Source organism: Acidovorax sp. LjRoot38 (assembly GCF_964252975.1).
GTDB lineage: Bacteria > Pseudomonadota > Gammaproteobacteria > Burkholderiales > Burkholderiaceae_C > Acidovorax > Acidovorax facilis.
The window spans coordinates 1-56,489 of record NZ_CAXUPT020000013.1; the positions used below are offsets into that span (position 1 = coordinate 1).

51 protein-coding genes (1 of these 51 running past the window's edge) are annotated in these 56,489 nt (G+C 65.7%); 16 read left to right on the top strand and 35 right to left on the bottom strand.

Annotated features, from left to right (window positions below):
* Nucleotides 1-6: 6 nt before the first annotated feature.
* The 6 genes from gshB to ACSQ22_RS20270 form a co-directional block, all read right to left on the bottom strand.
* On the bottom strand, nt 7-963 hold the full coding sequence (gene gshB, locus ACSQ22_RS20245; protein WP_436131365.1) for a glutathione synthase: 957 nt from the start codon (nt 961-963) through the stop codon (nt 7-9).
* A 248-nt stretch (nt 964-1,211) separates the two neighbouring features.
* The gene (locus tag ACSQ22_RS20250; protein WP_121421466.1) at nt 1,212-3,080 is read right to left on the bottom strand and encodes a potassium transporter Kup; all 1,869 of its coding nucleotides are present in this window, start codon (nt 3,078-3,080) and stop codon (nt 1,212-1,214) included.
* Nucleotides 3,081-3,277: 197 nt separating this feature from the next.
* Nucleotides 3,278-4,573 (bottom strand): glutamate--cysteine ligase, encoded by a 1,296-nt coding sequence (gshA, locus tag ACSQ22_RS20255; RefSeq protein WP_055395416.1) that lies wholly within the window; start codon nt 4,571-4,573, stop codon nt 3,278-3,280.
* A 103-nt stretch (nt 4,574-4,676) separates the two neighbouring features.
* Nucleotides 4,677-6,143, bottom strand: a complete 1,467-nt coding sequence (locus tag ACSQ22_RS20260; RefSeq protein WP_055395418.1) for a TrkH family potassium uptake protein — start codon at nt 6,141-6,143, stop codon at nt 4,677-4,679.
* 27 nt (nt 6,144-6,170) lie between these two features.
* Nucleotides 6,171-7,625, bottom strand: coding sequence for a Trk system potassium transporter TrkA (gene trkA / locus ACSQ22_RS20265; protein WP_207402024.1), 1,455 nt, complete (start codon nt 7,623-7,625; stop codon nt 6,171-6,173).
* 60 nt (nt 7,626-7,685) lie between these two features.
* Nucleotides 7,686-8,966 (bottom strand): glutamate-5-semialdehyde dehydrogenase, encoded by a 1,281-nt coding sequence (locus ACSQ22_RS20270; RefSeq protein ID WP_436131366.1) that lies wholly within the window; start codon nt 8,964-8,966, stop codon nt 7,686-7,688.
* Between the two features lie 63 nt (nt 8,967-9,029).
* Here ACSQ22_RS20270 and ACSQ22_RS20275 point away from each other — a divergent pair, with 63 nt between their 5' ends.
* Nucleotides 9,030-9,314: a hypothetical protein gene (locus ACSQ22_RS20275; protein ID WP_156358621.1), complete on the top strand. Its 285-nt coding sequence runs from the start codon at nt 9,030-9,032 to the stop codon at nt 9,312-9,314.
* Between the two features lie 100 nt (nt 9,315-9,414).
* Here the strand turns inward: ACSQ22_RS20275 and holA are convergent, their stop codons facing one another.
* Nucleotides 9,415-10,470, bottom strand: coding sequence for a DNA polymerase III subunit delta (holA, locus tag ACSQ22_RS20280; protein WP_228900239.1), 1,056 nt, complete (start codon nt 10,468-10,470; stop codon nt 9,415-9,417).
* A gap of 194 nt (nt 10,471-10,664) precedes the next feature.
* On the opposite strand from holA, the gene rocF reads away from it, so the two are divergent.
* Entirely contained in the window at nt 10,665-11,615 is a 951-nt protein-coding gene (gene rocF / locus ACSQ22_RS20285) for an arginase (protein ID WP_426305481.1), read from the top strand.
* 96 nt (nt 11,616-11,711) lie between these two features.
* Here rocF and ACSQ22_RS20290 read toward each other — a convergent pair whose 3' ends face one another.
* From ACSQ22_RS20290 to ACSQ22_RS20315, 6 genes are all read right to left on the bottom strand, one after another.
* Nucleotides 11,712-12,209, bottom strand: a complete 498-nt coding sequence (locus ACSQ22_RS20290; RefSeq protein WP_055395428.1) for an LPS-assembly lipoprotein LptE — start codon at nt 12,207-12,209, stop codon at nt 11,712-11,714.
* Nucleotides 12,210-12,214: 5 nt separating this feature from the next.
* On the bottom strand, nt 12,215-14,908 hold the full coding sequence (leuS, locus tag ACSQ22_RS20295; protein ID WP_436131367.1) for a leucine--tRNA ligase: 2,694 nt from the start codon (nt 14,906-14,908) through the stop codon (nt 12,215-12,217).
* A 135-nt stretch (nt 14,909-15,043) separates the two neighbouring features.
* Entirely contained in the window at nt 15,044-15,493 is a 450-nt protein-coding gene (locus ACSQ22_RS20300) for an ExbD/TolR family protein (RefSeq protein ID WP_055395432.1), read from the bottom strand.
* Nucleotides 15,494-15,516: 23 nt separating this feature from the next.
* Nucleotides 15,517-16,200, bottom strand: coding sequence for a MotA/TolQ/ExbB proton channel family protein (locus tag ACSQ22_RS20305; RefSeq protein WP_055395433.1), 684 nt, complete (start codon nt 16,198-16,200; stop codon nt 15,517-15,519).
* Between the two features lie 132 nt (nt 16,201-16,332).
* A complete protein-coding gene (dapB, locus tag ACSQ22_RS20310) occupies nt 16,333-17,178 on the bottom strand; it encodes a 4-hydroxy-tetrahydrodipicolinate reductase (RefSeq protein WP_436131368.1) in 846 nt (281 codons plus the stop codon).
* Between the two features lie 81 nt (nt 17,179-17,259).
* On the bottom strand, nt 17,260-17,820 hold the full coding sequence (locus ACSQ22_RS20315) for an outer membrane protein assembly factor BamE (protein WP_436131369.1): 561 nt from the start codon (nt 17,818-17,820) through the stop codon (nt 17,260-17,262).
* A gap of 88 nt (nt 17,821-17,908) precedes the next feature.
* On the opposite strand from ACSQ22_RS20315, the gene fur reads away from it, so the two are divergent.
* Complete coding sequence (gene fur / locus ACSQ22_RS20320; RefSeq protein ID WP_055395436.1) at nt 17,909-18,325, top strand: ferric iron uptake transcriptional regulator; 417 nt, start codon at nt 17,909-17,911, stop codon at nt 18,323-18,325.
* Between the two features lie 174 nt (nt 18,326-18,499).
* Here the strand turns inward: fur and hprK are convergent, their stop codons facing one another.
* The 4 genes from hprK to ACSQ22_RS20340 all read right to left on the bottom strand — a co-directional run bounded on the left by hprK (nt 18,500) and on the right by ACSQ22_RS20340 (nt 21,872).
* Nucleotides 18,500-19,456, bottom strand: coding sequence for an HPr(Ser) kinase/phosphatase (gene hprK / locus ACSQ22_RS20325; RefSeq protein WP_055395437.1), 957 nt, complete (start codon nt 19,454-19,456; stop codon nt 18,500-18,502).
* Between the two features lie 35 nt (nt 19,457-19,491).
* A complete protein-coding gene (locus ACSQ22_RS20330; protein WP_055395439.1) occupies nt 19,492-19,959 on the bottom strand; it encodes a PTS sugar transporter subunit IIA in 468 nt (155 codons plus the stop codon).
* 113 nt (nt 19,960-20,072) lie between these two features.
* Nucleotides 20,073-20,408, bottom strand: coding sequence for a ribosome hibernation-promoting factor, HPF/YfiA family (gene hpf / locus ACSQ22_RS20335; protein ID WP_010464246.1), 336 nt, complete (start codon nt 20,406-20,408; stop codon nt 20,073-20,075).
* A gap of 237 nt (nt 20,409-20,645) precedes the next feature.
* Nucleotides 20,646-21,872, bottom strand: coding sequence for an MFS transporter (locus tag ACSQ22_RS20340; RefSeq protein ID WP_436131370.1), 1,227 nt, complete (start codon nt 21,870-21,872; stop codon nt 20,646-20,648).
* A 271-nt stretch (nt 21,873-22,143) separates the two neighbouring features.
* On the opposite strand from ACSQ22_RS20340, the gene ACSQ22_RS20345 reads away from it, so the two are divergent.
* Entirely contained in the window at nt 22,144-23,064 is a 921-nt protein-coding gene (locus ACSQ22_RS20345; RefSeq protein ID WP_121508285.1) for a phosphoribosylaminoimidazolesuccinocarboxamide synthase, read from the top strand.
* Between the two features lie 71 nt (nt 23,065-23,135).
* On the opposite strand, the gene trxA is transcribed toward ACSQ22_RS20345, so the two are convergent.
* Nucleotides 23,136-24,044, bottom strand: a complete 909-nt coding sequence (gene trxA / locus ACSQ22_RS20350; protein WP_431151110.1) for a thioredoxin — start codon at nt 24,042-24,044, stop codon at nt 23,136-23,138.
* Between the two features lie 157 nt (nt 24,045-24,201).
* On the opposite strand from trxA, the gene purE reads away from it, so the two are divergent.
* The 4 genes from purE (at nt 24,202) to ACSQ22_RS20370 (ending at nt 28,063) form a co-directional block, all read left to right on the top strand.
* Nucleotides 24,202-24,696: a 5-(carboxyamino)imidazole ribonucleotide mutase gene (gene purE / locus ACSQ22_RS20355; RefSeq protein ID WP_055395445.1), complete on the top strand. Its 495-nt coding sequence runs from the start codon at nt 24,202-24,204 to the stop codon at nt 24,694-24,696.
* The gene (locus ACSQ22_RS20360; protein WP_436131371.1) at nt 24,693-25,868 is read left to right on the top strand and encodes a 5-(carboxyamino)imidazole ribonucleotide synthase; all 1,176 of its coding nucleotides are present in this window, start codon (nt 24,693-24,695) and stop codon (nt 25,866-25,868) included. Before purE ends, ACSQ22_RS20360 begins: the two co-directional genes overlap by 4 nt.
* A gap of 2 nt (nt 25,869-25,870) precedes the next feature.
* Nucleotides 25,871-26,887, top strand: coding sequence for an L-threonylcarbamoyladenylate synthase (locus ACSQ22_RS20365; protein WP_176887405.1), 1,017 nt, complete (start codon nt 25,871-25,873; stop codon nt 26,885-26,887).
* Between the two features lie 222 nt (nt 26,888-27,109).
* A complete protein-coding gene (locus ACSQ22_RS20370; protein WP_436131372.1) occupies nt 27,110-28,063 on the top strand; it encodes an SGNH/GDSL hydrolase family protein in 954 nt (317 codons plus the stop codon).
* Between the two features lie 124 nt (nt 28,064-28,187).
* Here the strand turns inward: ACSQ22_RS20370 and ACSQ22_RS20375 are convergent, their stop codons facing one another.
* The 3 genes from ACSQ22_RS20375 to dacB all read right to left on the bottom strand — a co-directional run bounded on the left by ACSQ22_RS20375 (nt 28,188) and on the right by dacB (nt 31,410).
* Nucleotides 28,188-29,486, bottom strand: a complete 1,299-nt coding sequence (locus ACSQ22_RS20375; RefSeq protein ID WP_218301898.1) for a lipase family protein — start codon at nt 29,484-29,486, stop codon at nt 28,188-28,190.
* A 131-nt stretch (nt 29,487-29,617) separates the two neighbouring features.
* The gene (locus tag ACSQ22_RS20380) at nt 29,618-29,887 is read right to left on the bottom strand and encodes a SemiSWEET transporter (RefSeq protein ID WP_436131373.1); all 270 of its coding nucleotides are present in this window, start codon (nt 29,885-29,887) and stop codon (nt 29,618-29,620) included.
* Nucleotides 29,888-29,937: 50 nt separating this feature from the next.
* On the bottom strand, nt 29,938-31,410 hold the full coding sequence (dacB, locus tag ACSQ22_RS20385) for a D-alanyl-D-alanine carboxypeptidase/D-alanyl-D-alanine endopeptidase (RefSeq protein ID WP_436131374.1): 1,473 nt from the start codon (nt 31,408-31,410) through the stop codon (nt 29,938-29,940).
* A 98-nt stretch (nt 31,411-31,508) separates the two neighbouring features.
* Here dacB and ACSQ22_RS20390 point away from each other — a divergent pair, with 98 nt between their 5' ends.
* The 5 genes from ACSQ22_RS20390 (at nt 31,509) to corA (ending at nt 35,749) form a co-directional block, all read left to right on the top strand.
* The gene (locus tag ACSQ22_RS20390) at nt 31,509-32,507 is read left to right on the top strand and encodes a DMT family transporter (RefSeq protein WP_121421485.1); all 999 of its coding nucleotides are present in this window, start codon (nt 31,509-31,511) and stop codon (nt 32,505-32,507) included.
* Nucleotides 32,508-32,537: 30 nt separating this feature from the next.
* Nucleotides 32,538-33,254: a tRNA (adenosine(37)-N6)-threonylcarbamoyltransferase complex dimerization subunit type 1 TsaB gene (tsaB, locus tag ACSQ22_RS20395; RefSeq protein ID WP_436131375.1), complete on the top strand. Its 717-nt coding sequence runs from the start codon at nt 32,538-32,540 to the stop codon at nt 33,252-33,254.
* Nucleotides 33,255-33,273: 19 nt separating this feature from the next.
* Nucleotides 33,274-33,753 carry a ribosomal protein S18-alanine N-acetyltransferase gene (rimI, locus tag ACSQ22_RS20400; protein ID WP_436131376.1) on the top strand — a complete coding sequence of 160 codons (480 nt, stop codon included), beginning with the start codon at nt 33,274-33,276 and terminating at the stop codon, nt 33,751-33,753.
* Between the two features lie 28 nt (nt 33,754-33,781).
* The gene (locus ACSQ22_RS20405) at nt 33,782-34,564 is read left to right on the top strand and encodes a uracil-DNA glycosylase family protein (protein WP_436131377.1); all 783 of its coding nucleotides are present in this window, start codon (nt 33,782-33,784) and stop codon (nt 34,562-34,564) included.
* 198 nt (nt 34,565-34,762) lie between these two features.
* The gene (corA, locus tag ACSQ22_RS20410; protein WP_055398450.1) at nt 34,763-35,749 is read left to right on the top strand and encodes a magnesium/cobalt transporter CorA; all 987 of its coding nucleotides are present in this window, start codon (nt 34,763-34,765) and stop codon (nt 35,747-35,749) included.
* A gap of 293 nt (nt 35,750-36,042) precedes the next feature.
* Here the strand turns inward: corA and ACSQ22_RS20415 are convergent, their stop codons facing one another.
* The 8 genes from ACSQ22_RS20415 to ACSQ22_RS20450 all read right to left on the bottom strand — a co-directional run bounded on the left by ACSQ22_RS20415 (nt 36,043) and on the right by ACSQ22_RS20450 (nt 46,115).
* Nucleotides 36,043-36,810, bottom strand: a complete 768-nt coding sequence (locus ACSQ22_RS20415) for a 5'-methylthioadenosine/adenosylhomocysteine nucleosidase (protein ID WP_436131378.1) — start codon at nt 36,808-36,810, stop codon at nt 36,043-36,045.
* 130 nt (nt 36,811-36,940) lie between these two features.
* Nucleotides 36,941-38,620 (bottom strand): long-chain-fatty-acid--CoA ligase, encoded by a 1,680-nt coding sequence (locus ACSQ22_RS20420; RefSeq protein WP_121421489.1) that lies wholly within the window; start codon nt 38,618-38,620, stop codon nt 36,941-36,943.
* 90 nt (nt 38,621-38,710) lie between these two features.
* Entirely contained in the window at nt 38,711-40,123 is a 1,413-nt protein-coding gene (pntB, locus tag ACSQ22_RS20425; protein WP_055398453.1) for a Re/Si-specific NAD(P)(+) transhydrogenase subunit beta, read from the bottom strand.
* Between the two features lie 35 nt (nt 40,124-40,158).
* Nucleotides 40,159-41,760, bottom strand: a complete 1,602-nt coding sequence (locus tag ACSQ22_RS20430; protein WP_436131379.1) for a Re/Si-specific NAD(P)(+) transhydrogenase subunit alpha — start codon at nt 41,758-41,760, stop codon at nt 40,159-40,161.
* Nucleotides 41,761-41,823: 63 nt separating this feature from the next.
* A complete protein-coding gene (locus tag ACSQ22_RS20435) occupies nt 41,824-42,558 on the bottom strand; it encodes a hypothetical protein (protein WP_436131380.1) in 735 nt (244 codons plus the stop codon).
* A gap of 317 nt (nt 42,559-42,875) precedes the next feature.
* A complete protein-coding gene (gene fba, locus ACSQ22_RS20440) occupies nt 42,876-43,940 on the bottom strand; it encodes a class II fructose-bisphosphate aldolase (protein WP_055398457.1) in 1,065 nt (354 codons plus the stop codon).
* A 79-nt stretch (nt 43,941-44,019) separates the two neighbouring features.
* Nucleotides 44,020-45,411: a histidine kinase dimerization/phospho-acceptor domain-containing protein gene (locus tag ACSQ22_RS20445; RefSeq protein ID WP_436131381.1), complete on the bottom strand. Its 1,392-nt coding sequence runs from the start codon at nt 45,409-45,411 to the stop codon at nt 44,020-44,022.
* The gene (locus tag ACSQ22_RS20450; RefSeq protein ID WP_431151125.1) at nt 45,408-46,115 is read right to left on the bottom strand and encodes a response regulator transcription factor; all 708 of its coding nucleotides are present in this window, start codon (nt 46,113-46,115) and stop codon (nt 45,408-45,410) included. Before ACSQ22_RS20450 ends, ACSQ22_RS20445 begins: the two co-directional genes overlap by 4 nt.
* A 79-nt stretch (nt 46,116-46,194) precedes the next feature.
* Here ACSQ22_RS20450 and ACSQ22_RS20455 point away from each other — a divergent pair, with 79 nt between their 5' ends.
* Entirely contained in the window at nt 46,195-46,935 is a 741-nt protein-coding gene (locus ACSQ22_RS20455; protein ID WP_228897276.1) for a phosphatase PAP2 family protein, read from the top strand.
* 19 nt (nt 46,936-46,954) lie between these two features.
* On the opposite strand, the gene pyk is transcribed toward ACSQ22_RS20455, so the two are convergent.
* The 5 genes from pyk to ACSQ22_RS20480 form a co-directional block, all read right to left on the bottom strand.
* Complete coding sequence (pyk, locus tag ACSQ22_RS20460; RefSeq protein WP_055398460.1) at nt 46,955-48,391, bottom strand: pyruvate kinase; 1,437 nt, start codon at nt 48,389-48,391, stop codon at nt 46,955-46,957.
* A gap of 113 nt (nt 48,392-48,504) precedes the next feature.
* Nucleotides 48,505-49,302, bottom strand: a complete 798-nt coding sequence (locus tag ACSQ22_RS20465) for a CPBP family intramembrane glutamic endopeptidase (protein WP_436131382.1) — start codon at nt 49,300-49,302, stop codon at nt 48,505-48,507.
* A 2-nt stretch (nt 49,303-49,304) separates the two neighbouring features.
* Entirely contained in the window at nt 49,305-50,702 is a 1,398-nt protein-coding gene (locus tag ACSQ22_RS20470; RefSeq protein WP_436131383.1) for an aminopeptidase P N-terminal domain-containing protein, read from the bottom strand.
* On the bottom strand, nt 50,699-51,484 hold the full coding sequence (locus ACSQ22_RS20475) for a nucleotidyltransferase family protein (RefSeq protein ID WP_436131384.1): 786 nt from the start codon (nt 51,482-51,484) through the stop codon (nt 50,699-50,701). Before ACSQ22_RS20475 ends, ACSQ22_RS20470 begins: the two co-directional genes overlap by 4 nt.
* Nucleotides 51,481-51,870, bottom strand: coding sequence for an S-adenosylmethionine decarboxylase family protein (locus tag ACSQ22_RS20480; RefSeq protein ID WP_436131385.1), 390 nt, complete (start codon nt 51,868-51,870; stop codon nt 51,481-51,483). Before ACSQ22_RS20480 ends, ACSQ22_RS20475 begins: the two co-directional genes overlap by 4 nt.
* Nucleotides 51,871-51,994: 124 nt before the next feature.
* On the opposite strand from ACSQ22_RS20480, the gene tkt reads away from it, so the two are divergent.
* Together tkt and gap are read left to right on the top strand one after the other, a co-directional pair.
* Nucleotides 51,995-54,076 (top strand): transketolase, encoded by a 2,082-nt coding sequence (gene tkt, locus ACSQ22_RS20485; protein ID WP_436131386.1) that lies wholly within the window; start codon nt 51,995-51,997, stop codon nt 54,074-54,076.
* An 88-nt stretch (nt 54,077-54,164) separates the two neighbouring features.
* Nucleotides 54,165-55,163, top strand: coding sequence for a type I glyceraldehyde-3-phosphate dehydrogenase (gene gap / locus ACSQ22_RS20490; protein WP_055398466.1), 999 nt, complete (start codon nt 54,165-54,167; stop codon nt 55,161-55,163).
* Nucleotides 55,164-55,374: 211 nt separating this feature from the next.
* On the opposite strand, the gene ACSQ22_RS20495 is transcribed toward gap, so the two are convergent.
* Nucleotides 55,375-56,489, bottom strand: the 3' portion of a protein-coding gene (locus ACSQ22_RS20495) for a mechanosensitive ion channel family protein (protein WP_436131387.1). 34 nt of this gene lie beyond the right edge of the window; 1,115 of the gene's 1,149 nt are visible here — the last part of the coding sequence; the start codon falls outside the window, past its right edge — the gene reads right to left on this strand; its stop codon occupies nt 55,375-55,377.

Here is a 56,489-nt window from a genome sequence, read left to right on the forward strand (position 1 = left end):
AGCAGACTACGGGGCAGAGGCCGTCATTGCAGCCTCCAAGGCATCGATGAACAGGGCAGCGACATCGCACCCCGTCTGGTCAAAGATCTCCTGGAAGCAGGTGGGACTCGTGACGTTGATCTCGGTAACGCAATCGCCGATCACATCCACTCCAGCCAGCAGCAGGCCCCGCGCCTGAAGCGCAGGCCCCAAGGCGTTACCGATTTCCCAGTCCCGTGTCGACAACGGCTTGGCAACACCCTTGCCTCCGGCAGCTAGGTTGCCCCGGACTTCGCTGCCCTGCGGGATGCGCGCCAGGCAAAAAGGCACTGGTGCCCCCCCGATGATGAGGACACGTTTGTCGCCTTCGACGATCTCCGGCAAGAACTTCTGAACCATGACACTTTGCGCGCCGTGGCGGTTCAGGGTTTCGGTAATGCTTCCCAGGTTGAGCCCATCCGGGCCCACGCGGAAGATTCCCATGCCGCCCATGCCGTCGAGCGGCTTGAGAATGATGTCCCCGTGCTCTGCATGAAAACGCTGAATGTCTGCGGCATCCCGCGTCACCAGAGTGGGCCCGATGAATTCCGGAAACTCCATGATCGCCAGCTTCTCTGGGTGGTCGCGCAGCGCACGGGGCTTGTTGAACACACGGGCGCCGTCACGCTCAGCCTGCTCCAGCAGGTGTGTCGCATAGAAATACTCGCTGTCGAAAGGCGGGTCCTTGCGCATCAGCACAGCGTCGAAGCTGGCCAAGGGTGCACTGCGCTCGGGCTGTGCGGCGTACCACTGCACCGGGTCTGCTGTCAGTTGGATGTCGCACACTCGGGCCGTCACCTTGCTGCCACGCTGCCAGGTAATGTGCTGCGGCTCGCACACCGCCAAGGTGTGCCCGCGCCGCTGAGCCTCGCGCATCATGGCGAATGTCGTGTCCTTGTAGATCTTGAAGCTTTGCAGAGGATCGGCAATGAAGAGCAGTTTCATGGTGTCGGGTCAGAAAGGTGTGCAGGTGCTGCCAATGGCAGATCACTTGCAGGCAGATAAGAAGAACAGGGAGCGACGCATGCAGTGCGCCGTGTACCTCACGCTGGTAAACGCCTGTACTGTTGCACAAATAGCGCAAAGCTGCCCGCGAACACCACGCCGCTGAGCGTCACCAGAAACGTAGAGGGTGTTGCACTTGAGATTTGAGGCCGCCAAGCGCCAGGGCCTGAAAACACCTTAGAACCTGTTCAAATCTCAATCTTGGACCCGAGTTCGACCACCGCATTGTTCGGCAGATGCAGGAAGTCTGCCGCTCCGCTGGCGTTGTGGTGCATCTGGGCAAACAGCTTTTCGCGCCAGGGGGCCATGCCGCCGCCCATGGTGGGGATGACCGTATCGCGCGAGAGGAAGTAGCTGGTCGTCATGGCCTCCAGCTCGCAGCCCCGGCCGCGCAGCAGCTCCAGCGCGCGGGGTACGTCAGGGTCGTTCTTGAAGCCGTAGTGGATCACCACCTGCCAGCAGTCGTGGCCCAGCGGTTCGACCTGCAGGCGCTTGTCCAGGCCGATCCAGGGGGTTTCGTGGTTGTGCACTGTGACGAACAGGTTCTGCTGATGCAGCACCTTGTTGTGCTTGAGATTGTGCAAAAGCGCATTGGGCACTGCGCCGGTTTCGGCAGTGAGGAACACTGCGGTGCCATCCACGCGCGTGGGCGGACTGACGAACACCGACTCCAGGAAGTCCTTGAGGTCGATTGCGTCGGCACGCAACTTGTCATTCAGCAGGCGGCGCCCTTCCTTCCACGTCATCATCAACGAGAACACGATGCCCCCAATCAGCAGCGGGAACCAGCCGCCCTGGAACAGCTTGAGCAGGTTGGACGCAAAAAACGCCAGGTCCACCACAAAGAAACAGCCGGTGGCCGCAATACACAACGCCAGCGGGTAGCCCCAGCCATAGCGGATTACGAAGAAAGTCAGCGTGGTGGTGATCAGCATGTCCAGCGTCACGGCAATGCCGTAAGCCGCCGCCAGGTTGCTGGACGAGCGGAACATCACCACCGCAAGAACGATGGCGGCGAACAGCCCCCAGTTGACCAGCGGCATGTAAATCTGCCCCGTGTCGCGCACGCTGGTGTGCTGGATATTCAGTCGGGGCAGGTAGCCCAACTGAATCACCTGCTTGGTCACGCTGAAGGCGCCAGTGATAAGGGCTTGCGACGCGATCACCGTGGCCATGGTGGCCAACACCACCAGCGGGATCAGCGCCCAGTCGGGTGCCATCATGTAGAAGGGGTTCTTCACGGCTTCGGGCTCGGCCAGCAGCAGTGCGCCCTGGCCAAAGTAATTGAGCGTGAGCGCCGGCATGGCCACGCCAAACCAAGCCAGGCGAATGGGCCGCTTGCCAAAGTGGCCCAGATCGGCATACAGGGCCTCGGCGCCGGTCACGCACAACACCACCGCACCCAGGATGATGAAGCTGGTGCCCGGGTTGGCCCACATGAACCCGACTGCATGGTGCGGGCTCAACGCCCAGAGGATTTCGGGGTGGCCCACGATGTGAGAGACCCCCAGGAGGGCAATGCTGAAAAACCACACCAGCGTGATGGGCCCGAAGAACTTGCCGATCCCGCTGGTCCCGCGCTTTTGTACGGCAAACAGGCAAAACAGCACGACCAGGGTGATGGGAATCACGTACTGCTTGAAATGGGGCGAGACCACCTCCAGCCCTTCCACCGCCGACAACACCGAAATGGCGGGGGTGATGACGCCGTCACCATAAAACAGCGAGGTGCCGAAGATACCCACTGCCAGCAGCACGCCACGCAGCCGGGGTTTGTCCTTCACGGCCTGCGAAGCCAGGGCCAGCATCGCGATCAGCCCGCCTTCGCCATGGTTGTCGGCGCGCAGCACCAGCACCACGTATTTCAGCGAAACAATGACGGTCAGCGTCCAGAAGAAGATCGAAAGAATGCCGTAGATGTTGTCTTGCGTGAACGGCACATGGCCGGACCCGAACACTTCTTTGACGGCATACAGCACACTGGTGCCGATATCGCCATACACAACACCGATGGCGCCCAGCGTGAGCGCTGCGAGCGATGACTTGGAGCTTTGCACTGACCGCACCCGACACACAAGGGTCGCCGGGTTCCGTTACTTTTGGGAACGCTATTGTGCGCTTGCGCCCGATCAAGCGCCTGGAGGCCACACCCAATGTTGCAACGCAGCAACTCATCCTTGGCAGTCGTGGGCCGGCGTGGCAGGCAGCGTCCCCTGGCTGGAGGGAACGCGCCGTGGGCAATTCAGGGAGAACGCTAGTCGTACACCTCGGCGTCGGGGTTGGTGGCCTCCAGCTCATAGCTGGCTGCCAGCATCGCCAGGCGGCCCACCACGCCATACATATAGAAGCGGTTGGGCGCACTCACCCCCGGGCGCACGCCAGGCTGGGGCATATGGGTGCTGTGCTCAAAGGCCAGCGGCACGAAGCTGGCGCCCGGTGCATTGAGGTTTTCGTCCACGCCGCGCTCGGCATGCATGCGGTAGAAACCGCCCACCACGTAGCGGTCCATCATGTAGACCACAGGCTCGGCCACGGCCTCGTGCACACGCTCTTGGGTCAACACGCCTTCCTGGATGATGAGGTCGTTGACCGGCTGGCCGTCCTTGATGACGGCCATCTTGTTCTTGGTCTTGCGGTTGACCGCATCCAGCTCCTTGGCATCGCGCACGGTCATGATGCCCATGCCGTAGGTGCCGTTGTTGGCCTTGACGATGACAAACGGCTTTTCGTTGATGCCGTATTCCTTGTACTTGCGGCGCACCTTGGTCAAAAGCGCATCCACCGTGGTCTGCAGCTTGTCCATGCCTTTGTCTTCGGCAAAGTCCACCTCGTCGCACTGGCTGTACATGGGGTTGATGAGCCAGGGGTCGATACCCAGCATCTTGCCAAAACGCTTGGCCACCTCTTCGTAGTTCTTGAAGTGGGTACTCTTGCGGCGCACGCTCCAGCCCGCGTGCAGCGGCGGCAGCAGGTACTGCTCGTGGATGTCTTCCAGGATGCCGGGGGCGCCGGCCGAGAGATCGTTGTTGAGCAGGATGGTGCAGGGGTCAAAGTCCTTGAGGCCCAGGCGGCGCTTGGTGCGCACCACGGGCTCCAGCGTCACCGTGTCGCCGTTGGGCAATTCGATCAGCGTGGGCTTCTTGATTTCGGGGCTGATGGAGCCCACGCGCACGTTGAGCCCGGCCATGTTGAAGATGCGCTGCAGCTGCACCACGTTGGCCAGGTAGAAGGTGTTGCGTGTGTGGTTCTCCGGAATGATCAAGAGGTTGCGCGCCTCGGGGCAGATCTTCTCGATGGCAGCCATGGCGGCCTGCACGGCCAGGGGCAGCATCTCCTTGGTCAGGTTGTTCCAGCCGCCGGGGAACAGGTTGGTGTCCACGGGCGCGAGCTTGAAGCCGGCATTGCGGATGTCCACCGAGGTATAGAACGGCGGCGTATGCTCCATCCATTCCAGCCGGAACCAGCGTTCGATGGCGGGCATCGAGTCGAGAACGCGCTGTTCGAGTTCGTTGATCGGCCCTGTCAGGGCCGTGATGAGATGCGGAACCATGGGAAGCCCTCAGAGGAGACGGGAACGATTGCAATCCATTGTAGGGTTGGGGCGTGACCGGACCTTCGCAAGCCCGCCGGGCGGATTTTTCGGGTAGCCCCGCTCAGCGCCGCCAAAACGCCGGGGTGAGCAAGGCCATGAAGCTCAGAATCTCCAGCCGCCCCAGCAGCATGGCCAGGGAGCACACCCAGATCTGGAAATCGGTCAGCACGGCGTAGTTGGACGCAGGCCCCACGCTGCCCAGGCCTGGGCCCGCACAGTTCACGCTGGCCAACACCACGGAAAAAGCCGTCACCGGGTCCAGATCGGTCAACAGCATGACCATGCTGAGCCCGAAGATGGTGCCCCCATAGACCAGCATGAAGGCCAACACCGAAAAGATCACTCGGTTGTCCACCACGGCATCGCCTAGCCGCACGGGCTGCACCGCGCGCGGATGCACCAGCCGGTTCATCTCGCGGCGCGCCTGCTTGACGAGAATGAGCATGCGCACCATCTTGATCCCGCCGCCCGTGGAGCCGGCACTGGTGGCCACGCCCGACAGCAGCAGCATGAACACGGGCGCAAACACCGGCCAGGCGAGGTAGTCCACCGTGGCGTAGCCGGTGGTGGTGGCCAGCGACACCAGGTTGAACATGCCGTGGCGCAGCGCATCGAGCGGCCCATACACGCCCTTGGCCCACAGCAGCAGAGCCACCACCAGCCCGCCGCCGATCAGCGCAAACAGCGTGGCCCGCAGCTCCGGGTCACGCCAGAAACCACCCCAGTGGCCCTTGCGAAATGCCACAAAGTACAGCGCAAAGTTGCAGCTGGCCACCAGCATGAAGAAGATGCAGATCACCTCCAGCAGGGGCGACTGGAAGTAGCCAAAGCTCAGGTCGTGCGACGACAGCCCGCCCAGGCTCACGGTGGTGAACATGTGCATCAGCGCATCCAGTGGCGCCATGCCCCCGGCCCAGTAGGCCAGGCCGCACAGCGTGGAGAACAGCGCATACACCCCCCAGAGCCCCTTGGCCGTACCGGTCATGCGCGGCGTGAGCTTGGTGTCCTTCAGCGGCCCGGCCGCCTCGGCCTTGAACAGCTGACTGCCACCCACCCCCAGCAGCGGCAGCACGGCGACGGCCAGGATGAGGATGCCCATGCCGCCCATCCACTGCAAAAAGGTGCGCCACACGTTGACCGACACCGGCAAGGCGTCCAGGCCCGCGAGCACGGTGGAGCCCGTGGTGGTGAGCCCCGACACAGCCTCGAAGTAGGCATGCGTGAACGACATCGGCTGCCCGGTGTAGTGCCCCGCCAGGATCAGAGGCAGCGCGGCAGAAAGGGGAAGCAGCATCCACACCAGCGAGACCAGCATCACGCCATGGCGCGGTTGCAGTTCTTGCCGGAACAACCGCAGCCGCCACCACAGCCAGGCCCCCGCCAGCATCGTGGCCCCCATGGACAACGGGTACACAAACCAGACACCATCGCCCGTCCACAAAGACACCGCCAGCGGCAGCCCCATGGCCAGCGCAAAGATCATGATCAGGATGCCCAGCACCCGCAAAACGGGAAACATGTCCGTCATGGTGATCTCGCCAAGCCTGGGGTCGGGTCAGAAAAAGGTCGCGCTCACGCGGAAGAGCTTTTCCACGTCACGTACCCGCCGCTTGTTGGGCAGGAAGAACACCACATGGTCGTTGCTCTCGATCACCGTCGCGCTGCGCGGGATGATGACCTCGGGCTCGCGTGGGTGGCCCGGGACAGGGTCGGAGGCATCGGGCAGCCCGCGCACAATCAGGCCGATGTGCACGTCGCGCGGCAGCTGCAGCTCGCTGACCTTGCGGCCCACCACGCGCGAGCTTTTGCGGTCGCCGCGCGCCACGATCTCCAGCGCCTCGGCCACGCCACGGCGCAGACTGTGCACGGCCTGCACGTCGCCCTGGCGCACATAGGCCAGCAGCTCGCCCAGCATGGCCTGCGCGGGCGACAGCGCGATGTCGATCTGCGTGCCGTGCATCAGGTCGGCATAGCTGCGCCGGTTGATGAGGGCCAGCACCCGGCTTGCGCCCATGCGCTTGGCCAGCAGGCAGGACATGATGTTGTCCTCGTCATCGTCGGTGAGCGCGAGGAAGAGGTCCACCTCCTCGATGCCTTCATCACCCAGCAGGTCTTCATCGGTGGTATCGCCCTGCAGCACCAGCACGTCTGAGGGCAGCGCCGACGCCAGTGCCACGCAGCGCTCGGCATGGTCTTCAATGATCTTGATGTGAAAGCGCCCTGGCGTCTGCGCCAGTTGCCGCGCCAGGCGCAAGCCCACCCCACCGCCGCCCGCAATCATGATGCGGCGCACCGGCTGGGCCTGCTGCGAGGTAGGGCGGTGCAAGGCCGCCAGCACCTGGGAAATGTGCTCATGCGCCGCCAGCACAAACACCTCGTCGCCCGGCTCGATACGGGTGGCGCCGTCGCAGGCGATGAAGCGATCGGGCTCGTCGGCAAAACGGCGGTAGATGGCCACCATGCGCATCGCCATCTCGGGCGCACGCTCGCGCAGCTCGCCAATCGTGGGGCCCACCATGGGCGCACCGGGCCGAGCCCGGCCCGACACCAGGCAGGCGCGGCCGCCCGCAAACTCGCGCACCTGCATGGCCTCGGGGTATTCGATCAGCTTGCCGATGTAGCGGGTCAGGGACTCTTCGGGGCAGATGATGCGGTCCACGCCAAAGCCCTCGGGGCCGGTCAGCCGCTCATCCAGCGTGAATCCGTTGGAACGCACCCGCGCGATGCGCTTGGGGATGTTGAACACCAGCTGCGCCACCTTGCAGCACACCAGGTTGGTCTCGTCCTGTGCAGCGCAGGCGATCAGCAGATCGGTGTCCTCGGCGCCCGCCTCGGCCAACACGGCCGGTTCGATGCCATTGCCCACCACCCCGCGCAGGTCAAAGCGCGACTCCAGGTCGCGCAGGCGGGCTGCATCGGTGTCGATGACTGTGATGTCGTTGCGCTCGGACACCAGGCTGTCTGCCACGCTCTGGCCCACACGGCCCGCGCCGAGGATGATGATTTTCATAAGAAATTGGGCCTTAGCGCTTTACAGGCAAGCGCTAGCAGCTATGAAATAAGGAGCAAATCAACCCCGCACCTCACCCTCGCCCAGCACCACGTACTTGAGTGAGGTCAGCCCTTCGATGCCCACCGGCCCACGCGCATGGAACTTGTCGGTGCTGATGCCGATTTCGGCGCCCAGGCCGTACTCAAAACCATCGGCAAACCGCGTGCTGGCGTTCACCATCACGCTGGCCGAATCCACCTCGCGCAGGAACTGCTGGGCGTGCATGTGGTCACGCGTCAGGATGGCATCGGTGTGGTGGCTCGAATAGTGGTTGATGTGGGCAATGGCCTCGTCCACACCGGCCACCACCTTCACGCTGATGATCGGGGCCAGGTATTCCTCGCTCCAGTCCTGCTCGGTGGCGGGCACCAGCTGGGCACCGGGCACCGAGGCCAGGATGGCCAGCGACTCAGGGCAGCCGCGCATCTCCACGCCCTTGGCGGCATACACAGCGCCGATCTGGGGCAAGAATTCGGCCGCCACGCCGCGCGCCACCAGCAGGCCTTCGCTCGCGTTGCAGGGGCTGTATTTGTTGGTCTTGGCGTTGTCGGCCACCTTCACCGCCATGGCGATGTCGCAGGGGTCGTCCACATAGGTGTGGCAGTTGCCGTCCAGGTGCTTGATCACGGGCACCTTGGCATCGCGGCTGATGCGCTCGATCAGCCCCTTGCCGCCGCGCGGGATGATCACGTCCACAAACTGCGGCATGGCAATCAGCTGGCCCACGGCCTCGCGGTCCGTGGTCTGCACCAGCTGCACGCCGTGCTCCGGCAGGCCCGCCTCCGCCAGTGCCTGCTGCACCAGCTTGGCCAGCGCCTTGTTCGAATCAATCGCCTCGGAGCCACCACGCAGGATGCAGGCATTGCCGCTCTTGATCGACAGCGACGCGGCCTCAATGGTCACATTGGGGCGGCTCTCATAGATCATGCCGAACACACCGATCGGCACGCGCATCTGCCCCACACGGATGCCGCTGGGCTGCTGCTTCATTCCCAGGATCTCGCCAATGATGTCGGGCATGGCGGCGAGCTGCTCGCAGCCTTCGGCGCAGGTCTCCAGCACCTTGGGGCTGAGCTTGAGGCGGTCCACCATGGGCTCGGCCAGGCCGTTGGCCACAGCGCGCTCCAGGTCTTTGGCGTTGTCGATCTGCAGCGAAGCCACGTTCTCACGCAGCAAGCGGGCCAGCGCCTTGAGCGCTTTGTTTTTGATAGCTGCTGGCGCTTTGGCCATCAGCGCAGAGGCCGTTTTGGCCTGGAGACCGAGAGAATGCGTGTATTCGGCGACGTTGAGAGCGTTCATCCAGCGATTTTGCCGCACTTGGCTTTACCCTTGCGGCCTTGCCCTACTCGCATATCCTTGGCCATGACCACCACCGCCCCCGCCCAGCTCGTCGCCCTGACCGAAGCCTTGCAGGCCTTTGAACGCGGCGACCACACCGCCGCCACCCTGAGCACCCTGGCCCGCCAGCAAACCACCCTGCTGGCCGCCCTGCCCCCACGCTACGGCGAGGTGCTGCTGAACCTGCTGGACCGGCTGGAGTCGAGCGCGCTGTTTTCGGAGGAAAGCTGCTCATTCAGCCAGAAGGATCTGGTGGCCAACCTGCGGATGTGGGCGGACAAAGCGCGCGGGGTGCTGGAGCAGCCCTGAAGCCCACGGGCACACAAAGTCGCCACTACATCTTTGATAGCTACTTGCGCTTACTGGATAAGCGCCAGAGGCCAAAAACACTCAAATTTATCGGCCAACCTTACCGCGCGGCCTGGGTCAGCCTGCACACCTGCAACGCAAGCCTCTGCAGCGCCTGCCACCCGTCCGTGGGCCAATCGGGCTGCTTGAGCCCCTTGACGATGCCGTCCACGATATGCGCCGACTGCAGCAGGCGCGCCAGCGCCGCGTCGCTGGCCCTGGGCAGGATACGTTCGTACAGCTTTTCCTTGGCGCCCCACACCCGGTTTTCGCGCAGGGCCATGGGCAGAGGGCGGCCGGCGTTCATGGCGTCTTTCACGCGCTTCAAGGCGCGGATGTCTTCGGCCAGCGCCCAGTGCACCAGCACTTCGGCCTCGCCCTCGGCCTGCAGGCCGTCGAGCATGCGCTGCACGCGGGCGGTATGGCCTGAGAGCACGGATTCAGAGAGCTTGAACACGTCGTAGCGCGCCACATTGAGCACAGCGGCTTCGACCTGGGCCTGTGTCAGCTCGCCGGGGGGGTGGAGCAATGCGAGCTTTTGGATCTCCTGGTGGGCGGCGAGCAGATTGCCCTCCACCCGGTCTGCAAAGAACTGCAGCGTGCGCTGGCCTTCCTCGCCCGCCACCACGCGCTGGCCCTGGGCGGCCAAGCGCTGGGCGATCCACTGCGGCAGCATGCCGCGCTCGATGGGGTCGATCTGGATCGAGGTGCCGCTGGATTCCAGCGCCGCAAACCATGCGCCCGTGCGTGTGGCCTTGTCCAGGCGCGGCAGCATCACCAGCGTGAGCGTGCTGTCGTTGCCCTTGGCGGATTCAGCAATCTGCTGCAGCGCCACGCCACCATCCTTGCCGGGCTTGCCCGAGGGGATGCGGATCTCGACGATCTGCTTGTCGGCAAACAGGCTCAAGCTGCCGCCAGCTGCCAGCACAGCGCTCCAGTCAAAGTGAGCGCCTGCTACCGTGTACGAGGTGCGTTCGGTATAGCCCTGGGCACGGGCCGTGGCGCGGATGGCGTCTGCCGCCTCCTGCTGCAGCAGGGGCTCGTCGCCATGCAGCACGTAAAGCGGCGACAGGCCCCGTTGAAGATGCGGTGAGAGTTGGGCCAGGGCGACTTGCATGCGGCAAAGTTTATCGCCTGGGCAGGCCCGGCACTGTGCACATTGCCAGCAAATGCCCTCACAGTGCACAAGAGAGACCGCGATCTAATCAGCTGCAGTGCTATTCACTGGCGCCCAAAGCCCCGAGAATTCCCCCGGGGCGCGTATACGCGCCCGTACCGACATCGACTGCCTTCCCAGAAAGCCCCCGCACCATGCCACCCAACGCCCTGCGCAGCGCCCAGCCCACCAGCCTGATCGGCGCCCCCACCGACATCGGCGCCGGGGCGCGCGGCGCCTCCATGGGGCCCGAGGCCCTGCGCGTGGCGGGCCTGCAGGCAGCGCTGGAGTCGCACGGACTGCAGGTGTTTGACCGGGGCAACTTGAGTGGCCCCGCCAACCCCTGGCAGCCGCCCGTGGACGGTTACCGACACCTGCCCGAGGTGGTGGAGTGGAACCAGCGGGTGTTTGACGCCGTGTATGCCGAACTGCAATTGGGCCACCTGCCCATCCTGCTGGGTGGCGACCACTGCCTGGGCCTGGGCAGCATCAGCGCCGTGGCCCGCCATTGCGCGGAGGTGGGTAAGAAGCTGCGGGTGCTGTGGCTGGATGCCCATGCCGACTTCAATACCAGTGCACTCACGCCCAGCGGCAATGTGCATGGCATGCCCGTGGCCTGCCTGTGCGGGTTCGGCCCCGAGGCGCTGACCGGGCTGGCCCGCATGCCGGGCGGTGGCGCAGCGCTGCACCCGTCGCAGATCCGGCAGATCGGCATCCGCAGCGTGGACGCGGGCGAAAAGCGCTTTGTGCATGAGCAGGGCCTGGAGGTGTTCGACATGCGCTACATCGACGAGGTGGGCATGCGCCAGACCATGCAGCAGGCGCTGGCCGGACTGGATGCACACACCCACCTGCATGTGAGCTTTGATGTGGACTTTCTGGACCCCGACATCGCGCCCGGCGTTGGCACCACGGTGCCCGGCGGCCCCACCTACCGCGAGGCGCAGTTGTGCATGGAGATGATTGCCGACAGCGGGCGCCTGGCCTCGCTGGACATTGTGGAACTCAACCCCGCGCTCGATGTGCGCAACCGCACTGCGGTGCTGGCGGTGGACCTGGTGGAGTCGCTGTTTGGCAAAAGTACGCTCATGCGGACATCCCCCTGAGCACCTGCGCCTCGCCCATCACGAACGCCCGGCACGGCGCTGTAGCTGCCTGCTGCTCTGCGCTACCGCCAAGAGGCCACAGCCCCACGCCTGGGCTCAGCGCTTGGCCGCTGCCAGGCGGCGCATAAGCTGCTGCACCAGGTCGGTCCGCATGTTGCGGTAGAGCAGTGCTTCCTCAGCCTCCTTGGCCAGGGCGATGGTTTCGTTGTAGCTGATGTCGCGCTGCTGCAGCAGCTCGGTCTCGGGAATCAGTTCGGCACCTGCCGGGGTACGCAGCCGGAACCTGATGCGCAGGCGCAGCTGCAGTTCGCGCACCTGGCCCGAGGCATTGAGCCCCACCACCGCGCGCTCCTGCTGCTCCTGCAGCACATCCAGAATGGCATCGGCCGTGGGCATGGCCGCCGGGTCGCGCAGCAGCTGCAGCTTGCCGCCCGAACCCTCCAGCGTGCGCTGCAACTCCCGCGCGAGGGGCGAGCCTGCAGGTGCGGCGATGTAGAGCGAGTCAAACCCGAACTCGGGCACGCCCCGCAGCCGAAATCCGCAAGCGGACAGCAGGGCCACGGGCGCGAGGGAGAGCAGTGTGCGCTTGTTCATGGGGGCTATACCACCACGTTCACGAGGCGGCCAGGCACCACAATGACGCGCTTGGGTGCAGCGCCTGCAGCCTGGGCCACAAACGCCTCGCTGGCCAGGGCAATGCGTTCGATCTCGGCCTTGTCGGCCTGTGCGGGCACATGGATGGAGCCGCGCAGCTTGCCGTTGACCTGCAGCATGAGCTCGATCTCGTCCTGCACCAGCGCGTTCGCATCGACCTGGGGCCAGGGTGCATCCAGCAGGTCGCCCAGTTCGGCCGCGTAACCCAGGCCGCTCCAGAGGCTGTGCGCAATGTGGGGGGTGGCCGGGTACAGGCAGCGCAGCAGGATGCCAAAGCCTTCGATCAGCGCCACCTGAGCACCAGCCGAGTCGGTGGCCTTGAAGTCTTCGAGCGCGTTGATCATCTTCATCGCGCCGGAGACCACGGTGTTGTACTGCATGCGCTGGTAGTCGTAGTCCACCTGCTTGAGCACGGTGTGGATCTCCAGGCGCAGGGCCTTGGCTTCTTTGCCAAACTCAACGTCTTTCAGACTGCTGGCGCTTGCCACGCTTGCGCTTGCAGCTCCCATATCCATAGCAGACAGCTTGAGGCCGAAGTTCCACACCCGGCGCAGGAAGCGGTAGCTGCCTTCCACCGCCGCGTCGTTCCACTCCAGCGTGGCTTCGGGCGGGGCGGTGAACATGGTGTACAGGCGGGCGGTGTCGGCGCCGTACTTCTCGATCAGGTCCTGCGGGTCCACGCCGTTGTTCTTGGACTTGGACATGGTGCCCACGCCCTCGTAGTCGATGGGCGTGCCCACGGGCAACAGGCCGTCGCCGCTGGTGGCTTCGTTCTTCAGCTTGGCGCCGATGATCTTGCCGCCTTCGTCCAGCACGTGCTCCACGTCGTGCGGCCAGAAGTAGTCCTTGCCGCCCTTGGCGGTGCGGCGGCTGTAGATGTGGTTGAGCACCATGCCTTGCGTGAGCAGCTTGGTGAAGGGCTCGTCCACTTTCACCAAGCCCAGGTCGCGCATGACCTTGGTCCAGAAGCGGGCGTACAGCAGGTGCAGGATGGCGTGTTCGATACCGCCGATGTACTGGTCCATCGGCATCCAGTAGTCGGCGCCACCGGCCACCATCGCATCGGCGTTCTTGGGGTCGCAATACCGCATGAAGTACCACGAGCTGTCCACGAAGGTGTCCATGGTGTCCGTCTCGCGGCGGGCGGCCTTGCCGCACACGGGGCAGGTCACGCCCGCGTGGAAGCCTTCGTGCTTGTGCAGCGGGTTGCCCGAGCCATCGGGGATGCAGTCTTGCGGCAGCACCACGGGCAGGTCTTTTTCGGGCACGGGCACGGCGCCGTGTTCATCGCAGTGGATGATGGGGATCGGCGTGCCCCAGTAGCGCTGGCGGCTCACGCCCCAGTCGCGCAGGCGCCAGGTGGTCTTCTTCTCGCCCAGGCCCTTCTGCTCCAGCGCATGGGCCACGGCGTTCACGGCTTCCTTGTACGACAGGCCGCTGAAGCTGTCGGAGTTGATGGTCACGCCACGTTGCTTGTCGCCGTACCAGTCGTTCCATTGGTGGTAGTCGAAGTGTTCGCCATCGACCAGCACGACCTGCTTGATCTCGATGCCGTACTTGAGGGCGAACGCGAAGTCGCGCTCGTCGTGCGCGGGCACGCCCATCACGGCGCCGTCGCCATAGCCCATGAGCACGTAGTTGCCGACCCAGACCTCGACCTTCTCTTCGGTCAGCGGGTGGGTGACGAACAGCCCCGTGGGCACGCCCTTCTTCTCTTGCGTGGCCAGCTCGGCCTCGGTCGTGCCGCCGCTCTTGCATTCTTCGATGAAGGCCTTGAGCGTGGGATTGGTTTTGGCGGCATGGGCGGCCAGCGGGTGCTCGGGCGCCACGGCGCAGAAGGTCACGCCCATGATGGTGTCGGCGCGCGTGGTGAACACGTACATCTTGCCGTCGCCGATCAATGCGCCATCGTCGCCTGCAATGTCGTGCGTGAAGGCGAAGCGCACGCCCTCAGACTTGCCGATCCAGTTCTCCTGCATCAGCTTCACGCGCTCGGGCCAGCCGGGCAGCTTGTCGCCGGTGACGAAGTCCAGCAACTCTTCGGCGTAGTCGGTGATCTTGAGGTAGTAGCCAGGGATCTCGCGCTTTTCGACCACCGCACCCGTGCGCCAGCCCTTGCCGTCAATCACCTGCTCGTTGGCCAGCACGGTCTGGTCCACCGGGTCCCAGTTCACGACCTGGGTCTTGCGGTAGGCAATGCCCTTTTCGAGCATTTTCAGGAACAGCCACTGGTTCCACTTGTAGTACTCAGGGTCGCAGGTGGCCACTTCGCGGCTCCAGTCGATGGCCAGGCCCATGGCCTGCATCTGCTTTTTCATGTAGGCGATGTTTTCGTACGTCCACTTGGCAGGGGGCACACCATTCTTCAGCGCCGCGTTCTCGGCGGGCAGGCCAAACGCATCCCAGCCCATAGGCATCAGCACGTTGTGGCCGTTCATGCGCAGGTAGCGCGTGAGCATGTCGTTGATGGTGTAGTTGCGCACATGGCCCATGTGCAGCTTGCCGCTGGGGTACGGCAGCATCGAGCAGGCGTAGAACTTCTTCTTGTTGGCGTCTTCCGTCACGCGGTAGGCATCGGTGGCGGTCCAGTGGCCATGGGCGGCGCGCTCGACGTCTTGGGGAGAGTATTTGTCTTGCATGGGGGCTCGGGGGTGAGAGGGAGGTGCAGCCGCAGGGCCGCGCTGCAGGGATTTTAGGCTGTCAGGCCCCACCTTCCGCGCCTGCCGCCGCCAGCGGCCTGCGCAGAACGGCTGGCACGGCAGCGCACGGCGGTTTCAGGGGGCCTTGGCAGGGGCAGACGGCGCGCCTGCGGCCGGTGGCTCGGCCACAAAGCCGATGCGCTGCAGCCCGGCCAGATGCGCTGCGCCCATGACCTCGACCACGCGCCCGTAGGGCACTGCGGCGTCAGCGCGCAGCTGGATTTCGGTGTCGGGCCGTTCGGCGCCGATGCGGCGCAGGCGCTCAGCCAACGCGCTCTGCGACAGCGGCTGGTCGTCCAGAAAGGCTTGGCCCGACGCATCGACCACAAGGGTAACGAACTGCGGCGCACTACCGGGCGTGGCGCCCTCGGAGCGTGGCAGGTCGAGCCGGATGGAGCTGGCCAGCAGCGGTGCCGTGAGGATGAAGATGACCACCAGCACCAGCATCACATCGACCAGCGGCGTCATGTTGATGTCGCTCATGGGCTGTGGCCCGGTGGTGCGTTCGAGACGTCCGAAGGCCATGATGGATTCAACCTCCCTGGCGCTCAGGGCCGGGAATCGGCGGGGGCGACCGTGTCAATGACCAGTTCGCGCAGGTCGCGCGCAAACCCCTCCAGGTCCGCCTCGATGCGACCGATCAGCCGCCCAAACACGTTGTAGGCCAGCACGGCGGGTATGGCCACGGCCAGCCCGGCCGCCGTCATGACGAGGGCCTCGCCCACAGGGCCGGAGACGCGGTCGATGGTGATCTGGCCCGCGCCCGCCATGGCCGTCAGCGCATGGTAGATGCCCCACACGGTGCCCAGCAGCCCCACGAACGGCGCGGTGGAGCCCACCGTGGCCAGCAGCACCTGGCCAAACTGCAGGCGCCCCAGCACGCCATGCAGGGCATCGCGCAGCACCCGGGTCAACCGCTGAGACAGGCTGCCCGCGCTGGCCAATGAGGCCGGGGCATCGGGCAGAGAATGATTTGCTATTGAATTTGCAGCAACCACCAGAGGCAAGACCAGCGCAGCGCGGTCAAAAGACTGCAAACGTTGTGCTGCAACCTCCATGGATGGCGCCTGCCAGAACGCCGCAGTGCAGCGGGCCACATCGGCACTGGCCTGGCGCATGAGCCGCAGCTTCCAGACGATGACCACCCAGCTTGCCACCGACATGGCCAGGAGCACCAGTGCGGCACCCTGCGTGACGGCGTCGCCCTGGCGCCACCAGTGGAGAGCGTCCATCAATACCTCGCTATTTGGCGCATCGCCCGCAACTGGCGCGCCCGAAGCCAGTGCCACCGTGGAACTGGCTTCGCCAGGCCACGGGTGGCGTCCCCCTGCAGGGGGAAGATGCGAAGCATCTCAGGGGGTTTCTCATTGCAGACCGAGCACGTCGAACATGTCGAACATGCCCGTCTTGTGCCCAGCGAGGAACCGCACCGCCCGCAGGCTGCCCTGTGCGTAGGTGGAGCGACTGGAAGACTTGTGCGTGATCTCGATGCGCTCGCCGATGCCCGCGAACAGCACGGTGTGATCGCCCACGATGTCACCACCCCGGATGGTGGCAAAACCGATGCTCGACGGATCGCGCTCACCAGTGACACCTTCGCGGGCGTACACGCCACATTCCTTGAGGTCGCGCCCCATGGCGTCGGCAATCACCTCGCCCATCTTGAGCGCGGTGCCCGAGGGCGCATCCACCTTGTGGCGATGGTGGGCTTCGATGATCTCGATGTCGTAGCCCGTGGCCATGGCCTTGGCCGCCATCTGCAGCAGCTTGAGGGTGACGTTCACGCCCACACTCATGTTGGGCGCCATGACGATGGCGGTGCGCTGGGCAAAGACGGCAATCTCGGCCTTCTGCGCATCGGTGAAGCCCGTGGTACCCACCACGGCTTTCACCCCGAGTTCGCAGCACACGGCGAGATGGGCCAGGGTGCCCTCAGGGCGTGTGAAATCAATCAGAACGTCGGAGTTTTTCAGGCCCGCAGCAATGTCGGCCGTGATGGCAACACCGCTGGCATGGCCCAGAAACGCGGTGGCATCCGAACCGATGCCGGGGCTGGACGGCACGTCCAGCGCGCCTGCCAGCACACAGTCATCACTGGCGCGAAGGGCCTCGATCAGCATGCGGCCCATGCGACCGGATGCACCGGCAACGGCAACACGGAGGGGGCGCGAGGGCGTGGATGCGGGGGCAGGCGAAGGGGTCCCTGTCATGAGTGTCCTGTACGTTGTCGTTGGCTTTGAAGTGAGGCGGGCATCGATCGACCCGTTGCCCCACCGGCCAGATCGCGAAAATCAGCGTGCTGGGGCTTCCAGCGGCGGGTAGCTGACAGAAGCAGGCTCCAGCGGGGGCGCTGTCGGGGAGGCAGATGGCCGTTGCGACGCAGGGTAGCGGGCCAGTTGCTCCGGTGTGGCCTCCAGCACAGGCACCTTGCTTTTGGAGCCACGCGAGCCCAGTGTGGCCACGAACTCGGTCTCTGTGGGCATGGGATCGCCTTCGGAGCGGTCCAACCCATCGCCCTTGAAATACACGGTCAGCTTGCGGGTCTGGGCTTCTTCACCGGGGCGCTTGAGCGTGAACACGTATTCCCAGCGGTCTGCATGGAACAGGCTGGTGACCAGCGGCGTACCGAGGACTTCACGCACCTGCTGGCGGCTCATGCCGGGCTGGAGCGCCTCGACCTGCTCGCGCGACACAAAATTGCCCTGCACCACATCGATTTTGTAGGGAGTGACAATGCTGGCAATGCGGGTACTGGCACCATCCAGACTACTGCAACCGGCCAGGGCGGCCACGCTGGCACCGACCAAAAGGACCAGGCCCAGGCGGGCGCTGCAACGGGCTTTGACGGGCATGGGTAAAAGGGCTGAGGATATGATCGCCCCATTGTAGCGGCAGGCCTTCTGACCTTGAGGCCGGGCCCGCATCCCGAAAGACCATGCCATGACCAACATCGACGAACTCAAAAGCACGGGACTCAAGGCCACGCTGCCCCGCCTGAAGATTCTGGAGATCTTCCAGAAAGGCGAGCAACGCCATATGACGGCCGAAGATGTGTTCCGCGTGCTGCTGGAAGAGCGTTCGGACATTGGCCTGGCCACGGTCTACCGCGTGCTCACGCAGTTCGAGCAGGCCAGCATCCTGATCCGCAGCAATTTCGAGAGCGGCAAGGCGGTGTACGAACTCAACGAAGGGCAGCACCACGACCACTTCATCTGCACGTCGTGCGGCAAGGTGGAGGAGTTCTACGACCCCGAGATTGAAAAACGCCAGCAGGCCGTGGCCAAGGCCAAGGGCTGGCTGGTGCAGGACCACACCATGGCCCTGTATGGCCAGTGCGCTGCCTGCGCTAGCAAGTAAGCCCCCCTGAGTCGCCTTCGGCGCCTTCCCCCGAGGGGGACGCACCCAGTGGCCCGGCGAAGCCGGTTCCACGGGTGCACTGATATTGGCGCGCGCCAGTTTCGCAGTATCTGAACCTAAATTGGCTGTAGCGCCTGCCTGCCAAGCGCCGGCAGCTATCAAATACGCAGCATACTAGCCGCCTGTATCGCGCTCCATGGCGCGGCGATGGCGCTCCACAAATTCCTGGTAGGTATCAATGCCGCGCAGCTGCAGGATGGTGTTGCGCACGGCGGCTTCGACGAGCACGGCGATGTTGCGGCCAGCCACCACCTGGATCACCACCTTGAGCACCGGCACGCCAAGCACGTCTTGCGTGAGTGGCTCATAGGGCAGGCGCTCGTAGTCGCGCTCCAGGGTCTCCTTGCGCACCAGGTGCACGATGAGTTTGAGGCGCATCTTGCGGCGCACGGCCGTCTCGCCAAAGATGGCTCGGATATCGAGCAGACCGATGCCGCGCACTTCCAGCAGGTTCTGCAGCAGATCGGGGCACTTGCCTTCGATGGTGGTCTGGTTGATGCGGTACAGGTCCACCGCGTCGTCGGCCACCAGGCCGTTGCCGCGCGAAATCAGCTCCAGGCCCAGCTCGCTTTTCCCCAGGCCAGATTCGCCGGTGATCAGCACCCCCAGCCCGAGAATGTCCATGAACACGCCGTGCATGGTGGTGCGGTCGGCAAAGTGCTTGGACAGGTAGGCACGCAGCACGTCGATCACAAACGCCGAGGACTCGTGCGTGGAGAACATCGGGATCTGCGCGCGTTCGCACATCGACACCAGCGCATCGGGGGCGGTCTGGTCGTCGGCCAGCACCAGCACGGGCGGCTCCAGCGTCACGATGCGGGCAATGCGACGCTTGCAATCGTCGGGAGACGCGCTGCTCAGATAGGCAATCTCGCGCTCGCCCAGGATCTGGACGCGGTAGGGATGGATGTAATTGAGGTAGCCGACCAGATCGGCCCCGGAGCGCGCGGACCGCACGGCCACTTCGTCAAAGCGCCGCTCGGAAGCGCCCAGCCCGGCCACCCACTCCCACTTCAGGGGGCCGCGAAATTCCTCAAACAGAACATCGGCGCTGACAACATTGGGCTTCACGGCGAATCAGCGAAAGTGCGCAGCGCCAGACAGGCTCAGGCCGTTTGCGTGGACTGCCAGCCGGCAATCATGCCGTGCAGTTCGGCAGCATCGGTGCAGGCCTTGAGCCTTTCACGCAGGGCCGAATCGCTGAGCAGTTCGGCAATCTCGGAGAGGATTTCGAGGTGCTTCTGTGTGGCGGCTTCAGGCACCAGCAGAAAAATCAGCAGGCCCACAGGCAATTCGTCTGGCGCATCGAACCCGATGGGGTTCAGCAGCTGGAACACGGCAGCCATCGGTGCCTTGAGGCCCTTGATGCGCCCGTGGGGAATGGCCACGCCATGGCCCAGTCCGGTGGAGCCCAGGCGTTCACGCGCAAAGAGGCTGTCGGTGATCAACGCGCGCGAGAGACCGTGCTGGCTCTCAAACAGCAGACCCGCTTCTTCAAAAGCACGCTTCTTGCTGGTGGCGTCAACGCTCACAAGCACTTGAGCGGAGGGCAGGATGGAGGCGAGTCGGTTCATGGTCAAGGGTAACAATTATGCACATATTGGCGAAAACCCTGAGCGCGGCGCTGTGGGCAACAAAAAAACCGCCCGAAAGGGGCGGCTGCTGTGCCAGGCTCAGGGCTGGCGCATCAAGCGTGCAGTTCGCGCTTGGCGGCTTCGTGGTGGTGGTCCTGCAGGCGATCCTTGTGGCGCACCACCTGACGGTCCATCTTGTCGACCAGTTCATCCACGGCAGCATACAGGTCGGCGTGGGAGCTTTCGGCAAACAGGTCGTTGCCCTTCACATGGATATTGCATTCCGCTCGCTGCCGCTTTTCCTTCTCCTTTTGCTTCTCTACCGTCAGCAGTACCTTGACGTCGACAACTTGGTCAAAATGGCGGGTGATCCGGTCCAGCTTGGTGGTGACGTAGTTGCGCAAGGCTGGGGTAACTTCGAGGTGGTGACCGCTGATCGTCAGGTTCATAAATAAGTCTCCTGTAACACTCTCTGTGGAAGAAGCGCCGCCCTGGATCAGAGGAGCGGCCCGGCGAACTTGGATGCATCCCGTTGACGTGAAGTCACTATGCCCCCGCCCTTCCTGAAAAGCAATCCCATTCCGCCCCGACCCGCTGGGTTATGCCCGCCAAGGTGCCAAGCCTCCAAAAAGCGCGCACAATGGCTGAGTTGCCGGGGAGCACACGCCCCGCCAGTCGGCAGTTGCTCAGCGTGCCGAAGGCGCTGCACCGTGCAGCGTCAACCGCCCTGCCACCACCATCGACAGCAGGCTCGCGGCAATACCCACCAGCGCCGCCATCCAGTAGTTCTGCACCAGTCCCTGCGCGTCGCGGCTGATCAGCATCCCGCCCACCAAAGACGCCGCCCCCATGGCCGCAGACTGCACCGATGCGTTCAAGGTCATGAAGGTACCGCGCAGCGGTGCCTGCGCCGCAGAGGCCACGATGGCCATGCCCGGAATCATCCGGCCGCTCACAAAGGCAAACATCAGGGTGGACACCGCCAGAATGCCCCACAGCGGCAGCCCCTGCACCAGCGTGATGCCCAACAGGCAGGGCGCCGCAGCCAGGGCCAGCCAGCGAAAGGTTCGCACCTTGCCGCGCAGGTCCGTCAACCGGCCAAACAGGCGCGCGGTGAACAGGGTCGCGACACCTCCGCACAGGTAGGCCACCGGAATCTGGTCGGCCCGCACACCGGCATTGGTCTGCATGTAGATGGTGATGTAGGGAATCACCGTAAAACCTGTAAACATGAGCAACGCGGAGAACAGGAACGCCCAGCGATGGTTCGGGTCGGCAAGCACTTGTCCGATGCCGCCCAGCGCCGTTCTGCCGCTGGCCGCCTGCACATGGGCCGTCATCGCCGGCATGGTGCGCGCCGCCAGCACGGCCAGCAGCCCCACCATCGCGGCAATCGCAATGAACGGCATGTTCCAGCCGCCCACCTCGGCAAGAATCAGCCCCAGCGGAACACCGGCCACGGTCGATACCGAGAACGAGGTCATCACGATGCCCATCGCACGGCCGCGCCGCTCGAACGGGATCACGTCAGCCACGATGGTTTGCGACAGGGCCGACAAGACACCCCCGAATGCCCCCGCCAAAACGCGCGCCACCATGAGCGTGCCGTAGGTGGGCGCCACGCCACAGGCCAGTGTGGCCAGCCCAAACAGGACGTAGAGGACCAGCAGCAGCCGCTTGCGCCCGAACCGGTCGATGTAGGTGGAGGCCAGCAACCCCGACACCCCGGCCGACAGCGTATACGCCGACACCAGCAGCCCGAACTGCGCGTCGCTGATGGAAAAAAGCTGCGTGAACCGAGGCCCCAGCGGCATCATGATCATGAAGTCAAGGATGTGGGTAAACTGAATGCCCGCCAGGGTGAGCAGCAGCCAAAGTTCGCGGCGGGGAGTGAGCGCAGAGGTGGAGGGCACAGGGGGCGCGGCCGAAGGTGGCACTGTCAGATTCAGGGCCACACAGTGTGCCGCAAGCTCGTCGAGCGCGCAGGTCCACACTAGCGCCCTCATACACGCCGGTACATGCCCTTGCCGAGTCCCCACCGAGCCCTTGCCGCAGACACGCGTCAGACCCGCGCGTAAAATCCGAAGGTTGCGCGCACGCACTTGAAGACTTCACCAGCTCCCGCGCTTCACTCCCCGTTTTGCGGCCTGCCTGCAGCGCACATCGATCGCCCACACCGACACCATGACCCAGCCCAGCTCCAACGCCCTGCACACCTCCGCCCTGACATCGCTGCCCCTGCTGGCACGCGGCAAGGTGCGCGACAACTACGCCGTGGGCGACGACCGCATCCTGATGGTGGCCAGCGACCGCCTGTCGGCCTTTGACGTGATCATGGGCGAGCCCATTCCGGGCAAGGGCGAGCTGCTCACGCAGATGGCGCTGTTCTGGTTCGACAAGCTCGGAGATATCTGCCCCAACCACCTGACGGGCGACGCGCCGGAAAGTGTGGTGTCTCCGGAAGAAGCCCCGCAGATCCGTGGCCGGTCCATGCTGGTGCAGCGGCTGCAGCCCATTCCGGTCGAAGCCGTGGTGCGCGGCTACCTGGCCGGCAGCGGCTGGAAGGAATACCAGGAATCACGCGCAGTGTGCGGGGTGCCCCTGCCAGAAGGGCTGACCAATGCCGCCAAGCTGCCCGAGCCCATCTACACCCCAGCCGCCAAGGCCGCTGCGGGCGAGCACGATGAAAACATCACGTTCGAGCGCACGGTGGAGATGATTGGCCTTCAGCTCGCCACCCGCATCCGCGACCTGAGCATTGCGATCTACAAGGCTGCTGCCGACATCGCGCTCGCCAAAGGCATGATCATTGCCGACACCAAGTTCGAGTTTGGCCTGGCGCCCGATGGCACGCTGGTGCTGATGGACGAAGTGCTCACGCCCGACAGCTCGCGCTACTGGCCCGTGGAAGGCTACGAGGCCGCCCTGGCCGCTGGCCAGAACCCACCGAGCTACGACAAACAATTTGTGCGCGACTGGCTGGAGCAAGCCCAGGTGAACGGCAAGCCCTGGGACAAGACCGCGCCCGCCCCCCGCCTGCCGCGCGAAGTGATCGAAAAGACCGCCGCCAAGTACCGTGAAGCGCTGGAACGGCTGACAGCCTGACGCCTCCGTCTGTTCTATACAAAAGCAAAGGCCCTTCACGGGCCTTTGCTTTTTGGCGCGTCAGACCCCGCTCAGCTCAGCACGACGCTGGAGAGTCGGCGCCGGTAGGTCGCCACCACCGGGTCGTCGGGAGGGATCTGGCCGTCGGCCACCTTCACCTTGGGCGGCTCGATGATTTCAAGGATGGCCACATAGGTCTTGCGGGCAGCCTCTTCGCCCCAGGCCTTGTCGCGCATGAGGATTTCGAGCAGTTCGTCCATGGCGTCCGTCCAGCGCTGGTCGGCCATGAGCCAGCGGGCGCGGGCGTAGCGGGTGTCAAAGTCGCGCTTGTTGGCGGCGATTTTTGCATCAAAATCGGCACCAGCGCCTTCCCCATAAGCGTTAGAAGCTACGAAATCAATAGCATCCATCCAGGCTTTCAACGCACCCAGCTTGCGCGAGGCTGCGGCCTTGGCGATGACGGGGGCAAAGGCGACCTTGGCGTCGTCTTCGCGACGCAACTGCAGCAGCAGCTTGACGTAGTCGAAGCGCGCGTCGTCATTGGAAGGATCGGTCACCACGGCGTGCTGCAGCTTCTCCAGCGCGGTACTGGTGTCGCCTTCGGCCAGGGCGTCCTGGGCTTCTTCTTCCTCGATTTCCGCCACCAGTTCTTCGGCGGTGGGGATGTGCTTGTCCAAGAAGGCGCGCACCTGGCCTTCGGGCAGGGCGCCCATGAAGCCATCCACGGGCTGGCCATTCATGAGCAGCACGCAGGTGGGAATGCTGCGGATGCCGAACATGCCCGCCAACTGCTGCTCCTGGTCCGAATCGATCTTGACCAGCTTGAAGCGGCCCGCGTAGTCGGTCTCCAGCTTTTCCAGCACCGGCCCCAGCGACTTGCAGGGGCCACACCAGGGCGCCCAGAAGTCCACCAGCACGGGCACGTTCATCGAGGCAGCAACCACCTCGGTTTCAAAATTTTCTACGGTGACGTCAATCATGGCGGTGTGGAGGCCAGAGGCCTGTGGAGCGGTTTGCGCGCTATTTTGGCCCATCGAAACAGCCCCATGCCGGGAAGGGAGGCGCAAAAAGTAAAATCGCGGGTTCCACCTACAGCGGCAAAGCAGGCGCAACCTGCCCGCCAGCGCCCTCCACACCATGAAACCCATCCAGATCGGCGTGGTCATGGGTTCCAGCAGCGACTGGGACACCATGCAGCATGCAGTGCAGATTCTTGAACAGTTCGGCATCGCGCACGAGGCCCGCGTGGTCTCGGCCCACCGCATGCCCGACGACATGTTTGCCTACGCCGAGGCCGCCGCGGGCCGGGGCCTCAAAGCCATCATCGCGGGCGCCGGTGGCGCCGCCCACCTGCCCGGCATGATTGCCGCCAAGACCACCGTGCCCGTGCTGGGCGTGCCCGTGGCCAGCCGCCACCTGCAGGGTGTGGATTCGCTGCACAGCATCGTGCAGATGCCCAAGGGCATCCCCGTGGCCACGTTCGCCATCGGCACGGCGGGCGCTGCCAATGCGGCCCTGTTCGCCGTGGCCCTGCTGGCCAACGAAAGCCCCGAACTGCGCCAGCGCCTGGAAGCATTCCGCGCCGAGCAGACGGAAGTGGCCCGCAACATGACCTTGCCGCCTGCTGCATGAGCGCCGACAACACTTTGGCACCGCTGCTGCCTGGCGCCACGCTGGGCGTGCTCGGCGGCGGCCAGCTGGGCCGCATGTTCGTGCACCAGGCGCAGGCCATGGGCTACTTCACGGCCGTGCTCGACGCCGACCCCACCAGCCCCGCCGGGCTGGTGAGCCACCACCACATCCAGACCGGCTATGAAGACCCGCAGGGCCTGACCGAGCTGGCCCGCCTGTCGGATGCGGTGACCACCGAGTTCGAAAACGTACCCGCTGCCGCGCTGGCTGCACTGGCTGCGCAACGCCCCGTGTCGCCTGCCGCCAGCGCTGTGTCGGTGGCGCAGGACAGGGCCCGGGAAAAGGCCCACTTTGTGGCCTGCGGCGTGCCCTGTGCGCCGTATGCGGTGATCGAGACGGCGGAGCAACTGGCTGCAGTTTCTTCTGATCTGTTACCAGGCATCCTGAAGACGGCCCGCATGGGCTACGACGGCAAGGGCCAGGTGCGCGTGAAGACGCCCGCCGAGCTGGCCGCTGCATGGGACTCAGTCGGCAAGGTGCCCTGCGTGCTGGAGAAGATGCTGCCGCTGGCGCTGGAATGCTCGGTGATCGTGGCGCGCGGCGCCGACGGTGGCACCGTGCACCTGCCCGTGCAGCGCAACCTGCACCGCGACGGGATTCTGGCGGTGACGGAGGTTTTTGAACAGAATCTGCCTCCAGCGCTTGCCCAGCAAGCGGTAGCAGCTGCAGTTTCGATAGCAAATGGTTTGCAATACGTCGGCGTGCTCTGCGTGGAGTTCTTTGTGCTGCAGGACGGCAGCCTGGTGGTGAACGAGATCGCCCCGCGCCCACACAACAGCGGCCACTACAGCCAGAACGCCTGCGATGTGTCGCAGTTCGAGCTGCAGGTACGCACCATGGCCCGCCTGCCGCTCACGCAGCCACGCCAGCACAGCCCCGCCGTGATGCTCAACCTGCTGGGCGACCTGTGGTTTGCGCACGGCGACGCCGCGCAGATGCCCCCCTGGGCCGAGGTGCTGGCCCTGCCCGGCACGCACCTGCACCTGTATGGCAAGCGCGACGCCAAACGCGGCCGCAAGATGGGGCATCTCAACATCACCGCAGCCACCCCCGAAGCAGCACGTGCCACTGCCCTGCAGGCGGCGGCCCTGCTGGGCATCGCACCGTTCTGACCATGATTCTTGACGGCACCCAGCCCGCATCCATCGCCGCCGCAGCGCGGGCCGTGCGCAGCGGCGCGCTGCTCGGCCTGCCCACTGAGACGGTGTACGGCCTGGCGGCCGACGCCAGCAGCGATGCCGCCGTGGCGCAGATCTTTGCGGCCAAGGGGCGCCCCAGCGACCACCCCCTGATCGTGCATGTGGCCAATGCCGAGGGCATTGCGCACTTCGCCAGCGAAGTGCCGGGCTTTGCGCAGAAGCTGGTCGATGCCTTCTGGCCCGGCCCGCTCACGCTCATCCTGCCGCGCCTGCCCGGCGTGGCCAGCGCCGCCACGGGCGGGCAGGACAGCGTGGGACTGCGCTGCCCCGCCCACCCCGTGGCCCATGCCCTGCTGCTGGCCTGCGCCGCACCCGGCGACAGCGACGCCCAGGGCGGCCCGCCCGTGTGGGGCGTGGCCGCCCCCAGCGCCAACCGCTTTGGCCGCGTGAGCCCCACCACCGCCCGGCACGTGCAGGACGAGCTGGGCGCCGAGCTGCTGGTGCTCGACGGCGGCCCGTGCGAAGTGGGCATCGAAAGCACCATCGTGGACTGCACGCGGGGCGTGCCCGTGCTGCTGCGCCCCGGCGCCATCACGCGCGAGCAGATCCGGGCGGCCTGCGGCATTGCCCCGCTGTCCAAGGACGACATGCCCGCGCTCACGCCCCGCGCCTCGGGCACGCTCGAAGCGCACTACGCGCCCGCCGCCAAGGTGCGACTGATGGACGCCAAGGCGCTGCAGACCGGCCTGGACCTGCTGGGCGCCGACGCCGCCCACATCGCGGTGTATGCCCGTGCTGCGCTGCGCACCCAATCGTCCAAGCTCGTCATGCGCCGCATGCCCGACGACGCCACCGCCACGGCCCAGCAGCTGTTCGCGGTGCTGCGCGGCTTTGACGACGATGGCGTGAAACTGATCTGGATCGAGACCCCGCCCACCAGCCCCGAGTGGGAAGGTGTGCGCGACCGCCTGCAGCGTGCGTCTGCAGCATGAGACTCCCCCCTGAGGCGCAGCGCGCCTTCCCCCCTCTCTCGCGCTGTGCGCGGGAGGGGAGACGCCGCCAGCGCGGCGGGGCGGCCCTTGCGCCGCGGCCGCTGGTCTGGGCCATGCCAACACATCCGCAGCGCCCACAATGCGCAGGCACGCACGAGGCAGCCGCTTTACATGCGTTGACGTTGCACCGCTAAACTACCCCCCACTTTTCTGGAGAAATACATGGCAGCAAATTGGATGCGCCGCACCGTACTGGTCGCCGCATGTGCGTCGGCCGCGTTGCTCGCGGCCTGCGGTTCCAGCACCACCGAATCGGCCATCGCGCCCGAGCGCTTCATCGCGTTTGGCGATGCCAACAGCGATGTGGGGCAAAAAGGAACGCGCTATACCGTCAACGACGGCAGTGTGAACAACTGGACCCTGCAGGTGGCCGCCAACTACGGCAAGCCCCTTGCGGCCGCCTCTGCGGGTGGCAAGAGCTATGCCGTAGGCAATGCCCGCGTGAAGATCAAGCCCGACGCGGCTGGCAACGCCAGCACCGCCACCATCACCGAGCAGATCGACACCTTCCTGGCCAGTGGCAGCTTTGGCGCCAGTGACGTGGTGTTTCTGAGCGGCGGCATCAGCGACGTGATTGCCGGCATGGCCGCCGTGCAGGCCGGCACCCAGACCGAGGCCGCCATGGTGGCCGCAGCCCGCCAGGCGGGTGAAGACATGGCCGCGCAGGTGCGACGCCTGGTCGCCGCAGGCGCCAAATATGTGGTCGTGACGGGAACCTACGACCTGAGCAAGACCCCCTGGGCCAAGACCATTGGCCGCGAAGCCCTTTTGGCCGACGCCAGCAGCCGCTTCAACGACGGCCTGCTCGTGGGCATCGTGGACCTGGGTGCCAACGTGCTGTATGTGGACCTGGCCTACTACGTGAACCTGTACACCGGCGTGCCCGCCAACTACGGTTTCAACAACGCCACCACGGCCGTGTGCACCTCGGTGGATGCCACCAACGGCATCGGCATCGGCGCGGGACAGGTCAACTCTGCCCTGTGCACCGCCTCCACGCTGCTGCCGGGCGCCAGCCAGACCTCCTACGTGTTTGCCGACCCGGTGTACCTCACGCCCTCGGCGCAACGCCAGTTCGGCACCTACGCTTACGACCGCCTGCGCGCCCGCTGGTAAGGGGCTGCTGACTCGCCCCCAGCCGCCGCTGAGCCTGCTGCTGTGCAGGGGCAGCGGCCCACAAAAAAAGCCGACCCTTGGGTCGGCTTTTTGCTGTGCGGCTTGCTGTGGCAAGCCAGCTGGCTTACTTGACCATGTCGAACACAGCGCGCGCCTGGGCGTGGCAGAACGGGGGTTCATAGGTGCCATGGTAGGCGCCGTAGTAGGTGGCAAACGCGGCCGACGCGGGGTCGGTGGGGGCCTGGCCACCCGGGCCAAAGGTGGCCTGGATGGCGGCATCGACGTCGACCGAGGTCACGTTGGTCAGGCCCCGGCTGTCGAAGTCGGCCTTCATCACGCGCTGGTGAATGGCTGGCGGCACTGTGGGGTCACCCGCGCCGCCGCACAGCAGCACGCGGGCCTTGGGGCTCCAGCCCAGCAGGTCGTTCTTCTTGGCCGCCAGGTACAGCGGGTGGGTGGTGCTGGTCTGCGAGCCCGTGATGAAGGCGGACTGGAACAGCGCGTCGCGCGCCTGGTTAGGCGTGCCTGCGGGCAGGGTGCCCGAGGTGAGCAGCGTGGTGTAGGTCATCGTGGGGTTGGGCAGCAGGTTTTCGATGTAGCCCGAGTACGGTGCCTTGAAGACCTGCTTGACGTCCGTGTAAACGTCGCCATAGACCTTCTGCCAGGCCGTCACCAGATACGGCACGAAGAACTGCACCCCGGCAATCGCATCCGGAATGCGCAGCGAGCCCGACAGGTTGTACGGGCCCGCCAGGTGGGCACCAGCAACCACATTGAATTCGCTGCCGTAGTCGCGTTCCGCAGCGCGGTGCGCGGCCATCGACGAGTGCCCGCCCTGCGAGTAGCCCGTGAACATGACCTTGCCCGACAGATTGGCCCCCACGGTGCCCGCTGCGTTGCGCGCGGCACGCACCGAGTCGATGACCGTGGTGGCTTCCGAGTCGGCATGCAGGTAGGGGTGGTAGCTGTAGCCCGACTTGGCAAAGCCCAGGTAGTCGGTGGCCACCACCGCATAGCCCTGGGCGGCGTACATGGCGGCGAGCAGGAAGGTTTCGTTGTCCTGCGGGTTGGCCAGGGTGCGGGGCTTTTGCACATCGGTGCCCTTGGCGTAGGCAATCAGCGGTGCGGCCGTGCTGCAGCTGCCAGCGGGCACCAGCATCACGCCCGAGGCGTTGGTGTTCTCTCCGGCCTTGGCGCCGACGGTGGCGTAGTTGAGCGCCACCACCTTGACATCACACTTCGCCTTGCCCGTGATGGCCTGCAGACCGCTGCTGGAGGTGCCTGCGTCGATCTGCGCGGCCGTCAGCGTGGTCATCACGGCAGGGGGGTCGATCAGCGAGCCACGGTCTGGATCGTCAGAGCCACCGCAGGCGACAAGCAGCACCGCAGCAGCGGCAACACAGGTAAGGCGGAAATACTTCATGGATGGATACCTCAGGTCAAGAAACAACGACGCATCGTGCGCGCACCTGCACTGCACCATCCATAGGGGATAACGCGGACCGAACCAGCGGGCAGACGCCTAGGTGACAGCAGCCCGCCAGCGGCGGCCGCTCAACGATGGCCGCGCGCCCCGTAGGCCAGCTTCATCCCCAGGATCGTCCCCGCCAGCGCGAGCGTGATGGCGTTGGCCACCACGATGGGCCACGCCGCCAGGACGACGCCATACACCAGCCACAGCGCCACCCCCGCCGTGAACACGCTGTACATGCCCAGAGAGATGCCCCGGACATCGCGCGTGCGGAACGTGTGCAGGGCCTGCGGAACGAAGCTGCAGGTGGTCAGGAAGGCGGCAACGTAGCCGATCAGCTCGGTGGTGGACATGAAGGGAGGCGGGTGACTGCGCGGCGGATGGCTGCGCGAGTGCGCATTATTCACTGGTCGCGCGCGGTCCAGTCGATCAGGCTGTCGAGCACGGGCCGTGCAGCGCCGGCATTGGCATGGTTGACCACGGCCACCAGCACATACCGCCGCCCGCTGGCCGCGTGCACGTAACCGGCCACGGCCATCACATCGCGCAGGCTGCCCGTCTTGAGGTGCGCCGTGCCCGCACGGCTCTGGCTGCGGCGCAGCGTGCCGTCCACCCCGGAGATGGGCAGCGACGCCACCAGCTCCGGCATCACGGGCGATACCCAGGCCACCTGCAGCATGCGCGCCAGTGCCTGGGCGGTGATGCGCGCATCGCGGCTGAGCCCCGCGCCGTTGTCTGCCAGCGGCAGCTCTGCGTCCCCCATGCGCGATACCCACCACTGGCGCAGTGCCTCGCGGGCGCCGTCGAAGGTGGCCACGCCGTTCTTTTGCAGCGCAAGGGTCAGAAAGACATGCTGCGCCATGACGTTGTTGCTGTACTTGTTCACGTCGCGCACGACCTCGGCCAAGGCTGGCGACGTGACCACAAACGCGGGTTTGAGGCCCGCAGGCACCTTGCCTTCGCGCACGCTGCCCGTGAGCTTGCCGCCCAGTTCGCGCCACATGCCCTCCACGGCCTTCGCCGCAAAGCCGCGCGGGTCGGCGGCGGCCACGGGCCACACCCGCTCCCCGCAGGACGCGGGGTACACGCCCTGAAAGCTCACCTTGGCAGGGTCGGCCAGCTCCGCCCGCAAGGTACCACGCCAGTCGCCACACTCGGTGCCCGGCGCGCCCAGCGCCACGGTGGCCTGGCGCGCCACGCCCGCCAGGGGTGGGTCGTACTGAATGCGCGCCAGGCCTGCGGCGGCATCCGGCACAAAGGTCATCACCGACGATTTGTAGTTGAGCAGCAGCGCGTCGGGCGCGGCGTTGTAGGGGCGCAGGGGCTCGCCATCAAATCGCGCTGGATCGTGGTCGGGCACCTCAAAGGCGGTGCGGTCGAGCACGATGTCGCCCACGATGACCTGGATGCCCTGGCCCTGCAGGCGGCGCATCAGCAGCCACAGGCGCTCCATGACCAGCTTGGGGTCTCCCTGGCCCTGGATGTAGACGTTGCCCCGCAGGCTGCCGTCCTGCACCGTGCCCTGCAGATAGACCGGGGTGTTCCACACATAGGCGGGGCCCAGTTGCTCCAGCGCGGCGTAAGTGGTCACCAGCTTCATCACCGATGCCGGGTTCACCGGCAACTGCGCACGGTGCGCCAGGCGCGCAGGCGAAGTCTTGCCGCCCTGGGCATCCACCACCATCACCGACAGGGCCTCGCGCGGTAACCTGGCGCGGGCCAGGGCGGCTTCGACCTCGGGCGGCAGCGGGGTGGCGGGCGCCGCCGTCTGGGCCTGGGCCGTGTCAACAGCCCCCACCAGAGCCAACCAGGCCACAACAACACCCAGGGCGCCACGCAGCGCAGCGCGGCGCCAAAAAACAGGAAGCAAAAGCATGGAGCGAGTCTATCGCCCGGCAGGAAACCCACCTGGGCCGCGGCGGCCCCCCAGACCCGCTGCAAGCGCCGCCGCCCCCACCCACCGATAATCCCCCGATGCGTTTTTCTCCTCGTGCCATCGGCCTGCTGGCAGCAGTCGTGACGGTCACCATCTGGACGGGTTTCATCGTCATTGCCCGCGCCTCGGCCCAGCGCACGCTCACCCCGTTCGACATTGCGCTGCTGCGCATCGTGGGCGCCAGCCTGGTCCTGCTGCCCTGGGGCTGGTGGATGGTGCGGCAGCGCACCACAGCACTGGGCTCTGCGGCCCCGCCCTCCAGCCTGGCAGGTATCTCGCCCCTGCCGCTGCGCACCACGGTGCTGCTGGGCAGCTTTGGCGGTCTGCTCTACGCCATGCTGGCCTATGCGGGGTTCTTCCACGCGCCCGCCACCCATGCGGCGGTGCTCATGCCGGGCAGCCTGCCGCTGTGGACGGCGCTGCTCGCCGCCGTGCTGCTGCGCGACCACATCACCCCGCTGCGCGCGGCGGGCCTGGCGCTGATCGTGGCAGGCGACCTGCTGGTGGGCGGGCGCAGCCTGCTGGCAGCGTTTTCGGGCGGTGATGTGTGGAAGGGCGACGTGCTGTTCATGCTGGCCGCCTCCTGCTGGGCCACCTACAGCGTGCTGGCCCGGCGCCACGCCGTGGACGCCGTGCAGGCCACCATCGCCATCACCGCGTTTGCCTGCCTGGTCTATGTTCCCAGCTATGCCCTGCTGATTGCGCTGGGAACCGTCACCAGCCATCTGGCCATTGCGCCGTGGAGCGAGATCGTCTTTCACATGGCGTTCCAAGGTGGCGGGTCGGTGGTGATCTCGGGCATTGGCTTCACCCGCATGATCCAGCACTATGGCCCGGTGCGCTCCACCATGATCACGGCCCTGGTGCCCGGCCTCTCGGCCATCGGCGCGGTGATTTTTCTGGACGAGCCGATGTACTGGAACCTCGTCGCCGGCCTGCTGCTGGTGACTGCCGGTATCCTGCTGGGCGTGCTGCGCAGGAGCCAGGCGCCTGCGGTCACCCCGCCCACGCCCGTGCCTGGCCCTACCGTCCCCTGACCTCCTTTGCCGCGCAACCCCACTGGCCCCATGAATCTGCTTGCTTTCGACACCAGCACCGACACCCTTTCCATTGCCGTCCAGCACGGGGATGCCGTGTGGCAGCACACGGGTCCCGGGGGCGCGCAAGCATCGGCCACCCTGATCCCGACGGTGCGCAGCCTGATGGCACAAGCGGGCCTGTCGTTCGACACGCTGGAGGCCATTGTTTTTGGCCGGGGCCCAGGCTCCTTCACCGGCCTGCGCACCGCCTGCGCCGTGGCCCAGGGGCTGGCGTTTGGCGCGCGCGCGGGCCAGGGTGTGCCGGTGCTGCCCGTGGACACCCTGCTGGCCGTGGCCGAGGAAGCGCGCCACGCGCACGGCTGCACGCAGGTGGTGGCGGTGCTGGACGCGCGCATGGACGAGGTCTACCACGCGCGCTGCGAATGGGTCGCCGCCCAGGGCCGCTGGCACACCGAGGCCGACTTTGGCCTGGGCGCACCGGAATCCGTGCTTGCCCCCGCAGGGTGGACGGTGGCGGGCAATGCGCGCACGCCCTATGGCGAGCGGCTGACGCCCACGGCCGCCCACGTGGCCGCGCTGCCCACAGCCACGGCGCTGCTGCGCCTGGCACCGGCCTTGCTGGCAGCGGGCGAAGGTGTGCCGGCCAGCGATGCGCTGCCGCGCTACATCCGCGATAAAGTGGCACAAACCACCGCCGAGCGGGCTGCGCTGCGCGCCGCCCAGGCGGTGCCCGCTCCTTTGTGAATCCTCTCTGCCGGACCCCATGAGCGCCCTGCCCACCCCGTCTGCCGGCGCGCCCGAGGCGCGCTTTGAAGCCCTCACGCTCGCGCGGCTGGATGCCGTGCTGGCGGTGGAACAACGTGCCTATTCGCACCCCTGGACACGCGGCAACTTCACCGATGCCATGGCCTCGGGCTACCAGGCACAGGTGCTGATGGCGGACGAACACCTGCTCGGCTACTTCGTGGCCATGATGGGGGTGGACGAGGTGCACCTGCTCAACATCACCGTCACCCCCCAGTTCCAGCGCCAGGGCTGGGCGCGGGTGCTGCTGGACGCGCTGGCCCTGTGGTCGCGCGGGCGCGGCGCCCAATGGCTGTGGCTGGAGGTGCGCGTGAGCAACCTGCGCGCCCAGCACATCTACCAGACACACGGGTTCCGACGCGTGGGCGAACGCAAGCGCTACTACCCCGCCGACCTGGGCCAGCGCGAAGATGCCGTGGTCATGAGCCTGGCACTGTGAGCAACACCTTCAACCGGCCCTTTTTTCCATGAGCCTTCACCTCGATGCGCGGCAGCGCGCCATGCTGCAAGAAATGGGCGTCACCGTGTGGGTGCAGCCGGAGGCACCGGTAGCCCGCACCACAGCCGGGGCCCCCGTCGTCGCCGTGACGGCGCACGCCCCTGCCGCCCGCATGGCGCCCCCCACCGCCCCGGCACCCGCCGTGGCCAGCCCTCCTGCTGCGCGAGCGCCCCAGCCAGCGGCCCCGCGAGCACCCGCACCGGCACCTGCGGTAGAGAACGCAGGCGCAGCACCGGCCATTCCCAGCTTACGGCTGCATGCGCCCCAGGTGCTTTACCCCAGCGCCGACCCATCGCAGACCCCGGCCGGGCTGGGTGGAGGCTGGCTGATCGTGACCGAGAGCCTGACGCCGGGCGAGCCGCTGGGTGGCGACGCAGGCCGGCTGCTGGACAACATGCTGCGCGCCATGCAGCTGCACAAGCACCCCCGTGTGTTCCTTGCTGCGCTGGAGCGCACTGCAGCCGGCGCAGAGACCGGTGGCGACAGCAACATCCCCGCCGCGCTGGCCGACGCCGTGGCTGAGTTACAACCCGCCCTGGTCCTGGTGCTGGGCCATGTGGCGGCGCGGGCGGCGCTGGGGCGCACCGAGCCGCTGGGCCGCTTGCGCGCGGGCCCGCACCAGCTGGCGGAATGCCCGGCCGTGGTGACCTACGACCCCGCGTTTCTCTTGCGCTCGCAAGACGTCAAGGCCGCCGCCTGGGCCGACCTGTGCCGGGCGCTGGCCATCGTGCGCCAGGCTTCGCCCGGCTGACCGCTGAGGGCGCGGGCATTTGCAACGACTCCACTGCAGCCGCAGTGCCATAATCCGCCGCCTGTCCATTTTTTTACGGAGAAAGCCCCTTGGAAACCTACCCGAGTTGGTAGCTTTCAGCTCCCCGGCCTGCCGCTGTGGGGTTGAAAGCACCCGATCCCCCACACCGCAGATGCCATACAACAAGGGAGTGAGCCCATGCTCAACATCTTCACGCTCGCCAATGGCCGGCTGTTCCAGGAAGAAATTGAATCGCTGGAAGAGCTGACCAAGTTCCAGCCGATCTGGGTGGACCTGGAAGCCCCCACGCTCGAAGAAAAACGCTGGATCAAGCAGCACTACGGCCTGTCCATCCCCGAGGATGCGATGGACGAGGACATCGAGGAATCCGCCCGCTTCTACGAAGAAGACAACGGCGAGCTGCACATCCGCAGCGACTTCTTGATTGACGACGACGAAGACCCCCGCTCGGTGCGCGTGGCCTTCATCCTGAACCAGCACAACGCCAACCTCAAGAGCCGGGGCGTGCTGTTTTCCATCCACGACGAAGACGTGCCGGTGTTCCGCCTGCTGCGCATGCGCGCACGCCGCGCGCCGGGCCTCATCGAGGACGCCAAGGAAGTTCTGCTCAAGCTGTTCGATGCCGACGCCGAGTATTCGGCCGACACGCTCGAAAACATCTACGACGAGCTGGAGAAAGTCAGCAAGCAAGTGCTGGCCGGCGACGTGACCGACGCCCTTGCTGGCGAGGTGCTGGGCGCCATTGCCCGTCAGGAAGACTTGAACGGCCGTATCCGCCGCAACGTGATGGACACCCGCCGCGCGGTGAGCTTCATGATGCGCAGCAAGATGCTCAACTCCGAGCAGTTCGAGGAAGCCCGCCAGATCCTGCGCGACATCGAATCGCTGGACAACCACACGGCGTTCCTGTTCGACAAGATCAACTTCTTGATGGACGCCACGGTCGGTTTCATCAACATCAACCAGAACAAGATCATCAAGATCTTCTCGGTGGCCAGCGTGGCGCTGCTGCCGCCCACGCTGATTGCGAGCGTGTACGGCATGAACTTCAAGTTCATGCCCGAGCTGGACTGGTCGCTGGGCTACCCGTATGCGCTTGCGCTGATGGTGGCCAGTGCGCTCGGGCCCATGTGGTATTTCCGCAAGCGCGGCTGGTTGAAGTAGCCCCCCTGTGGCGCTACGCGCCTTCCCCCCCGAGGGGGGGACGCCTCCAGCGGCCCGGCAGAGCCGGTTCCGCGGTGGCGCTGGTATGTGGGGCGCGCCGGTTTCACGGCGCGGGGGCGAACTTGTCGCCCCTGAAGCTCTTGCTGATTCTTTGAATCCACGCCCTGCCCGTTCGGGCTGAACCTGTCGAAACCGAAGCGAAGCTGGTGATCGGTTCGTCGGTTATCTCAACGCAAAATATGAGTCAAATTGACCTCTAGCGCTTATCCATCAAGCGCTAGTAGCTATTAATTTCATAGTTTCTTCATGAGGGCAAGCACCATGTGCTCGGCATAGCGGCTGGCCACGGTCTGCACGAAGAGGGGGAAGTCCACGTGCGCGGTGTCGTCGGCGCGGTCGGAGATGGTGCGCACCGCGGCGAAGGGGATGCCGTAGTCGTGACACACCTGGGCCACGGCGGCGCCTTCCATTTCTACGGCCAGCACATTGTGGCCAGCGTCGTGCAACGTGGTGCGCAGACGGTGGGCTTCATCGGCGGCAGAAAAAAAGCGGTCCCCGCTGGCAACCAGGCCGTGGTGCGCGCGGTGCAGGGCATCTTCCGATGTGCTCTGTGGCGCATACTTCAAGCCAAATTGGTCTCTAGCGCTTGATACACAATCGTTAGCAGCTTCCAAAAGCATAGCAGACAATGCTGCATCACAGACCAGGCGGCTGCGTGCGTAGCCCGGCACTTCCCAGCGGGGGAACAGGGGCGAGGCGTCCATGTCGTGCTGGAGGTAGTCCTGCGCTACCACCACGTCGCCCACATTCACGCCATCGCCCACACCGCCCGCAACCCCGGTGAAGACGATACGCGCCACACCGAAACGCTCGATGAGCGCCGTGGCCGTGGTGGCCGCCGCCACCTTGCCGATACCCGACAGCGCCAACACCACCGGACGGCCCTGCAGATCACCCAGCCAGAAAGCCCGGCCTGCGTGCATCACCCGCTGAGGGTGCAAGAGGTGATCAACCAGCGAGCTTTGCTCTTCGGGCAAGGCGCTGAGGATGGCGGTGGTCATGGCCTACGAAACCGACACGTCCCATACCAGCGGACGCCGTGGAACTGGCTTCGCCAGGCCGCTGGCGTCGTCCCCCTTTCCGGCGCGAGCCGAGAGAAGGGGGAAGCCGCGAAGCGGCTCAGGGGGATGGTCATTTCTTGTCGCGCAGCTCGCGGCGCAGGATCTTGCCCACGGGGGTCTTGGGCAGCTCGGTGCGGAACTCGATGACCTTGGGCTGCTTGTAGCCCGTGAGTTCAGCGCGGCAGAACTCCTTGACCTGCGCTTCGGTAAGCGCGGGGTCTTTCTTGACGATCACGAGCTTGACGGCTTCGCCAGTCTTCTCGTCGGGCACGCCCACCACGGCGCATTCGAGCACGCCGGGGCAGTTGGCCACGACTTCTTCCACCTCGTTGGGGTAGACGTTGAAGCCGCTAACCAGCACCATGTCCTTCTTGCGGTCCACGATCTTGAAGAAGCCGCGCTCGTCCATGACACCGATGTCGCCGGACTTGAAGAAGCCGTCGTCGGTCATGACCTTGGCGGTTTCATCGGGGCGCTGCCAGTACCCGGCCATCACCTGCGGGCCCTTGATCGCGATCTCGCCGGGCTGGCCGAGGGTGGTGACTTCCTTACCATCGTCGTCGATCAGCTTCATCAGGGTGCCGGGGAGCGGCACGCCAATGGTGCCCGTGAACTCCTTGGCGGTCACAGGGTTGCAGCTGACCGAGGGGCTGGTCTCCGACAGGCCGTAGCCTTCGCAGATGGGGCAGCCGGTCTTCTCCAGCCACAGTTTGGCCACAGCGCCCTGCACGGCCATGCCCCCGCCCACCGAGACCTTGAGGTTCTTCCAGTTGACGGTATTGAAGTCGGGGTGGTTGGCCAGGCCGTTGAACAGCGTGTTCACGGCCGGGAAGCTGTGGAAGGTGTGCTTGGACAGTTCCTTGAGCACGGCAGGCAGGTCGCGCGGGTTGGGGATCAGGATGGTCTTGCCGCCTGTGCGCATGCTCAGCATCATGTTCACGGTGAACGCGAAGATGTGGTACAGCGGCAGCGCGCAGATGCTGGTCTGCTGTTCGCCTGCGGGCACCTTCTTCATCACGGGGTCGTTCCACGCCTCGGACTGCAGCACGTTGGCGATCACGTTGCGGTGCAGCAGCACGGCGCCCTTGCTCACACCCGTGGTGCCGCCGGTGTATTGCAGCAGCGCGATGTCGTCAGGCTTGATATCGGGCTTCTTGAGCGTGCCGCGCGTGCCCTGGGCCACCGCGTCATTGAAGCGCACGGCACCCGGCAGGTTGTAGGCGGGCACCATCTTCTTGACGTTGCGCACCACATAGTTGACGAGCGCGCCCTTGAGCAGGCCCAACTGGTCGCCCATGGCGCACAGCACCACGTGCTTGACGGGCGTGTTCGCAATGCAGCTTTGCAGCGTGGTGGCGAAGTTTTCGATGATGACGATGGCCTTGGCACCCGAGTCCTTGAGCTGATGCTCCAGTTCGCGCGGCGTGTACAGCGGGTTCACATTGACCACCACAAAACCTGCGCGCAGGATGGCGGCCACCGTGACGGGATACTGCGGCACGTTGGGCATCATGATGGCCACACGGTCGCCCTTGACCAGGCCCAGGCCCTGCAGGTAGGCCGCAAACGCACTGCTCAGGGAGTCGGTCTGGGCATAGGTCACTTCCTTGCCCATGAAGCTGTAGGCCACGCGGCCAGCGTACTTGGTGAACGCCTCGTCCATGAGGGCCACGAGCGACGGGTATTGCGTGGTGTCGATGTCTGCGGGGACGCCTTGCGGATAGGCAGTCAGCCAGGGGCGATGGGTCATTGTTGTCTCCTGATAAGTTTTATTGAGGTCGTGAAATCCGTGCTGCGCCTAACAGCACGGTCGTGCTTTTTTGCGGTGGAATTATGCCCGTCACCCCTTGAGCGCGGAAAGAACTTCGTCGAGCATTTTCTTGGCGTCGCCAAACAGCATGCGATTGTTGTCCTTGTAGAACAGAGGGTTGTCCACCCCCGCATAGCCCGACGCCATGGAGCGCTTCATCACGATCGAGGTCTTGGCCTTCCACACTTCGAGCACCGGCATGCCGGCGATGGGGCTGGACGGATCGTCCAGCGCGCTCGGGTTCACGATGTCGTTGGCGCCGATGACCATGGCCACGTCGGCATTCGGGAAGTCCTCGTTGATCTCGTCCATCTCCATCACGATGTCGTAGGGCACCTTGGCCTCGGCCAGCAGCACGTTCATGTGGCCGGGCATGCGGCCTGCCACGGGGTGGATGGCAAAGCGCACCTCCACGCCCTTCTCGCGCAGGGTCTTGGTGATCTCGTACACCGTGTGCTGGGCCTGGGCCACAGCCATGCCGTAACCGGGCACGATGATCACACTCTTGGCGTCGCGCAGCAGCTCGGCCGTCTCGGCGGAGCTGACGGGTACGGCCTCGCCCTGTGGCTCGGTGGCCTCGCCTTTTTTGGCGGGAGTTCCAGCGCCCGAGCCAAAGCCGCCCGCGATCACGCTGATGAAGTTGCGGTTCATCGCGTTGCACATGATGTAGGACAGGATGGCGCCCGAGGAGCCCACGAGCGCGCCCGTGACGATAAGCAGGTCGTTGGACAGCATGAAGCCCGTGGCCGCCGCCGCCCAACCCGAGTAGCTGTTGAGCATGGACACCACCACCGGCATGTCGGCGCCACCAATGGCCATCACCATGTGAATGCCGAACAGCAGCGCGATCGCCGTCATCACCATCAGCGGCACCATGCCTTGTTCAATGGTCTCGGCGCGCAAAAACTCGCGGCCAAACCAGATCACGATCAGCAGCGCAGCCAGGTTCATCCAGTGGCGGCCGGGCAGCAACAGCGGCTTGCCACCGATCTTGCCGTTGAGCTTGCCAAAGGCGATCAGTGATCCGCTGAACGTGATGGCGCCGATCAGGATGCCGACATAGATCTCCACCTCGTGGATGATCTTCTCCGCGCCTTGCAGCTGGATCGAGGTATCCACATAGCTGGCAAACCCCACCAGGCAGGCCGCAAGACCCACCAGACTGTGCATGAGCGCGACCAGCTCCGGCATCTGCGTCATCTTGACGACCTTGGCCGCATACAGGCCGATGCCGCCGCCAATGACCAGCGCACCGACGATCCAGGCCACCCCTGCGGGGCTGACGCGCGGGCCGAACACCGTGGCCAGCACGGCCAGCGCCATGCCGACCATGCCGAACAGGTTGCCCCGGCGCGAGGTTTCGGGGTTGGAGAGCCCACCCAGGCTCAGGATGAACAAAATGGCCGCGCCCAAGTAGGCCACGGTAGCGAGACTTTGGGACATGTTCTGTGCTCCTCGTTGTTCTTGTCGTTATCGGATTACTTGCGGAACATGGCGAGCATGCGGCGCGTGACCGCAAAGCCACCGAACATGTTGACGGCCGTGAGCACCAGGGCGGCAAAGGCAAGCCACAGGATGAGCCCATCAGGGCGCCCATTGATGCCCGCATCGGGCGGCGCAATCTGCACCAGCGCGCCGATGGCGATGATGCTGGAGATGGCGTTGGTCACGCTCATCAGCGGCGTGTGCAGCGCGGGCGTGACGTTCCACACCACCATGTAGCCGATGAAACAGGCCAGCACGAACACCGTGAAGTGCCCCAGGAAGGCCACAGGCGCATAGGCACCAATGGCCCAGAACAACACGGCCAGCACGGCAAAAACAATGGTCAGCGTCTTGGCGGACATGGGGGCACCGGGGCCATGGCTGGATTTCTTGGCGGCCACGGGTGCCGCCGCAGCCTTGGGTGCCGGTGCAGGGGCCTGCTTGAGCGGTGGCGCAGGCCAGGTGATGGCACCATCCTTGACCACGGTAAGGCCCCGGATCGCGTCATCCTCCATATTGACCACGGCCACGCCGTCCTTGGCCTTGCACAGCTCTTCTGTCAGGCGCAGCAGGTTGGTGGAATACAGGGTGGACGACTGCTTGGCCAGGCGCGAAGCCAGGTCGGTGTAGCCGACGATGGTCACACCATGGCGCACCACGGCCTGGCCGGGCACCGTCAGCTCACAGTTGCCGCCTTGCTCGGCGGCCATGTCCACGATCACGCTGCCGGGCTTCATGCTCTGCACCATCTCGGCCGTGATGAGCTTGGGCGCGGGCTTGCCGGGGATCAGCGCGGTGGTGATGATGATGTCGGCGTCTTTCGCCTGCTCCGCGTACATCTTGCGCTGCGCGGCCTGGAAGCCCTCACTCATGACCTTGGCGTAACCGCCGCCACCCGAGCCTTCTTCCTCATAGTCCACCTTGACGAACTCACCGCCCAGCGACTTGACCTGGTCGGCCACCTCGGCACGTGTGTCGTTGGCGCGCACGATGGCGCCCAGGTTGGCTGCTGTGCCAATGGCCGCGAGCCCCGCCACGCCAGCGCCTGCGATGAACACCTTGGCCGGCGGCACCTTGCCCGCCGCCGTGATCTGGCCGTTGAAGAAGCGGCCAAAGGCGTTGGCCGCCTCGATGACGGCGCGGTAGCCGCTGACGCCAGCGGTGGAGGTGAGCGCGTCCATCTTCTGCGCGCGAGAGAGCGTACGTGGCAGGCAGTCGATGGCGAGCACCGTGGCCTTCTTCGCGGCCAACTGCTGCATCAGTTCCGGGTTCTGGGCGGGCCAGATGAAATCGATGAGCGTCGTACCCTCGCGCATCAGCGCCACTTCGTCGCTGCTGGGCGGGCGCACCTTGAAGACGATGTCGGATGCAGCCCACAGCGCGGCAGCGTCGTCCACGATCTGGGCGCCGGCGGCGCGGTAGGCGTCATCGCTGAAATTGGCGCCATCCCCAGCCCCCGACTCCACCGTGACCGCGAAGCCCAGCTTGATCAGCTTTTCCACCACATCGGGCACGGTGGCCACGCGCTTTTCACCGGGGAAGGTCTCCCTGGGCACGCCGATACGCTGCGGCTGCGGGACGGGGGTTGTCTGCATTAGAGGTCTCCTCGAGTTTCGTAATCGTTATGCAAGGCCGCCAGGCAGGGGAGAACTGGCGAGCTAGGGCCTGGATGTGGGCGTGGGGAACGGGAAAGGCGGAATGGCCAGGTGGCCGTCCACCATGCCGGCGCTCAGGCGCACAGCCTGGGCCAGGTCATAGGCCCACTGCTGGAAGGGCAGACCTGCGAGCAGGAACTCTTCGTTGTTGCGCGGCCGGACGCTGATCAGCCGCTGGTCCACCAGGGCATCCACCGCCACCCAGACACCCGCTTCGGTGACGTAGCGGTAGCTCACATGCGCAAAGGGGGTGCTTAGCGCGATCTGGCGGCTGGCCATCCATTGGCCCAGATCGGGTCGGTTCTTTTCAAGCCACTTGGGGCTGCTCGCCCAAAGCTTGAAGCGCAGGCAGTCGGCGCGCACGGGGCTGCCATCCGCGGGATCTTTGACCACGACGTCCTGTTGCGGCGGGCAGTACCCCACCCCCTGCGGAGACCCGCGCAGATCGCCGGTGCGGTTGGTCTGCACGCGCACCGCAGCCAGCCATTCGCCTTGTGCACCCCGCAGCGCCACCGCACGCGTCTGGAGCGGGGTACGGCCTGCGGGGCTGGATGTGGCTTCTTCGGAGGTTCCCAGGTCCTGCCACGCCCCCGGCGGCAACACCAGACGGGCGCGACCCACGGGATATTCGGACTTGGGAGGAACGGTCAGGGGCGCGCACGCCACCGTGAACACCGTCACAGCCAACACAGGCAAGAGAGGCAACAGCCGCCGGAACTTTGAAATTGTCAGAGTCATAGAGAAAGGTTCATACGAATTCGCCTTCAATCATCCCACGGCACCCGAGTCCGTCCATCGACGGCTTCTGCCATGCAACAACCAGCTCGGTGTAGCTGGTGAGAAATGTGTTGAAAGCGCCCTGGTATCGGACACTTCTTGCGGCGCTGCCGGTGGGCAAGCTGACCGCGAGCTTACATGAAGAAGATCTTGTCACTGTCACCTTTGTCTGCTGTAGAGGGAACTCCCCAGTCTCTGCATGCAGACAGGCAAAAAAAAGCCTGGCAGCACAACGCAGCCAGGCTGGGCAGCGGCCCCGCAGGGCCTCATGCCAACGATCAGTTCACCACTTGGGCCAGCGTACCCGCAGCGTACTGGGCGGCCACAACCTGGAGGCTCAGGCCCTTGATCTTGCTGCCCTGGCCTTCGCAGCCGAACTCCAGGTAACGCTGCTTGCAGACCTGCTTGGCAGCTTCGCGGGCAGGCTTGAGCCATTCGCGGGCGTCGAACTTGTCGGGGTTCTCAGCCAGGAACTTGCGCACCGCGCCGGTCATGGCCAGGCGGATGTCGGTGTCGATGTTGATCTTGCGCACGCCGTGCTTGATGGCTTCCTGGATTTCCTCGACCGGCACGCCGTACGTTTCCTTCATCTTGCCGCCGTACTGGTTGATGATGGCCAGCAACTCGGCGGGCACCGACGAGGAACCGTGCATTACCAGGTGGGTGTTGGGGATGCGCTGGTGGATTTCCTTGACGCGGCTGATGGCCAGGATGTCGCCCGTGGGCTTGCGGCTGAACTTGTAGGCGCCGTGGCTGGTGCCGATGGCAATGGCCAGGGCGTCCAGTTGCGTGGCCTTGACGAACACGGCGGCTTCTTCAGGGTCGGTCAGCATCTGGCTGTGGTCGAGCTTGCCTTCAGCGCCAATTCCGTCTTCTTCACCGGCTTCGCCGGTTTCCAGGTTGCCCAGGCAGCCCAGTTCGCCTTCGACCGTGACGCCCACCTTGTGTGCCATGTCCACCACCTTGCGGGTCACTTCCACGTTGTACTCGAAGGAGGAAGGCGTCTTGCCGTCTTCCATCAGCGAGCCGTCCATCATCACCGAGCCAAAGCCCAGGTCGATGGCGCCCTGGCAGACCTTGGGCGAAGTGCCGTGGTCCTGGTGCATGACGAGCGGAATGTGCGGGAAGGCCTCGACCGCTGCCTGGATGAGGTGCTTGATGAAGGGCTCACCCGCATATTTGCGGGCACCGGCGCTGGCCTGCAGGATGACCGGGGCGCCCACTTCGTCGGCGGCGGCCATGACGGCCTGGACCTGCTCCAGGTTGTTGACGTTGAAGGCAGGGATGCCATAGCTGTTGGCAGCGGCATGGTCGAGCAGTTCGCGCATCGAAACGAGGGGCATGGTCGTAGGGTCCGTTGAGGGTTGGGGAAGGCGCTGTAAGCCGGGCTTGGCGGTGGTAACCGCTTGGTAACTCGCAATTTTAACCGGGGGGCGTGACCGCCGAAGGGGGCAAATCCAACCGAAAACAGGTGGTAAAGGGCGGGGCGGCAGGCGCTGGCCCGAAACAGCCACCATGGATGTCTGCGACCCGCCGCAGGATCTCGTGGCCCAGATGCAGGCTGTCCGAGGGGTTTCTCGGCCCCGGAGCGACAGACGCATCGCCCTGGCGCCGCGCGCCGTCGTCGCACACCTGCAGCCACGCACCCGCCCCGTCAGAAGCACCTACCTGCACGGCGATGTGCGTGCCGTCTGGTGTGTGTTTGAGCGCGTTCTCCACCAGATTGCGCGCCGCGATGTCCAGCAGCAGCGCATGCCCAGACACCCACAGCGCCGGTGGCGCCGACAGTGCGATGTCGTTGCCCCGCTGCCAGGCCGCCTGGGCATAGTCGGCACACACCTGGCGCGCCACCGCGCACAGATCCACCGGCGCCTTGGCCTCATGCAGTTCGGCCCGGCTCGCGCGCGCCAGGGCCAGCAGCTGGTTGAGCACATGCCCTGCACGCAGGGCATCCTGGCCAATGCGGGCGATGGCCTGCGCCCGGGCGGCCGCATCCAGTTCGCCGCCCAAAGCACTAGCCTGCAGCGCAATGGAGGACAGGGGCGTGCGTAATTCGTGCGCGACTTCATTGGCCAGCCGGCGCTCGCGCACCATCGCCGCCTGCTGGCGGTCCAGCAGGGTGTTGATCGATGCGACCACGGACTCGAACTCGTTCCAGGCATGGCGTGACGCCAGGCGCTGGGTGCTGGCGGGGTCGAGCGCCGCCACGTCGGCCGACAGGGCATACAGCGGGCGCAGACCGCGCCACAGCGCAAGCCCGAGGGCCAGGGACACCACGGGCAGCAACCACAGGCCAGGCTCGATCATCTGCTCGGCAATGTCCTGGGCCAGCTCGTCACGCTCGCGCAGCTCCAGCAGCACCATGATCTTGTGCGTGCGTGCCGCGTCCCACTGGGAAAAACTGCGCCACACCACACCCTTCGCCCCCAGCGCCATGTTGGCGAACCCCTCGGCGGCGATGAAAGCAGGAACGGGCGCCGTACCGCTGTGATGGAGCAGACGCCCCTGCGCATCCCACTGGACGACGCTGAGCGATTGCTGGTAGTCGTGCGATTTGAGCCAGGGTGTGGCGACCCGCTGGGTGACCTGGGGCCCCTCGGCTGCCTCGTTCGCACGCAGGTTCAGCAACAGGGCGGCCACGCTGGCCAGGTGCCCGTCGGTCAGTTCATCCGCCTCGTGCACCCCCGTCTGGTAGCCCATGAACACAAAGCTGCCCCACACCAGCACCAGCGCGCCCAGGGACCACAGCAGCAGCTGCCGGGTCAGCGACGGCCTGCGCGCACTCCCCCCGGGCGTTGCGGCAGCAGCGCTCATGCGGCCGCCTCCTGGGGCATGAAGTAGCCCACACCTCGCATGGTCTGGATACATGCGCTGCCCAGCTTGCGCCGCAGGTGGTGAATGTGGACCTCCACCGCATTGCTCTCGATGGCCGCATCCCAGCTGTACAGGCGCTCTTCGATCTGCTGGCGCGAGAGCACCCGCCCCCGCGCCTCCAGCAACACCAGCAGCACCGAAAACTCCCGGGGCGACATCTCCACCAGCTTGCCGCCTTGGTGCACCGTGCGCGCCGCAGGGTCCATCTCGATATCGCCATAGCGGATGGTGGGCGAGGCGCGCCCGGCGGCCCGGCGCAGCAGGGCGCGCAAGCGCGCATCCAGCTCGTCCATGTCAAAAGGCTTGGCCAGGTAGTCATCCGCCCCCTGGTCCAGCCCCGCAATGCGCTGGTGAACCTGGTCACGGGCGGTCACGATGAGCACAGGGGTGGAGGGATCGGGCAAAACCTGCGCAGAAGCCGCCCCCCCCGGCGCCGGGCTCAGGCGCAACCGCCGCAGCAGATCGCCGCCATCACCGTCGACCAGCCCAAGATCGAGCAGCACGGCATCAAAGCGCTCCGCGCGCAACGCCCCCCAGGCACTGGCCACGCCATCACACACATCCACCGCATAGCCACGTTGCTGCAGGTTCGTGCGCAGGCCTGCGGCAATGCCGGCATCGTCTTCGACAACGAGTATTCGCATGCAGCGATTGTCGCCGGGCGCGGCCACCTGCGCAGGGTCATTAAGGCGGCGTTAAGTGGCGCGCCCTATGGTCGGTGAAATGCTGTCCACGCCTTCCTCGCCCCGCCGCTTCGCCCACGACCACCGTACCTTGCTCCTGTGGACCCTGGGCATCCTGATCGCCATAGTGGCGTGGGACGCTGGCGGGCAAGACATCCCCCTGGCCCGCGCGTTTGGCTCGGCCAACGGGTTCCCACTGCGAGAGCAATGGTTCTTCGTGCAGGTGCTCCACGAAGGGGCCCGCCGCCTGGGATGGCTGCTGGTGCTGCTGCTGGCGCTGGGCGTTTGGTGGCCCTGGGGGGTGCTGCGGCGTCTGGATATGGGTGAGCGCCTGCAGATGGCCATCAGTGCCTTGCTGGCGCTGGCGGCCGTGAGCGTGGGCAAGAACCTCAGCACCACCAGCTGCCCCTGGGACCTGGCGGAGTTCGGCGGTGTGGCGCGGTATGCCTCCCACTGGGCGCTGGGCGTGGTCGATGGCGGCGGTGGGCGGTGCTTTCCGGCGGGCCATGCCTCGGCGGGTTTTGCCTTCGTGGGGGGCTACTTCGCGCTGCGCCACAAGGCACCGGCTGCCGCGCGCTGGTGGCTGGCTGCGGCGGTGCTGGCAGGCTTGGTGCTGGGTGGAGCCCAACAGGTGCGGGGCGCGCACTTCATGAGCCACACGCTGTGGACGGGCTGGCTCTGCTGGACGGTGGGCTGGCTGTGCGACCTGGGAGCGTTGGCACTGCGCCCACGCCTGGCGGCGTTGTCTCTCGCCAACGACCCGCCACACGCGGCCAGCTAACGACTCAGAACCTGGCTATTCAGCTCGCCACGCAGATCTTCAGCATATTGGTCCCGCCCGGCGCACCCATGGGTTCGCCGCAGGTGATGGCATAGACATCGCCCTTTTGCACGATGTTGCGGTTCTTGAGGTGGCGCTCGGCCTGCTCAAGGGCCGTATCGCGGTCAGCACTGGTGTCCATGAGCAGGGGGCGCACGTTGCGGTACATGGCCATCTTGCGCTGCGTGGTCACCTTGGGCGTGAGCGCATAGATGGGGATGCGGATGCTGTGGCGGCTCATCCACAGCGCCGTGGCACCGCTGTCGGTCATGGCCACGATGGCCTTGGCGCCCAGGTGGTGGGCGGTGAACAGTGCGCCCATGGCAATGGACTGGTCGATGCGGCCAAAGGTCTGGCCGGTGAAGTCCGCGTCCAGGTGATGGTCTTCCGCCGCCTCGGCCGCTGCGCAGATGGTGGCCATTTCTTCCACGGTTTCGAGCGGGTAGCGGCCTGCGGCCGTCTCGGCGCTCAGCATCACGGCGTCGGTGCCGTCCAGCACGGCGTTGGCCACATCACTCACCTCGGCGCGCGTAGGCACGGGGTTGGTGATCATGCTTTCCATCATCTGCGTGGCGGTGATGACGACCTTGTCCAGCTCGCGCGCCATGCGGATCATCTTCTTTTGCAGCGCGGGCACGGCCGCGTTGCCCACTTCCACCGCCAGGTCGCCGCGCGCCACCATGATCCCGTCGCTCACGCGCAGGATGGCTTCGAGGTGCGGAATAGCCTCGGCCCGCTCGATCTTGGCGATCAGGCCCGGCTTGTGGCGGTACTCGGACGCGGCCACGTTGCAAAGCTGGCGCGCCATTTCCATGTCGGTCGCGTTCTTGGGAAAGCTCACCGCCACATAGTCGGCCTGGAAGCTCATCGCCGTGCGGATGTCTTCCATGTCCTTGGCCGTGAGGGCCGGTGCCGTGAGGCCCCCGCCCTTCTTGTTGATGCCCTTGTTGTTGGACAGCTCGCCGCCCACCTTGACGGTGGTGTGCACTTCCTCGCCGCGCACCGCATCCACCGTGAGCACGATCAGCCCGTCATTGAGCAGCAGCAGGTCGCCCGCCTTCACGTCGCGTGGCAGCTCCTTGTAGTCGAGCCCCACGCCTTCGATGTCGCCCAGTTCGGTGCGCGATGCATCCAGCACAAACTTGGCGCCCGACTCCAGCTGCACCTTGCCCTCGGCAAACTTGCCCACGCGGATCTTGGGGCCCTGCAGGTCGGCCATGATGGCCACCTCGCGGCCCGCGCGCTGGGCAGCGGCACGCACGGTGGCGGCGCGGTCGATATGGTCCTGCGCCTTGCCGTGGCTGAAGTTCAGCCGCACCACGTTCACCCCCGCTCGGATCATGGCCTCCAGCAGTGCCGGGTCGCTGGAGGCGGGGCCCAGAGTGGCAACAATCTTGGTGGCGCGGCGGGTAGGCATGGGTTTGTCTCTTTCTCTCGTTTGTCTGGTGGATGTAATCGAGTTTCAATTCTCACACGAAGCGGTTACAGGCGAGTTACCCCTTGCATCCGCCCTGCGGTCCAAAAGCCCCATCAGAGCAACGGGGATGACAACAGATGCGCCAGCACATGCGCCAGGATCGCCGCCTCCAGCCCGTGGCGCGCGTAGAGCCAGCCTGCCACCAGGCCAAAGGCCGTGTTGCCCACCAGCACAAACACCACGACGGGCACCGTCAATGCGCCCGCCAGCGCCTGCGCGGCAGGCAGATGCCCCAGCGCAAACAGCAGCGCACTGAGCAGCACCGCGCCAGCCACCAGCCCCTTGCCCGGCTGGCCCTGTCCGCCCTGCACCACGCGCCAGCCCAGCCACATCAGCAAGGTCATCACGCCCCAGCGCAACAGCAGCTCTTCGGTGATGCCGCCATACAGCAGCTTGACCACCAGCGGCATGGCGCTGGCAGGGTCCGACGGCTGGAGCGCTGCGGGCGTCACCTGGGACAGCACCCACAACCACGCGGCACCCACCACACCGCCCACGATGCCAGGCAGGGACTGGACACGCAGCGCGGGGCCGATGGGCTGGCCGACCAGCCAGGAAGACACCACGGGCGCCCGCAGGCCCACGCGGGGCGCCAGCCACACGCCCACCGCCACAGCCAGCGCCAACAGCACGGCCGTCTGCAGCCCGCTGAGCAGCACCACCGCCCAGAGCGGCAACGGCAGCAGCGCCTCGTTGGCCTTCAACGGTGGCAGCAGCGCCCACACCACCGCCACCACGCCAGGCATGCCCAACAACCACAGCGCACCGCCCAGTCGCCACTTCGCGGGTTGCCCCGGGGCACCCGCCGATTCCGCCAACACAGCGTTGTCCACGGCCATGGGTTTGCTCACGCTCAGGCGCGCATCAGCGCTTCGATCTCGTCGGCCTTCACGGGCACGCCACGCGTGATCAGCTCGCAGCCCGTGTCCGTGACGATGGCATCGTCTTCAATGCGGATACCGATGTTGTGGAACTGCTCAGGCACGCCATCGGCGGGGCGCACATAGATGCCGGGCTCGATGGTCAGAACCATGCCCGGGCGCAGCACACGGCTGGGGCGGTTGGTGATGGTCTCGCCCGAGAGCGGGTCCTTGCGCTCGCTCACCTGGCCTACTTCGCCGGGCTCCACGTAGCTGCCGCAGTCGTGCACATCCATGCCCAGCCAGTGGCTGGTGCGGTGCATGTAGAACTGGAAGTACGCGCGCTTGTCGATCACGTCCTGCGCCGACCCCACCTTGTTCTTGTCAAGCAAGCCCAGGTCCAGCATGCCCTGCGCCAGCACAGCCACCGTGGCGTCGTGCGGGTCGTTGAAGCGGGCTCCCGCCTTGGTGGCAGCCACGGCCGCTTCCTGGCTGGCCAGCACCAGGTCGTACAGCGCACGCTGGGGGCCTGTAAATGTGCCGTTGGCGGGGAAGGTGCGGGTGATGTCGCTGGCGTAGCTGTCCAGCTCGCAGCCCGCGTCGATCAGCACCAGCTCGCCATCGCGCACCGGGGCCGCATCGGCGCGATAGTGCAGCACGCAGGCGTTCGCGCCCGCCGCCACGATGGAGCTGTAGGCCGGGTACTGCGAGCCTGCGTCTCGGAACGCGTGCAGCAGCTCGGCATCGAGGTGGTATTCGCGCACATCCTCCCCGGCGCGCAGCATGCGGGCCGAGCGCTGCATGGCGCGGATGTGGGCCTGCGCGCTGATGCTGCTTGCGCGACGCATGATGTCCTGCTCATGCGCGTCCTTGAACAGGCGCATCTCGTCGAGCAGCGTGCACAGGTCGTTCTGTTCTGCGGGGCAGATGGCGCCATAGCGCACACGGCCGCGCACCACGTTGAGCCAGCCCTCCACCCGCGCCGCCAAGCCGCTGTGCGTGGCAAACGGGTACCAGACGCAGGCCATGTTTTCGAGCAGGCGCGGCAGCTTGCCGTCCAGCTCGGCCATCGAATGAGCCGCGTCCACTCCCAACGCAGCGGGCGCGGCGGCCGGGCCGAGGCGGTAGCCATCCCAGATCTCGCGCTCCAGGTCCTTGGGCTGGCAAAACAGCGTGCTGCGGCCGTCGTGGGCCAGCACCAGGCAGGCGCCCGGCTCGGTGAAGCCGGTCAGGTAGTAGAAGTAGCTGTCGTGGCGGAACAGAAAGTCGCTGTCCCGATTGCGCGGGCGCTCCAGCGCCGTAGGAATGATGGCGATACCCCCGGGGCCCAGCTGGGCAGCCAGGTGCGCGCGGCGCTGGGCGTAGACAGAGGCAGGCACGGTGGTGTTCATGGCGCGTTGGAAGAAAAGGAGTTGAGTTCGGCCAGCCGCTCGGGCGTGCCCACATCGGTCCAGCGGCCGGTGTAGAGCTGCGCACTGACGCGGCCATTGTCCATTGCACGGCGAAGCAGCGGCGCCAGCGGGGCTTTGATGCCGCTGGGGTTTCCGGGCGGAATGTCGCACCACGGCGCCGTAAACAGCTCGGCGCGCAACAGGGCGATGGTGCTGTAGGTGTAGCGTGGCGCGGGGTCGTCGGCGAGCAGGTTCCGCGCCAGGCCGTCGGCCGACAGGCCAAAGTCGCCACGCGGGTTGTGGGTGGGGTTGGGCACCAGCCACAGGTGGGCCAGATGGTCGCTGGCCTCGAAGGCCTCCACGGCGGCGCTGTCGAACACGAAATCGGGCGCAAACACATCGCCTGCGGCCAGCCAGAACACCGGGCCGAGCTGCGGCAATGCACGGGCGATGCCGCCGGCGGTTTCCAGCGCACCGCCAAAGTCCACGCCTTCGTGCGAGTATGAAATTGATAGCTGCTTACGCTTATCCATCAAGCGCTGGAGGCCAAAAACACCTAGAAAATGGTCGCTGATCTGCGCCCCCAGCCACGCGGTGTTGATCACCACCTGTTCCACACCCGCCTCCTGCAGCGCCGCCAAGTGCCACTGCAGCAGCGGCTGGCCCTGCACCGGCAGCAGAGGCTTGGGGGTGGTGTCGGTCAACGGGCGCATGCGCTCGCCACGGCCGGCGGCCAGCAGCAACGCGGGTACCTGGTGATGGGAGGCGGCACTAGAACTCATGCTGCCACCTCGTTCACAGCACCCCGTTGCAGCGCATGGCGTTCCACCGTGGTGGGGTCGAACAGGGCCAGCAGCGCGTCCATCAGCGCCCGCGCCTTGCCCGAATGGTCGGCGCCAAAGTTGCACACATACACATCCAGCGTCACCGCGCGCTGCTCGGGCCATGTGTGCACGCACAGGTGGGATTCCGCTAGCAAAACAGTAGCAGTCACTCCGCCAGGGCCATGCGCCGTGGCCGGAAATTCATGAAACAAATGCCCCACGGGCTGCAGCCCGGCGGCGTGCACCGCATCGGTACAGGCGTGGCCCAGGGCGGCGGCGTCCAGCAGCCAGGCAGGGGCACAGCGGCAGCCATGGAGATCGGCGGTGAGGTGCAGTCCTTGCATGGCCCGCACTGTAGTGCATTGCCACCGGGCTTCCGGCTTGCAGCCTGCGAATTCAGGTGGGCGAAAGCCGCCCCGGTAAAATGCCGGGTTTCCCCCGAATCACCCACCCTGAACCCTCCCCCCCATGGCCAACACCCAGCAATCCCAACAGATGGCAAATGCGATCCGCGCATTGGCCATGGACGCCGTTCAACAAGCCAACTCCGGCCACCCCGGCGCCCCCATGGGCATGGCCGACATGGCCGTGGCGCTGTGGAGCCGCCACCTCAAGCACAACCCTACCAACCCCCAGTGGTTTGACCGCGACCGGTTTGTGCTGTCCAACGGCCACGGCTCGATGCTGCTGTACGCGCTGCTGCACCTCACGGGCTACGACCTGCCGATTGGCGAGCTGAAGAACTTCCGCCAGCTGCACAGCAAGACGCCCGGCCACCCCGAAGTGGGCTACACCGCTGGCGTCGAGACCACCACCGGCCCCCTGGGCCAGGGCATCACCAATGCCGTGGGCTTTGCGCTGGCCGAAAAGCTGCTGGCCGCCGAGTTCAACCGCGAAGGCCATGCCGTGGTGGACCACCACACCTACGCCTTCCTGGGCGACGGCTGCCTGATGGAAGGTATCAGCCACGAAGCCGTGTCTCTGGCAGGCGCCTGGAAGCTGAACAAGCTGATCGCCCTGTACGACGACAACGGCATCAGCATCGATGGCCAGGTCGCTCCCTGGTTTGCCGACAACACCCCCCTGCGTTTTGTGGCCAGCGGCTGGAACGTGATCGGCCCCATCGACGGCCATGACGCTGACAAGGTGGCCGCAGCCATCGAAGAAGCCAAGAAGCAGACCGAGCGCCCCACCCTGATCGTGTGCAAGACGCACATCGGCAAGGGCAGCCCCAACCGCGCCAACACCGCCAAGGCCCACGGCGAACCGCTCGGCGCCGAAGAAATCGCGCTGACCCGCGAAGCCCTGGGCTGGGCCAGCGAACCCTTCGTGATCCCCGAAGACGTCTACGCCAGCTGGGACTGCAAGGCCAACGGCCAAGCTTTTGAGGCCGCCTGGAACGAGCGTTTTGCCGCCTACACCGCCGCCTTCCCCGAACTGGCTGCCGAGCTGACGCGCCGCATGAACGGCGACCTGCCCGCCAACTTTGCCCAGGTGGCCGTGGACACCGTGGTGGCCGCCCACACCAAGGGCGAAACCGTGGCCAGCCGCAAGGCCAGCCAGCTGGCGCTGGAAGCCTTCACCGCCGCCCTGCCCGAACTGCTGGGTGGCAGCGCCGACCTGACCGGCTCCAACCTCACCAACACCAAGAGCACGCCCAACCTGCGTTTTGACATGCAGGGCAACGTGGTCAAGACCGAAGCCGCGAATGGCGACAAGGTCGGTGGCCGCCACATCAACTACGGTGTGCGCGAATTCGGCATGGCCGCCATCATGAACGGCGTGGCGTTGCACGGTGGCTTCATCCCCTACGGCGGCACCTTCCTCACGTTCAGCGACTACAGCCGCAACGCCATCCGCATGGCCGCGCTGATGAAGCAGCGCGTGATCCACGTGTTCACGCACGACTCCATTGGTCTCGGTGAAGACGGCCCCACGCACCAGTCCATCGAGCACGTGGCCAGCCTGCGCCTGATTCCCAACCTCGACGTCTGGCGCCCCGGTGACACGGCCGAAACCGCCGTGGCCTGGAGTGTGGCCCTGTCCAACCGCAACAAGCCCACCGTTCTGGCCCTGTCGCGCCAGAACCTGCCCTACGCTCCCAAGCGCGACCTGGGCGACATCTCGCGCGGCGCCTATGTGCTGTCAGAACCCTCCGACGTGGGCATCAAGAAGAAGCCCGTGGCCGTGATCATTGCCACCGGGTCTGAAGTGCAGCTGGCCCTGAAGGCCCAGCGCCTGCTGGCCGACAAGAAGATCGGCGTGCGCGTGGTCTCCATGCCCAGCACCACCACCTTCGACCGTGAAGACGCCAAGTACAAGAGCAGCGTGCTGCCCGCCGGCGTGCCCCGCGTGGCCGTGGAAATGGGCGTGACCGACGGCTGGTGGAAATACGGCTGCGCTGCCGTGGTGGGCATCGACACCTACGGTGAATCGGCCCCTGCGCCCGTGCTGTTCAAGCACTTCGGTTTCACCGCAGAAAACGTGGCCGATGCGGTGCTGGTCGCCATCGGCGCCGCACGTCTGAAGCCCGCCAAGAAGGCCCGCTAAAACTTCTCCTGCCCGCTGTGCCCCGCTGCCAGCGGGCGCGCGGCGGCAGATTCCCGATTTCGACTTTGCAACTTTGAAGAGGCTCCCTATGACGATCAAGATTGGTATCAACGGCTTCGGCCGCATCGGCCGCAACGTGCTGCGCTCGGCCATCCAGAACTTCAGCGACATCGAAGTCGTGGGCATCAACGACCTTCTGGAGCCCGAGTACCTCGCGTACATGCTGCAGTACGACTCGGTGCATGGCCGCTTCAAGGGCGAAGTCTCGGTCGAGGGCAACACCCTGGTCGTCAACGGCAAGAAGATCCGCCTGACGCAAGAGCGCGACCCCGCCAACCTGAAGTGGAACGAAGTCGGCGCCGACGTGGTGATCGAATCCACCGGCCTGTTCCTGGACAAGGTCACCGCGCAGAAGCACCTGGACGCTGGTGCCAAGAAGGTCATCCTGTCGGCCCCCTCCAAGGACGACACCCCCATGTTCGTGTTCGGCGTGAACCACGACACCTACGCGGGCCAGGCCATCATCTCCAACGCATCGTGCACCACCAACTGCCTGGCTCCCGTGGCCAAGGTGCTGAACGACAAGTGGGGCATCAAGCGCGGCCTGATGACCACCGTGCACGCTGCCACCGCCACGCAAAAGACCGTGGACGGCCCTTCGAACAAGGACTGGCGCGGCGGCCGTGGCATTCTGGAAAACATCATTCCCTCCAGCACTGGCGCTGCCAAGGCCGTGGGCGTGGTGATCCCTGCGCTGAACAAGAAGCTGACCGGCATGTCCTTCCGCGTACCCACCTCCGACGTGTCGGTGGTGGACCTGACGGTGGAGCTGGACAAGGCTGCCACCTACGAAGAAATCAAGGCCGAGATGAAGGCCCAGTCCGAAGGCGCCCTAAAGGGCGTTCTGGGCTACACCGAAGACAAGGTGGTGGCCACCGACTTCCGTGGCGACACCCGCACCTCGATCTTTGATGCCGACGCTGGCATTGCCCTGGACGGCACCTTCGTGAAGGTCGTGAGCTGGTACGACAACGAATGGGGCTACTCGAACAAGTGCCTGGAAATGGTGCGCGTGGTATCCAAGTAAGTACGACTTGCGCAAAAGGGGATCAGGCGCCATGCTTGTCCCCGGAACGCAACGGCGGACTCAGGCCTGTTTGCGCAGGTCTTGAAAAGTTTTCCCTTTGAAGATGAAGAAGCGCTAGTAGCAACTACCCTGTTCAAGCCGGTCGCCTGCCAAGGCCACCGGCTTTTTTTTGCCCGCCCTCCGCGCATAGCAGGTACGGAGCACCTGGCATTCAACGGTCACCACCCCCAAGAGCTGCCGCTGCTGAGGCCGCCACAGCCAGCGGCGCAGGCCCCGGCACCTGCCCTGGAGCACTTGCGATGTGCACCGTGCGGGTGGGGAAAGCAAACTCCACCCCCATGGCCTTGAACTCGCGCAGCAGCCCGAGGTTGATGGACTGCTGCAGGTCCATGTACACGTTGAAGGCTGGGTCTTCGACGATATAGACCCCCTCGTAGTCGAGCGAACTGGCGCCAAACGCCTTGAAATGCGCGCGGTCAAAACGCAGCTGCGGCTGGGCTTCGATGAGCTTGCGCACCACACCCGGAATGGCCTCAGCCTGCTCGGGGGTGGTGTCATAGGCCACGCCAAACGTGAACACGATGCGCCGCCGCTCCAGCATGCGAAAGTTGCTGATGGTCTGCTTGAGCAGGTCGGTGTTGGACATCACGATCTGCTCGCCCTGCAGGCTGCGGATGCGTGTGGTCTTGAGACCAATCACCTGCACCGTGCCCGACACATTGCCCACCACGATGAAGTCGCCCACCTCAAACGGCTTGTCCACCGCGATGGCGAGCGAGGCAAACAGGTCTCCCAAGATGTTTTGCACCGCCAGCGCCACCGCAATGCCGCCCACGCCCAGGCTGGCGATGAAGGCCGTGATGTTCACGCCCACATTCGACAAGATGGCCAGCAGCACCACGCTCCACAACAGCGTGCGCAGCCCCCAGGACATCAGCGTGGCCGAGGCACTGACCTGCGTCATGCCACTGGACGAGTGCCGCTCCACATAGCGGCGCACGCCAATGCCAATGGCACGCATGCCCCACAGGCCCATCTGCAGCGCCACGGCCACAAACCACAGCTGGCTCAGGCGACTCTCCCAGCGGCCGGGCAGGTCCAGCAGGCTCGCGCCCACGAGCAGAGCCACCACCAGCATCAGTGTGCGGCTGGTGCCTTCCAGCACATCCACCATGGTCAGCGCCATGCCGCTGTGCGACTGCGTGGCCCACACCTTGGCGCGGCGGGTCAGCAGGTGCAGCACCACAAGGATGGCTGCATAGGTGGCCGTGGTGGCTGCCAGGGCCACGCACAGGCTCCACAACGGCACGCCGGCAAAGGTGGTCT

Bases quoted from the DNA above. Each gene is read 5' to 3' on its own strand.
- ACSQ22_RS20480 (WP_436131385.1), bottom strand. From the start codon at position 51,870: ATGCAAGGACTGCACCTCACCGCCGATCTCCATGGCTGCCGCTGTGCC.
- ACSQ22_RS20380 (WP_436131373.1), bottom strand. From the start codon at position 29,887: ATGTCCACCACCGAGCTGATCGGCTACGTTGCCGCCTTCCTGACCACC.
- gshA (WP_055395416.1), bottom strand. From the start codon at position 4,573: ATGGTTCCGCATCTCATCACGGCCCTGACAGGGCCGATCAACGAACTC.
- ACSQ22_RS20290 (WP_055395428.1), bottom strand. From the start codon at position 12,209: ATGAACAAGCGCACACTGCTCTCCCTCGCGCCCGTGGCCCTGCTGTCC.
- ACSQ22_RS20390 (WP_121421485.1), top strand. From the start codon at position 31,509: ATGCGTTTTTCTCCTCGTGCCATCGGCCTGCTGGCAGCAGTCGTGACG.
- ACSQ22_RS20315 (WP_436131369.1), bottom strand. From the start codon at position 17,820: ATGCCCGTCAAAGCCCGTTGCAGCGCCCGCCTGGGCCTGGTCCTTTTG.
- ACSQ22_RS20445 (WP_436131381.1), bottom strand. From the start codon at position 45,411: ATGAGCGCTGCTGCCGCAACGCCCGGGGGGAGTGCGCGCAGGCCGTCG.
- tsaB (WP_436131375.1), top strand. From the start codon at position 32,538: ATGAATCTGCTTGCTTTCGACACCAGCACCGACACCCTTTCCATTGCC.
- trxA (WP_431151110.1), bottom strand. From the start codon at position 24,044: ATGATTGACGTCACCGTAGAAAATTTTGAAACCGAGGTGGTTGCTGCC.
- ACSQ22_RS20430 (WP_436131379.1), bottom strand. From the start codon at position 41,760: ATGCAGACAACCCCCGTCCCGCAGCCGCAGCGTATCGGCGTGCCCAGG.
- gap (WP_055398466.1), top strand. From the start codon at position 54,165: ATGACGATCAAGATTGGTATCAACGGCTTCGGCCGCATCGGCCGCAAC.
- dacB (WP_436131374.1), bottom strand. From the start codon at position 31,410: ATGCTTTTGCTTCCTGTTTTTTGGCGCCGCGCTGCGCTGCGTGGCGCC.
- fur (WP_055395436.1), top strand. From the start codon at position 17,909: ATGACCAACATCGACGAACTCAAAAGCACGGGACTCAAGGCCACGCTG.
- rimI (WP_436131376.1), top strand. From the start codon at position 33,274: ATGAGCGCCCTGCCCACCCCGTCTGCCGGCGCGCCCGAGGCGCGCTTT.
- ACSQ22_RS20455 (WP_228897276.1), top strand. From the start codon at position 46,195: ATGCTGTCCACGCCTTCCTCGCCCCGCCGCTTCGCCCACGACCACCGT.
- ACSQ22_RS20260 (WP_055395418.1), bottom strand. From the start codon at position 6,143: ATGACGGACATGTTTCCCGTTTTGCGGGTGCTGGGCATCCTGATCATG.
- purE (WP_055395445.1), top strand. From the start codon at position 24,202: ATGAAACCCATCCAGATCGGCGTGGTCATGGGTTCCAGCAGCGACTGG.
- ACSQ22_RS20275 (WP_156358621.1), top strand. From the start codon at position 9,030: ATGACCACCACCGCCCCCGCCCAGCTCGTCGCCCTGACCGAAGCCTTG.
- tkt (WP_436131386.1), top strand. From the start codon at position 51,995: ATGGCCAACACCCAGCAATCCCAACAGATGGCAAATGCGATCCGCGCA.
- leuS (WP_436131367.1), bottom strand. From the start codon at position 14,908: ATGCAAGACAAATACTCTCCCCAAGACGTCGAGCGCGCCGCCCATGGC.
- hpf (WP_010464246.1), bottom strand. From the start codon at position 20,408: ATGAACCTGACGATCAGCGGTCACCACCTCGAAGTTACCCCAGCCTTG.
- ACSQ22_RS20330 (WP_055395439.1), bottom strand. From the start codon at position 19,959: ATGAACCGACTCGCCTCCATCCTGCCCTCCGCTCAAGTGCTTGTGAGC.
- trkA (WP_207402024.1), bottom strand. From the start codon at position 7,625: ATGAAAATCATCATCCTCGGCGCGGGCCGTGTGGGCCAGAGCGTGGCA.
- gshB (WP_436131365.1), bottom strand. From the start codon at position 963: ATGAAACTGCTCTTCATTGCCGATCCTCTGCAAAGCTTCAAGATCTAC.
- ACSQ22_RS20470 (WP_436131383.1), bottom strand. From the start codon at position 50,702: ATGAACACCACCGTGCCTGCCTCTGTCTACGCCCAGCGCCGCGCGCAC.
- rocF (WP_426305481.1), top strand. From the start codon at position 10,665: ATGCCACCCAACGCCCTGCGCAGCGCCCAGCCCACCAGCCTGATCGGC.
- fba (WP_055398457.1), bottom strand. From the start codon at position 43,940: ATGCCCCTCGTTTCGATGCGCGAACTGCTCGACCATGCCGCTGCCAAC.
- ACSQ22_RS20305 (WP_055395433.1), bottom strand. From the start codon at position 16,200: ATGGACGCTCTCCACTGGTGGCGCCAGGGCGACGCCGTCACGCAGGGT.
- ACSQ22_RS20415 (WP_436131378.1), bottom strand. From the start codon at position 36,810: ATGACCACCGCCATCCTCAGCGCCTTGCCCGAAGAGCAAAGCTCGCTG.
- pntB (WP_055398453.1), bottom strand. From the start codon at position 40,123: ATGTCCCAAAGTCTCGCTACCGTGGCCTACTTGGGCGCGGCCATTTTG.
- ACSQ22_RS20435 (WP_436131380.1), bottom strand. From the start codon at position 42,558: ATGACTCTGACAATTTCAAAGTTCCGGCGGCTGTTGCCTCTCTTGCCT.
- holA (WP_228900239.1), bottom strand. From the start codon at position 10,470: ATGCAAGTCGCCCTGGCCCAACTCTCACCGCATCTTCAACGGGGCCTG.
- ACSQ22_RS20475 (WP_436131384.1), bottom strand. From the start codon at position 51,484: ATGAGTTCTAGTGCCGCCTCCCATCACCAGGTACCCGCGTTGCTGCTG.
- ACSQ22_RS20450 (WP_431151125.1), bottom strand. From the start codon at position 46,115: ATGCGAATACTCGTTGTCGAAGACGATGCCGGCATTGCCGCAGGCCTG.
- dapB (WP_436131368.1), bottom strand. From the start codon at position 17,178: ATGACAGGGACCCCTTCGCCTGCCCCCGCATCCACGCCCTCGCGCCCC.
- ACSQ22_RS20370 (WP_436131372.1), top strand. From the start codon at position 27,110: ATGGCAGCAAATTGGATGCGCCGCACCGTACTGGTCGCCGCATGTGCG.
- corA (WP_055398450.1), top strand. From the start codon at position 34,763: ATGCTCAACATCTTCACGCTCGCCAATGGCCGGCTGTTCCAGGAAGAA.
- ACSQ22_RS20405 (WP_436131377.1), top strand. From the start codon at position 33,782: ATGAGCCTTCACCTCGATGCGCGGCAGCGCGCCATGCTGCAAGAAATG.
- ACSQ22_RS20420 (WP_121421489.1), bottom strand. From the start codon at position 38,620: ATGACCCATCGCCCCTGGCTGACTGCCTATCCGCAAGGCGTCCCCGCA.
- ACSQ22_RS20375 (WP_218301898.1), bottom strand. From the start codon at position 29,486: ATGAAGTATTTCCGCCTTACCTGTGTTGCCGCTGCTGCGGTGCTGCTT.
- pyk (WP_055398460.1), bottom strand. From the start codon at position 48,391: ATGCCTACCCGCCGCGCCACCAAGATTGTTGCCACTCTGGGCCCCGCC.
- ACSQ22_RS20300 (WP_055395432.1), bottom strand. From the start codon at position 15,493: ATGGCCTTCGGACGTCTCGAACGCACCACCGGGCCACAGCCCATGAGC.
- ACSQ22_RS20345 (WP_121508285.1), top strand. From the start codon at position 22,144: ATGACCCAGCCCAGCTCCAACGCCCTGCACACCTCCGCCCTGACATCG.
- ACSQ22_RS20270 (WP_436131366.1), bottom strand. From the start codon at position 8,966: ATGAACGCTCTCAACGTCGCCGAATACACGCATTCTCTCGGTCTCCAG.
- ACSQ22_RS20360 (WP_436131371.1), top strand. From the start codon at position 24,693: ATGAGCGCCGACAACACTTTGGCACCGCTGCTGCCTGGCGCCACGCTG.
- ACSQ22_RS20365 (WP_176887405.1), top strand. From the start codon at position 25,871: ATGATTCTTGACGGCACCCAGCCCGCATCCATCGCCGCCGCAGCGCGG.